Source organism: Clavibacter capsici, assembly GCF_001280205.1.
In the GTDB taxonomy this organism is placed as follows: domain Bacteria; phylum Actinomycetota; class Actinomycetes; order Actinomycetales; family Microbacteriaceae; genus Clavibacter; species Clavibacter capsici.
Genome location: NZ_CP012573.1, coordinates 2381153 through 2437313 on the forward strand (window position 1 = coordinate 2381153; position 56161 = coordinate 2437313).

Here is a 56161-nt window from a genome sequence, read left to right on the forward strand (position 1 = left end):
CCGCGCCCTCGCGACGCCCGTCTACGTCGCCGCGCACCTGCCCGACGGCCCGACGCCCGGTGCGCTGGCCACGGCGCCGCTCGTCATGTTCGACCGCAAGGACGCGATGCAGGACCGCTGGCTCCGCCTCCGCCGCGCGCCCGCGGGCCAGCCGCGCCACTACGTGCCGTCGTCGGCGGAGTTCGTCACGGCCGTCACGCTCGGCATGGGCTGGGGCATGCTGCCCGACCTGCAGAGCGAGGAGCTCGTCGCGTCGGGCGCGCTCGTGCCGCTCGACGCCGGATCCCACGTGGACGTGGCGCTGCACTGGCAGCGCTGGAGCGTGGACTCCCCCGTGCTCGCCGACCTCACCCGGCACGTGCGCGCCGCGGCCGCCTCGCTGAGGTAGCGAGGCGGCCGCGGCGGTCGAGCGGGAGGATCAGCGCCGGAGCGCCGCCCGCGCCAGCCGGTTGCCGATGAGCTGCACCACCTGCACGAGCACGATGATGATGAGCACCGCCGCCCAGGTGACGACCGGCTCGAACTGCCGGTAGCCGTAGACGATCGCGAAGTCGCCGAGGCCGCCGCCGCCGACCGCGCCCGCGACCGCCGTCATGTCGACGATGCCGACGAACACGAACGTGTAGCCGAGGATCAGCGGCCCGAGCGCCTCGGGGATCAGCAGCGTGAAGATGATCCGCACGGGGCTCGCGCCCACGGACCGGGCCGCCTCGATGACGCCCGGCTGCACCGTGAGCAGGTTCTGCTCGACGATGCGGCTGATGGCGAACGATGCCGCGAGGGACAGCGTGAAGATGATCGCCTGCTGGCCGATGCCGGTGCCGGTGACGGCGCGGGCGAGGGGCTGGGCGGCGACCAGGAAGATCACGAACGGGATCGGACGGAACGTGTTCACGACGACGTTGAGCACCGCGAACACGGGCCGGTTCGCGAGGAGGCTCCCGGCGCGCGTGAGGTAGAGGCCGAGGCCCATCACGAGGCCGCCGAGCCCGCCGAGCAGGAGGGTGAGCAGCACCATCGTGAGCGTCTCGACCGTGGACCGGCCGAGGAGCGGCAGGAGCGGGGTGAGCGCGTCCATGTCAGACCACCTCCGTCACGGTGACGCCGGCCCGGTCGACCGCGAGCACCTCGTCGACGCGCGCGGGGTCGCCCCCGAGCGCGAGGGTCAGGTTGCCGAAGGTGCGGCCCTGGATGTCGGTGATGCCGCCGTGCACGACCTCGAACGCGATGCCCGCGGCGGCGAGCGCCTGGAACACCTCGGTCTGCGTGGCGCCGCCGTCCGCGAAGGACAGCGTGACCAGCCGGCCCGGGTGGCGCGCCCGCAGGCGCTCCACCTCGTCCCGCTCGGGCACGCCCGCGACGACCGTGGAGACGAAGCGGCGCGCGGCGTCGCTCGTGGGCCTCGAGAACACGTCGAAGACCTCGCCCTGCTCGATGACCCGGCCGGAGTCCATGACGGCCACGCGGTCGGCGATGGACTTGATGACCTCCATCTCGTGCGTGATGACGACGATCGTCACGCCGAGCTCCTCGTTGACCCGGCGGAGGAGCGCGAGCACCTCGCTCGTGGTCTCGGGATCCAGCGCGCTCGTGGCCTCGTCGGCGAGCAGGATCGCGGGGCTCGTCGCGAGCGCGCGGGCGATGCCGACGCGCTGCTTCTGGCCGCCGGACAGCTCGTCGGGCCGGGCGTGCGCCTTGTCGGCGAGGCCGACGAAGTGCAGGAGGTCGCTGATCCGCCGCTGCTGCTGGTCCCGGGGCATGCCCGCGACGGTGAGCGGGTACGCGACGTTGCCCCACACGGTCTTCGACGTGAAGAGGTTGAACTGCTGGAACACCATGCCGATGCCGAGGCGGAGCTTCCGCAGCTCCCGCTCGGGCAGGCCCTGGATCTCGCGCCCGTCGACCGAGACGGTGCCCGCGGTCGGCCGCTCGAGCGCGTTCACGAGCCGCACGAGCGTGCTCTTGCCCGCGCCGGAGTAGCCGATGATCCCGAACACCTCGCCGCGGCGGATGTCGAGGTCGACGTCGGCGAGGGCGTCGAGGGCCGGCTCGCCCTTCGCCCGCGGCGGGTACCGCTTGCCGACGCCCCGCAGGGAGACGTGCGGGGCGTCCGTCATCGAGCCGCCTTCTTCTCGGCGACGGCCTTCTCGGTCGTGCTGAGGATGCTCTGCAGCTCGCCGGCCGGGGTCTTCAGCGGGATGGCCGTGTCGCCCGAGTTCTCGACGAGGGCGTCGATGACGGCCGGGGTGTCCTCGAAGATCCGCGCCAGCTTCAGGTAGGTCTCGTCCTCCGCGTCGTCGGCACGGGCCGCGAACACGTTGACGTAGGCGAGGGAGTTCGGGTCGCTCGGGTCGTCCTGCGCGATGGCGTCGTCGGAGGTGAGGCCCGCGTCCGTGACGAAGTCGTTGTTGATGATGACCGCATCGGCGTCCGGCAGGGACGTGGCGGTGAGCGCGGCGTCGACGGGCGTGACGGTGACCTTGGAGGCGGCCTGGTCGATGTCGTCGAGCGTGGAGATGCTGGACCCGCCGCCCTTCAGCGTGACGAGGCCGGCGCTCTGGAGCACGAGCAGGCTGCGGGCGAGGTTCGACTCGTCGTTGGGGACGACGACGGTGCCGCCCTGGGGGATCTCGTCGACCGAGCCGTGCTTCTGCGAGTACAGCGCGAGCGGGTAGATCGCGGTGGCGCCGATGGGCGTGAGGTCGTCGCCCGCGCCCTCGTTGTACTGCGCGAGGTAGACGAGGTGCTGGAACTGGTTGAGGTCGATCTCGCCCTCGGACAGGGCGGGGTTCAGCTGCGTGTACTCGGAGAAGTTCACGACCTCCACGTCGATGCCCTCCTCCTTCGCCGCATCCACGAAGGGCTGCCACTGCGGGTCGCTCGCGCCGACCACGCCGATGCGGACGGCCTTGCCGCCGCCGGAGAAGGCGCCGGTGGAGAAGAGGACGGCCGCGACGATCGCGAGGACGAGGACGACCGCGCCGATGATGAGGCCGAGGCGGTTCCTCCGCTTCGGGGCGTCGATCAGGGGTGCCTGGGTGGTCATGGGGTTCCTCTCGGTGGTGCGGGGCCGGTGCTGTCCGGTGGTGCGGCGTTTCTGCGGAACGGGGATGCGGGGATGTCGACCGGCGCGGGCGCACGCGGACGAGCCGGTGCGCCGACGGGTGCGCGGACCTGCCGCGGGGGTGCGCGCGGGACGGACGCACGGGCGGCTCGCGATGCGGGACGCCGACGACAGCGGTCGCCGCGTCCCTGCAGCACCTCGACGGTATGCGGCCGGGCGGGGGACTGTCGAACCGGGCCGTAACACGGGGACACCGCCGTCGCCCCGAGGATGTGGCAGGGTCGGCCACGGAGGTGCCCATGCCCGAGGACGACGACGTCTCCGCGCTCCCCCTCGAGGAGCTGCGACGCCTGGTGTACGCGCAGGGCGCCGACGCGGGCGACGAGCGGTGGATCCGCGCGGCGGCCGAGCTCGATCGTCGCGAGCGCGCGGCCCGTCCCGCGGGTCCCGACGACGCCGACCTGCCCGCGGCGACGGACCCGGCGGCGGACGCTGCGGGTCCCGCTCCCGACGCGCCGTCGCCGTCCCCGTCCCCGTCCCCGGGCGGATCCCGCCGCGTGCTCGCCGGGGCGGCGGCCGCCGCGCTCGTCGTCGGCCTGCTCGCGGGCGGCGCCGTCGGCGCGTCCCTCGGCACGGGATCCCCCGCGACCGGCGCCTCCGACGGCACCCCGAGCCCGGGCAGCGACGCGCCACCGGCCGCCGCCGCGGGATCCACGCCCGCCGCCGCGACCCCCGACGGCCCCGCGCTCCTCGGCCCCGACTCGACCTCCGACCAGCGCAGCCGCCCGGTCGGCGCGATCTTCGACGGCCCGCAGGAGGACGGCGACCGGCCGCCCAAGGCCGTGCGCGCCGACGTGGACGCGACCACGATCCGCGCGGTCCAGACGAGCGTCGGCCTCTACGCCGGCCTCTCCGTCTCGGGCGACCTGTGCCTGCTGGTGTTCCCGAGCGGCGGCGCCGGCGTCGTCACGTGCGCGTCGCCGGACCGCGTCGCGTCCGACGGCCTCCGCATCGCGTGGACCACGGAGTTCCCGTCCCGCAACCGCGACGGCTCCACGGGCATGATCACGGGCGACGTGCGCGCGACCTGGTCGGGCGACGACCTCATCACGCTCACGACGCCGGACCGCATCCTCGCGTACTGAGGTCCCGGCGGATCAGCCCTCGAGCAGCTCGCTGAGCTCCATCCACCGCGACTCGAGCGCCTCCACCTCGGCCTCGATGGCGCGCACGCCGTCGTTGGCCCTCGCGAGCCCCTCGTAGTCGTTCGGGTCGTGCTCGGCCATCGCGTCGAGGGCCTGGCGGCGGCGCGTGTCGGCCTTCTCGAGCTTCCGCGTGATGCTCGCGAGCTCCTTCTGCGCGTTCCGCAGCTCGGCGCCCTGGAGCTGCGTGCCGCCGGATCCGCCGAGCGTCGCGGTGGCCTGGCCGCCGACCTCGTCGGGCCGCGCGACCGTCGACCTCTCGGCGTTGCCGGGCTGCTGGCGGAGCTTCAGGTACTGGTCGACGCCGCCGGGGAGGTGGCGGAGGTTCCCGTTCATCACCGCGTACTGCTGGTCGGTGACGCGCTCGAGCAGGTACCGGTCGTGGCTCACGACGAGGAGCGTGCCGGGGAACGAGTCGAGGAGGTCCTCCATCGCCGCGAGCATGTCGGTGTCGAGGTCGTTGGTGGGCTCGTCGAGGATGAGCACGTTCGGCTCGTCGAGCACGATGAGGAGGAGCTGGAGGCGCCGCTTCTGGCCGCCCGACAGGTCCTTGACCGGCGTGGACAGCTGCGCGCTCGTGAAGCCGAGGCGCTCGAGCAGCTGGCCGGGCGTCATCTCCTTGCCGCCCGCGACGTACGTGGTGCGCTGGCGGCCGATGACGGTGGAGACGCGGTCGTCGAGCACGTCCTTCAGCTCGTCGAGCTGCTGCGTGAGCACGGCGACCTTGATGGTCTTGCCGCGCTTGACCCTGCCGGTCGTGGGCTGGAGGGTCCCGGCGACGAGCGACAGGAGCGTGGACTTGCCCGCGCCGTTGACGCCGAGGATGCCGGTGCGCTCGCCGGGCGCGATGCGCCACTCGACGTCCTTGAGGATCTGCTTGTCGCCGTAGCTGACGGACACGTCGAGGAGGTCGACGACGTCCTTGCCGAGCCGCTGCATGGCCATGGACGCGAGCGAGACGGTGTCGCGCGCGGGCGGCTCGTCGGCGATGAGGGCGTTGGCCGCCTCGATCCGGAACTTCGGCTTCGCCGTGCGCGCGGGCGCCCCGCGGCGCAGCCACGCGAGCTCCTTCTTCATGAGGTTCTGGCGCTTGGCCTCGGAGACGGCGGCGCTGCGGTCGCGCTCGACGCGCTGCAGGATGTACGCCGCGTAGCCGCCCTCGAACGGCTCGATGAGGCGGTCGTGGACCTCCCACGTGGCGTTCGCGACCTCGTCGAGGAACCACCGGTCGTGGGTCACGACGATGAGGCCGCCCGAGCTCGGCGCCCAGCGGCGGCGGAGATGGCCGGCGAGCCAGGCGATGCCCTCCACGTCGAGGTGGTTGGTGGGCTCGTCGAGGAAGAGGATGTCGTGGTCGCCGATGAGGAGCTTCGCGAGCGCGACCCGGCGGCGCTGGCCGCCCGAGAGCTCGGCGACGTCGGCGTCCCACGGCACGTCGGAGGCGAGGCCGTCGATCACGTCGCGGACGAGCGGGTTGCCCGCCCACTCGTGCTCGTCGATCCCGCCGACGATCGCCTCGCCGACGGTCTGGCCGTCCGGCAGGGTGTCGCTCTGGTCGAGCACGCCGATGGTGACGCCGCGGCGGCGCGTGACGCGGCCGGAATCCGGCTCCAGGCGTCCCGCGAGGAGGGAGAGGAGGGTCGACTTGCCGTCGCCGTTGCGTCCGACGATGCCGATGCGGTCGCCCTCGTTCACCCCGATGGTCACGTCGTCGAAGATCACGCGCGTCGGGAACTCGAGGTGGAGCGCTTCGGCTCCCAGCAGATGGGCCACCGCACGAGCCTAGGCGACCCCCACCCGGGGAATTCCCGCGACGGGTCCGCCGTTGGCTCCCAGCGTGACCCGCGAGGGCCGCCCGCTCGACGGGGAGCAGCCCGCCCCGCCGCCCGTGCGCCGGGATCCGCCCACCGCGAGGAGCGCACATGACGACCGGCCGCACCGACACCGCATCCATCCCCGCGGCGCACGCGCCCGCGGCGCCCGCCACGGCGCCCGCACGCCGCGAGTCCGCCGCCGGCCTCCTCGTCTACGCGCTCACGCTGCTCGTGCTCGTCGCCTCGGGCGCCGCGCCCTCGCCGCTCTACCCCGTGTACCAGGAGGAGTGGGCGCTGCCGCCCGTCGTGCTCACGGTCGTGTTCGCCGTCTACGTCGCCGGCCTCCTCGCGACCCTGCTCACGGCCGGCCGCCTCTCCGACCACATCGGCCGCCGCCCCGTGATCCTCGGGGCGCTCGCCGTCTCCACCGCCGCGATGCTCGTGTTCGCCTTCGCGCACGACGGCCTCGCGCTCGTGGTCGCCCGGATCCTGCAGGGCCTCGCGATCGGCCTGGCCACCGGCGCGCTCGGCGCCGGCATGATCGACCACCAGCCCACCCGCCGCTCCGGCCTCGCCGCCTTCCTCAACGGCGTGGTGCCGCCGGCCGCGCTCACGGTCGGTGCGCTCGGCAGCGGCTTCCTCGTGGCCTACGGACCGGCACCCGAGGAGACGGTGTTCGTCGTGCTCGCGGCGCTCATGGTGGCGGCGGGCGTCGCCGTCGCGTTCGTGCCCGAGCGGCAGCCGCGGCGGGCGGGCGCGCTCCGGTCGCTGATCCCGTCGGTCGCCGTGCCGCGCGCCGCCCGCTCGGTCTTCACCGCGGTCGTCGGCGGCATGATCGCGAGCTGGGCGCTCGGCGGCATGTTCCTCGCCTTCATCGGATCCGTGCTCGGCGACACCTTCGGCCTGCACAGCGCGGCGCTCACGGGCTCGGCCATCGCCCTGTTCACGGGCACGGGCGCGATCACCGGCATCGTGATCCGCACGCGCGACGCCCGCCGCAGCCTCATCGTCGGCGTGGTCGCGCTCGTGCTCGGGCCGGTCGGCCTCGTCGCCGCGATCTGGACCGCGTCGCTCCCCCTCTTCGGCGTCGCCGCGGTGATCGGCGGCGTGGGCTTCGGAGCCGGGTTCCAGGCGGGTCTCCGGCTCGTGCTGGCGGAGGCGCCCGTCGACCAGCGCGCGAGCCTCCTCTCCTCCGTCTACGTCGCGAGCTACCTCGCCTTCGGCGTGCCGAGCATCGTCGCGGGGGTGTTCGTGGAGGCCGACGGGCTCCCGATCGTGCTCACGGTCTACGGCGCGTTCGTCGCGGCGAGCGCGCTGGTCGCGCTCGTGCTGCAGCTCGTGGGCCGCCGCACGCGCCGGGCCGAGCGGATCGCCGACGCGCGGGACGCCGCGACGACCTGAACGCTGTCGGACCGGACCGCCGCGCCCCCGTGCGGGGGTAGCATCGGGGCGCCGCGCGGGGACCACGTGCCCCGTCGCGCGCTCCCCCTCTCCGGCGCACCGCCGGCGGGTCCCGAACGGAAGGTCACCCCCATGGCGTTCATCGTCGTCCTGCTCGTCCTCTGGCTGATCCTCACGGTCGTGGGGTTCGCCATCAAGGGCCTCGTCTGGCTCGGGATCATCGGCATCATCCTGATCCTCGGCACGATCGTGCTCGGCAGCCTCCGCCGCCGCTACAACTCCGCCAAGACGCCCAAGGCGTAGTCCTCCCGGGTCAGCCGAGGGAGGCGACCCACTCGCTCGTGCCGTCGTCGAACGCCTGCTGCTTCCAGATGGGGACGCGCTGCTTGACCTCGTCCACCAGCAGGCCGCACGCGGCGAACGCGTCGGCGCGGTGCGCGGAGGACACGGCGCACGTGAGCGCGACGTCGCCGATCCCGAGTCGGCCGATGCGGTGCTCGACGGCGATGCGCACGTCCGGGTACCGCGCCGACACGTCGAGCGCGACCTGGCGGATCGCCTGGCGCGCGGCCGGATGCGCGGAGTAGTCGAGCCAGAGGACGCCCTTGCCGTCGTCGTGGTCGCGCACGACGCCCTCGAAGGTCACGACGGCGCCCGCGTCGTCGGCGCGCACGGCGTCGGCGCAGTCCTCGACGCGGATCGCGCCGCCGGCGATGCGCGCGAAGAGCACGCGGTCGGCGGTCACGCCGTCGCTCCGTCGGCGTCCGCAGCCGGGTCCGTCGCGGGATGCACGGCGCCGCGGGCCTGCTCGAGCACGTGGTCGAGGATCCGGTCGAGCAGGCCGAGGCCGTCGCGCACGCCGCCCGGCGAGCCCGGCAGGTTCATGACGAACGCGCCGCCCGCGATCCCCGCGTGCCCGCGCGTGAGCACGGCCGTCGGCGTGTGGGCCGTGCCGATGCGGCGGGCCTCCTCCATGATCCCGGGGATCTCGAGGTCGAGCAGCGGCGCCGTCGCCTCGGGCGTGCGATCGGTGGGGGTGATGCCCGTGCCGCCCGTGGTGAGGATCACGCGCGCGTCGCCCGCGACGGCGTCGGCGAGCGCGGCGGCGACCCCGGGTCCGTCGGCCCGCACGTGCGGGCCGTCCACCGCGAAGCCGCGCTCCCGGAGCCAGGCCGCGATGACGGGTCCCGTGCGGTCCTCGTATTCCCCCAGGGCGGCGCGCGTGGAGGCGACGATCACGACCGCGCGGCCCCGCGGATCCACGGCGGTCATGCCCGCTCCCAGTCGCCGGACTTGCCGCCCTGCTTCTCGCGCACGAGCACGTCGGTGATCACGGCCCGCGCGTCCACCGCCTTGAGCATGTCGTAGAGCGTGAGCGCGGCGACCGAGGCCGCCGTGAGCGCCTCCATCTCCACGCCCGTGACGCCCGTGGTGCTGACGGACGCGACCACGGTGAGCCGGTCGTCGTCGCCCGTGATGTCGATCTCGATGCGGCCGATCGGCAGCGGATGGCAGAGCGGGATGAGGTCCGACGTCCGCTTCGCCGCCATGATCCCCGCGATGCGCGCCGTGCCGACCGCCTCGCCCTTCGGGAGGTCGCCCGCGATGACGGACGCGACCACCTCGGGCCGCGTCACGAGCACGGCCTGCGCGACGGCGCGGCGCTTCGTGACGGCCTTGTCGGTGACGTCGACCATGTGGGCGGATCCGTCCTGCCGCAGGTGGGTGAGGGACGGCGCGGCGGCGCTGGCGGCGGGATCAGTCATCGATGCTCCAGACGGTGACGGGGTCGCCGGCCTCGAGCCGGTCGCGACCTGCGGGGATGTGGACGAGGTGGGTGGCGGTCGCGTACGCGTGCAGGAGGTGGGATCCGGGCCCGCCGACCGCGACGACCCGGCCGTCCGCGTCGAGCCGGCCGCGCCGCACCTGGTGCTTGGCGGCGGGCGAGTCGAGCGGCTCGGCCAGCGGCAGCTCGCGGGACGGGCGGTCGGGACGCGGGTGCCCGGCGATCCGCCGCAGCACCGGACGGAGGAACAGCTCGAACGAGACGAGCGCGCTCACGGGGTTGCCGGGGAACGCGACGACGGGGATCCGCGCGCCGCCGAGGTCCGCCGTGCCGAGCCCCTGCGGCCCGCCCGGCTGCACGGCGACGGAGACGAACTCCACGCCGCCGCCCTCGAGCACGTCGCGGACGACCTCGTACGCGCCCGCGCTGACCCCGCCCGTCGTGACGAGGAGGTCGACGTCGTGGGCCGCGTCGCGGAGGGCGGCGCGCACCAGGTCGGCGTCGTCGGAGGCGATCCGGAGCGCCCGCACCTCCGCGCCCGCGGCCTGGAGCGACGCGGCGAGCGCGGCGGAGTTGGCGTCGTGGATCTGGCCGGGCGCGAGCTCCTCGCCCGGCCCCCGCAGCTCGAGGCCGGTGGAGAGGAGGAGGACGACGGGTCGCCGGCGCACGGAGATGCGCGCGACGCCGGCCGACGCCAGGACGCCCAGGTGCGCGGGGAGGAGGCGCGTGCCGGCGGCGACGAGCACGGCGCCCGCGGCGAGGTCGCTGCCCTGCGCGCGGACGAAGGCGCCCGGATCCACGGGCGCGCGGAAGGAGACGGTGGCGTCGGTCGCGTCCTCGTCGACGAAGCGGTCGGGGATCGCGGCCTCGATGGGCACGATCGCGTCGGCACCGGGCGGCACGGGGGCGCCCGTCATGCAGGGCGCGGCGGTGCCGGGTTCGAGGGGCGCGGGGGCGACGCCCGCGGGGATCCGGGGCGCGATGCGGAGGACGGCGGGGCGCTCACCCGTCGCGTCGGCGAGGTCGGCGGCGTGCACGGCGTAGCCGTCCATCTGCGAGTTGCGGAACGGCGGCAGGTCGAGCGGGCTCACGACGTCGCGGGCGAGCACGCGGCCGGCATGGCGGTGGGGATCCGCGACGAGCGCCTCCGCGGACACGTCCAGCTCCTCCGCGGGCAGGCCCGCGAGCGGGGCGAGAAGCGCGGACACGGCCGCACGGTGCTCGTCGACCGTGCGTCGTAGGCGGTCCGCGGGGCGGTCGGGGGTCATGCCCCCATCATCCCCCGGGGCGGAGGGGTGCTCGTCGGGGGACGGGACGGGATCCGCGTCGCGAGCAGGGGCCGGGCGGCGGCGCTGAGCGCCCGCCGGGCGCGCGGGTCGGCGGGTCGCCCGCCCCTCCCCAGGCGCGCGCCGCGACGAGGTGTCCGGGTCCCGAAGCCGCCCCTGCCGCGCGCCGGGCGGCCGTCCTAGGGTCGGACCATGACCATCGCAGCCCGCGGGCAGAACCTCGTCGACCTCCACACCGCACCCGAGCTCCTCCAGGTGGTGAACGTGTGGGACGCCATCACGGCCGCCGCCATCGGCGCGCTCCCCGAGACCAAGGCGCTCGCCACCGCGAGCCACTCCATCGCCGCCACCTTCGGCTACGAGGACGGCGAGAGGATCCCGCTCGACCTCCACCTCGACATGATCGGCCGCATCGTCGCCGCCGTCGAGCAGCCCGTCTCCGCCGACATCGAGTCCGGCTACGGCGACGCGGGCGAGACCGTCCGCCGCGCCATCGGCGTGGGAGTCGTCGGCGCGAACCTGGAGGACGGCATGCGTCCCCTCGACCAGTCGATCCGCGCGGTCGAGGCCGCCGTCGCCGCCGCGCAGGCCGAGGGCGTGCCGTTCGCGCTCAACGCCCGCACCGACGCCTACGTGCTGGGCGGCGACCGCGACCGGTCCGACATCCTGGCCGACGCCGTCGAGCGGAGCCGCGCCTACATGGCCGCCGGCGCCACGAGCGTCTTCGTGCCCGGCCCGCTCACGGAGGACGAGGTGCGCACCCTCGTCGAGGCCGTCGGCCCGCAGCGCCTCACCGTCATCGGCGTCCCCGGATCCCTCTCCCCCGCCCGCTTCCAGGAGCTCGGCGTCGCCCGCGTCTCCTACGGCCCGTGGACCCAGCGCGTCGCGCTGACCGCGCTCCAGGACACGGCGAAGGACCTCTACGCGGGTGGCGCGCTGCCCGAGGGGACGCGTCCGCTCAACTGACGCGGTCCCGTCCGCGTCGACCGGGGCGCGGCGGACGCGGACGAGCCCGCGCCCACCGCGCCCTGGTTGACTGGGCACCCACCCGAAGGAGCACGACGTGACCGACACCCCCGCCGCGGCGCCCGCCGCATCCGCCCCCCGCGCCGAGATCGGCGCCATCGGCGGATCCGGCCTCTACGCCCTGCTCGACCCCGCGACCAGCACGTCGCACCGCATCGAGACGCCGTTCGGCCCCACTTCGAGCGAGGTCGCCGTCGGCGAGCTGGCGGGTCGCCGCGTCGCGTTCCTCACCCGGCACGGCGCCGACCACTCGGTCGCGCCGCACCTCATCGACTACCGCGCGAACATTTGGGCGCTCGCGTCGCTGGGCGTCTCGGCCATCGTGTCGTCGTCCGCGGTCGGCGGCGTCTCGCCGGACTACCCGCCGGGATCGCTCGTGCTCACCGACCAGCTGCTCGACCGCACCTGGGGCCGGCCGGACACGTTCTTCGACCAGGGCGTCGTGCAGCACCTCTCCGCGGCGGATCCCTTCGACCCCGAGCTGCACGCGCTCGCAGCCGCCGCGCTGGTCGAGCTCGAGGGCGGCGACCGCGCCGATCCTGCCGGTCCCCTGCGCACCTCCGGCACCGTCGTCGTGATCCAGGGCCCGCGCTTCTCCACGCGCGCCGAGTCGCTGTGGTTCCGCCAGGCGGGCGCGCACATCGTGAACATGACGCAGTACCCCGAGGTCGTGCTCGCGTCCGAGCTGAACATCGGCACGGTGAACCTGTCGTTCGTCACCGACGCGGACGCGGGCCTCGCGCCGCTCCCGGGCGAGCAGGGCGACGCCGTCACGGCCGACCTGGTCTTCGCGCGGCTCAAGGAGGCGCAGCCGCGCATCGTGCGGGCGATCGAGGCGGTCATCCGCGCGATCCCCGCCGACTACCGCGGGCGGCCGCTCATCGACCCGGACGCGGTCGCGTCCGTGCTCGCCCGACCCACGACGGGTGCGCGCTCGTGAGCGACGGCATCCTGCTCGTCACGGGCGGCGCGGGCTTCATCGGCGGCGCGATCGTGGAGGCGGCGCTCGCGGAGGGGCGCCGCGTGCGCGTGCTCGACTCGCTGCGCGCCGACGTGCACGGCGGCGACCCGGATCTCGACCCGCGCGTCGAGCTCGTGCGCGGCGACGTGACGGATCCGGACGCCGTCGCCGGCGCGCTCGACGGAGTGGACGTCGTCTGCCACCAGGCCGCGAAGGTCGGCCTCGGCGTCGACTTCCTCGACGCCCCCGACTACGTCGCCACGAACGACGGCGGCACCGCCGTCCTGCTCGCCGCGATGACCCGTGCCGGGATCGACCGCCTCGTGCTCGCGAGCTCGATGGTCGTCTACGGCGAGGGCGCGTACGACGGCGCCGACGGTCCGGTGCGCCCGCCCGCGCGCCGCGTCGCGGACCTCGACTCAGGGATGTTCGACCCCGTCGACCCCGCGACGGGCGAGCCGCTCGTCCCCACCCTCATCGGCGAGGACGTGCCGCTGGAGCCGCGCAACGTGTACGCCACCACCAAGCTCGCGCAGGAGAACCTCGCGAGCTCCTGGACCCGGGCCACCGGCGGTCGCGCGGCGGCGCTCCGCTACCACAACGTCTACGGGCCGGGCATGCCGCAGAACACGCCCTACGCGGGCGTCGCGTCGCTGTTCCGCTCGGCGCTCGCGCGCGGCGAGGCCCCGCGGGTCTTCGAGGACGGCCGGCAGCGCCGCGACTTCGTGCACGTGCGCGACGTCGCGGGCGCGAACCTCGCCGCCCTCGCCTGGACCGCGACCCACGAGCCCGGGTCCTTCCGCGCGTTCAACGTCGGCAGCGGCACCGTGCACACCATCGGCGAGATGGCGGAGGCGCTCGCGCGCGAGGCCGGCGGATCCGCGCCCGTCACCACGGGCGAGTACCGGCTGGGCGACGTGCGGCACATCACCGCGTCGTCGGAGCGGCTCCGGACGGAGCTCGGCTGGGAGCCGCGCATGACGTTCGAGGAGGGCATGCGCGAGTTCGCGACGGCGCCGCTGCGCAGCGCGGTCGTCTGACGCCGGCCCGGCCCGATCGGTACCCGGGTGCTGGTCCCCCCGGCGATCCCGGCACCTCCGGCGGATGAGCCGGCGGGCCCCCGCCGCGAGACTGGGAGCATGACCCCCGCTGCATCCCCCCGCCGTTCCGCGCGCGTCGGGACCGCCCTCGCGCTCGGCGCCGTGACCCTCGCCCTCGCGGGCTGCTCGAGCGTGATGGACGACGTCGCCGACATCTACGCCATCACCTACGAGGTGACGACCACCGGGCCCGCCGCCGACGGCCTGACCGACGTGTCGTACGCGGAGGCCTCCCATCGCGGCCGCCCGTCGATCGTGAAGGAGGTCGGCCAGGCGTCGTTCGCGCCCGGCGACGACTCCGCGAGCTCCATCTGGTCGATCGAGTCGGTGGTGACCGCGGAGGACTGGGCGTTCGTGCAGGCCACGCCGATGGACGGCGAGGCGCTGACCTGCCGGATCCTGGTGGACGGCGTGAAGGAGATCGCGTCCTCGACCGCGGCGCCCGGCCAGCCCGTGACCTGCCAGGTCCCGACGGCGCCGTTCGGCTGACCCGGCGGATCCCCTACCGCGGCTCGCCCGTGCCGAGGCGCTTGCCGGCCGCCGCCCGTCCGCGGCCCCTCGCCTGCAGCGCGACGCGGACCGCGACGAACACGAGCCCCGCCAGCACGATGTGGACGAGCACCAGCGCGATCGCGTCGGGCTCGACGAACGCGACGTCCCAGCCCGACGGCGCCCAGCCCGTGCCGCCGAACACCAGCCGCGTCACGGTCAGCTGCGTCCAGTGGAAGGCCACGGCCACGAGCAGCGCGCCCTCGACGGGGATCCGTCGCGCGGCCACGAGCGCCAGGCCGAACAGCGCGAGCTGCACCACGTAGACGATCGGGTCCATGCCCGCCGGGAACACGGCGAACGGGAGCGGGTCACCGCCCGTGACGACCGCGACGAGCGCGCGGACCGGGGAGACCACCACGCCGATCAGCGGGAAGAGCGCGGTCGTGAGGATCGTCGCGGCCACCAGCCCGAGGCCGTCGCGCAGGTTCGTCCAGACGTGGCCGCGGAGCGCGAGCTCCTCCGGGATCGCCTCGTAGAGGGCGAGGACGACGCCGTTCAGGAGCAGGAAGCCGAGGAACCCGAGGAGGTCGACGTCGTCGACGCGGATCCAGCCGAGCGCGCCGGCGGGCATCCAGACCAGGGCACCGGTGACCGCGCCGACGCCCGCCCCCAGAGCGAGCGGGCGACCCATGCGGCGCGCGAGCCCCATGCTGCGGAGGCTGCGGCGGTCCATCCGGCGCCGCAGCACCGCCACGGCCGGCACCGCGAGCGCCGACATGAGGACGGCCTGCAGGACGGCGGGGAGGACGCGGTCGGCGCCGAACGCCCGGGTGACGGCATCCACGATGCCTACGGACAGGCCGAGCGCGACGCCCAGCGCCACCCAGCCGAGGAGGGCGGCGAGCACGGCGCCCGGCCACGGGCGCGGGTGGCGCACCTGCGCCAGGAGGCGCGGGTCGGCGGACCGGTGGGTGTGCGATGGTGCGGCGGCAGCGGTCACGGGGCGTCTCGTCTCGTCGGGGTCCGGCGCCACCATGCTCGCGGCGGACGCGCCTCGGGCCGAGCCGCAGCGACGGCGCGGCCCGCATCGGGGGCGCGGGATCAGCGCGACGACGCCCCCGCCGGCACGTCGGCCGCGGACGCCGCCTCCGTGAAGTCGAACACCAGCACCCCGTGCGGATCCGGCGCGAGCAGCGGGCCCACGAACTCCTTGAACGCGGCGTGCTGGGCGTCGATGCGGGACGGATCCGCGACGAGCGGCTCCCCGAGGTAGAGGTTGCGGTCGCCCTCGGAGGAGAAGGTGAGCACGAACCCGAGCTCGAAGCCGCGGCCGACGCCCTCGGGGCTCGACTGCCGTCCGGCGTGCAGCGAGCGGATGTACGGGCCGGAGCCGTCGGGGTGCGGCGAGTCGGCGAGCGCCCGGAAGCGGCGCTCGACCTCGTCGCGGTCCGCGGGCGCCGCGTCGTCGCGGAGGCGGAACAGCACGACGTGGTGCACGAGCCCGGGCACGTGGTCGCGGGCGGTCAGCTGGGCGTCGGTGAGGGCGGGGGGCGCGTCGGTGGTCATGTCCGGATCCTGGCCCGATCCGGCGCCGACGGCACAGGGGGGGGCGCGACCGTGACCCGGACGGGGCCCTCGCCCCGCCGGATCCGCGGCCGTAGCCTGGTCGGTACCGCGCTGCCCCTCAGGGTCGCGCCCGCCGCGACGAGGAGGCCGCATGGACGACGCGCACGCCTCCCGCGCCGAGGCGCTCGCCCGGCGCCTCCGCGACGATCCCGCCGCCGCGGCCCTGCTCGAGGAGCTCCGGCGGACCGCGTACGGGCGCGCCGGATCCACCGCGCCGCTCGTGGAGGTGCCCGCCGCCCTCCGCGCACGCACCGGGTACGACGAGCGCGAGCTGCCGGCCCCGCTGGTCGCGCTGGTGGAGGAGGAGGCGCGCCTCGCGGACGAGGGCGCGGCGCTGCTCGAGGCCGACGCCCGGGCGCCCCCGACGGCCGGCGAGCACGCGCACGAGCACGAGCACGAGCACGAGCACCCGGATCCCGCCCTCCGCGACGGGGACGACCCCGCGCCCAGGCGCCGACGCGCCCTCCGCCCCGGCCCGATCGCCGCGGTCGTCGCCGCGTGCCTCGTGGTCGCCGGGCTCGGCGCCGCGTCGGCCGCGGGCATCCTCGAGGGCGGGGGCTCCGCGTCCTCGGGCCCCGGCGTCGCCTCCCCGACGTCCACCGCGACCACGACGTCGGTCCCGCGCGGCCAGGCCATGGGCACCCCGGACGGTCGCCGCGGCGCCCCCGTGCCGGACTTCACGGCGGATCCACCGGTGCGGGTCCCGCCGACGGACGCCGAGCTGGCCGAGGAGCTGCAGGCGGGCGCCGACCGGGCCTGGGATCTCGTGCTCCAGCAGGACCCGGACGCCGTGCGGCCGGACGTGCGCCCGGAGCGCCTGGTCGAGCCGGAGGACCACGTCGAGCAGCAGCTGGCGTGCCTCCGGGACGGGGGCGTGTCCGCCTCGCGCATCGCGGACGACGCCTACAGCCTCGTCGACGCGGATCCGCTGGTCGTCTACGCGTGCGCCGTCCGCTTCCCCGTGCAGAGCGCCGGCCCGCGCAGCGACGCCGAGCTCGCGTACCTCCGCGACTACTACGCGTCCTTCCTCCTCCCCTGCTACGCGGCGGAGGGCGCGCCCGTGTCCGGCGAGCTGCCCGGGGTCGACGAGTTCATCGCGCTCGCGCGCGCCGAGCGCCCGTGGACCCCGATGCCGGAGCGCATGGACGCCCGCGTCGCCGCCGCCTGCCCGGAGCTGCCGGAGGCGTTCCGCTGACCGGAGCCGCGACCCGGCCGTCGCATCCCGCCGTCCGCGGGCGCGCGACGCCGTCTCCTGACCCTCCGCCGCACCTGCTGAGCACGCTTCTCAGCGCGGTTAGGGTGGATCCCGTGCGCGCCCTCCTCGGACCCCGGCCCCGCGCCACCGGTCCGCGATGACGGACCGGCACAGCCCGTTCGGCCCGGACGACGACGGCGCTTCGCCCTTCGACCGGCCCGCGCGCCCCCGCCGCGAGCGCGCCCGCGACCGCCGGATCCGCGCGGGCGCTCCGCCCGCCGAGCCGAGCCCCGCGTCCTCGCCCGTCGCGACGGCGACCCTCCCCCGCGAGGCCCCCGGTCACGCGCACGACCACGCCCCGCGCACCACCCCCACCGGGATCCGCACCGGCCTCGTCACGGGCCTCGCCCTCGTCCTCCTGCTCCTCGCCCTCCGCGCGGCCTCGCCCGCGCTCGGCGACAGCGTCCTGCCCGACCGCCTCCAGGACCTCGTCACGCTCTCGGTCAGCGTCATCGTGGAGTCGCTGCCGTTCGTGATCCTCGGCATCGTCCTGTCGATCGTCGTGCAGGTGTGGGTGCCGCCCGGCGTCATCGAGCGCCGCCTGCCGCGGAACCCGTTCGCGCGCCGCGCCTGCATCTCGTTCCTCGGCATGGCGCTGCCCGTCTGCGAGTGCGGCAACGTCCCGCTCGCGCGCGGCCTCGTCGTGCGCGGCTTCACGGTGCCGGAGTCGATCACGTTCCTGCTGGCCGCGCCGATCATCAACCCGATCACCATCATCACGACGCACGCGGCCTTCGGCTGGGACGGCTGGATCCTCGTGGCGCGCCTCGTCGGCGGCTTCCTCATCGCGAACGTGGTCGGCTGGCTGTTCAGCCTCCACCCCGAGCCCGACCGCCTGCTCACCGACGAGTTCCGCGCCGAGTGCGCCCTGCCGGATCCGCACGCCCACGGCGGCGCGCGCGTCCGGAAGTCCATCTCGCTGTTCGGCCGCGAGGCGACGACGATCATGCCGGCGCTCGTCATCGGATCCCTGCTCGCGGGCCTGATCCAGGTCGCGGTGCCGCGCGAGGTGCTCGTGACGCTCGGCGGCAGCCCGATCCTCTCCGTCCTCGCGCTGATGCTGCTGGCGTTCGTCGTCTCGGTCTGCTCCAACGTGGACGCGTTCTTCGTGCTCTCGTTCGGATCCGTGTTCCTTCCCGGCGGCATCGTCGCCTTCCTGGTGTTCGGGCCGGTCATCGACGTGAAGATGCTCGCGCTCATGCGCACCACCTACTCGACCCGCACGCTCGTGATGATCACCTCGGTCGTCGCGCTGATCAGCCTCGCGCTGGGATGGGGTGTCAATGCGATCGCCTGAGGACCGGACCCGCCACGACCGGCAGTCCGCCGACCCGACCGCCGACCGGCCCACCGCCCTCCGCCGGAGCCGCGCGCGCCGCCGTCGCGCCGCGGGCGGCCATGCCTCCTCCACGGTGGGCCTCGTCCTGCTCGCAGCCTGCGTCGTCTCGACGCTCTGGCTGACGATCACCGGGCAGCTGGGCCTCTACATCCACCCGCGCTACTTCGTCTTCACCGGGATCATGGCGGTCGTCGGCCTCGTCGCGACCGTCGCCGGCTTCGCGCTGCGCCCCGCCGACGCCGCGGAGGAGCACGACCACGACCACGGATCCGCCGCCCTCGGCGACCTCGCGGCCGCGCCCGCCGCGGCCGGCCGCGCCTCCCTCCGCGCCCGCGCCTCCCGCGTGGCCGTCGCCGCGGTCGTCACCGTCACCGTGGTGGCCGTCCTCGTGCTCCCGCCGCGCACGCTCACCACCAGCACGGTCACGCAGCGCGCCCTCAACTCGAGCACGGTCGCCTCCGACGCCGCGCCCGACCAGGAGCTCCTCGGCACGAGCGACTTCTCGACCCTGGGCGTCAAGGACTGGTCGCAGCTGCTCGCGCAGACCACGGATCCCACCTTCTTCACCTCCAAGTCGGTGGACATCACGGGCTTCGTGAGCGCCGACCCCGACGACCCGGAGGACGTCTTCTACGTGACCCGCTTCGTCGTCACCTGCTGCGCGGTCGACGCGCAGCCCGTGGGCGTTCCCGTCTACCAGCCCGGCTGGGCCAGCACGCTGCAGAAGGACGAGTGGGTGCGGGTGACGGGGCCGTTCGCCTCGAACCCGAGCGCGAAGAGCCGGCAGCCGCTCGCCGTCATGCCGCAGGACGTGACGAAGGTCGACCAGCCCGCCGACCCCTACGTCTACTGAGCCGCCCGTGACCGACGCCGCCGCCTTCCGCCGGGCGTTCACCGCCGTGATCATGGTGCTCGCGCTCGTCTGCGGCGTCCTGCTCGTGATCGCCGGCAGCCAGGGTCCTCGGCTGGTGCGCACCGACGTGGATCCGCTCGCCGTCGTGCAGCAGTCCCGCCAGCGGCTGGTGCTCGCGGCGAACCGGCCGCTCCAGCCCGTCGACGCGTCGCGCATCCGGATGGAGCCCGGCGCCGACTTCACCGTCGACACGCAGGCCGACCGCATCATCCTCGACTTCGCGCGCCCGCTCGCCTACGACGCCGACTACACGGTGTCGATCGACGGCGTGCAGGGCGTCGGCGGCGGCCCCGCGTCCGACCTCCGCACGGGGTTCCGCACGGGCGACCCCGGAATGTTCGTGCTCGTCCGCGGCGGCGAGCAGCAGGCCGACCGGATCGTGCGGCAGAGCGTCGCGGGCACCGGCGACGGCGCGAGCGACGTGGTCTTCCAGGCCACGAAGATCCAGGAGTACGCGGTCGTCGGCGACTCGCTCGTCGTGGCGACCCTCCAGGACGACGGCACGAACGCCCTGGTCATCGCGGCGCTCGACGGATCCGGCCAGGTCGACCTGCCGCTCCCCGGCCGCGGCACGCTGCAGGACCTGCACGCGGCGGACACGGGCACCACGGTCGGCTTCCGCTTCACGAGCGCGGACGGCGGCCCCTACGACGACACGCTCATGGTCGACGACGTGGGCGCCGGCGCCGCCCCGACGCCCGTGCTGGGGCTCGACGGACGGGAGCTCAGCGTCCAGGCGTGGGGCTTCGTGCCCGGCCGACCGCAGCTGGTGGCGCATGGGCAGGACGGCGACCTCTACCTGATCACGGTCGACGGATCCACGCCCATCGTCCCGCTCGGCCGCCACGGCACGCTCGGCCCGTTCTCCGCGGACGGCACGCGGCTCGCGGTCACGGACCCGGGCTCGACGACCGAGATCGACCTCACGACCGCGCAGCAGACGACCCTGCCGACCGAGACCGGCGGCGCCGACCTGCAGTACGACGGCGCGATCTCGTTCGTGCCCGGCGACGACGGCGCGGTGCTCCGCGTGCGCACGGCGCTGGACGCCGCCACCGGCAGGGCCAGCCAGCGCCTCGTCGTGGTGCGCGACGGCCGGGCGAGCGACGTGTACGTGCCCGCGGATCCGTCGACGCGCATCACGGGCCTCTCCGTCACCCCGAACGGCCGCTTCGCGCTGCTGGAGACGGTGCCGGATCCCGCGCGCGGCGCGAGCGACGACTACCCGCGGAACCCCCGCGACACGACCGTGACCACCCTGCTCGTCGAGCTCGCCACGGGCACGGTGACCCGCAGCGTCGCCGGCTTCGAGGTCACGATCGGCTGATCCGCCGGGGCCTGCCGCCCGCCCCCGGACGCGCCGACGGCCCCGGCTCCCGAAGAGCGAGACGAGGCCGTCGATGCGTTCCGCTGTGATCGCAGGTGGTGCGTCCCGGCTGTGCCGGGTGGGTGCTACTTGGTGTTGACGGTGATCTTGGCGATGCCGACGACGAGCTGGTCGGTGACGGCGTCGGTGCCGAAGGTGCTGTTCAGCAGGGCGGCGGCGTCGGGGCTGACCTTGACGGTGGTGCCCTCGAGGACGGCGTTGTCGCCCTCCATCTGGAGGGGCTTCAGGGTCGTGCCGTCGAGGTTGAAGATGTAGACGTCCTTCATGACCTCGCCGTCGCCGACCTGGACCGAGCCGGTGAGGCGGCTGGTGCCGGGGTCGATGACGAAGTCGGTGAGCTTCACGACGGTGGAGCCGGCGGTGAGGCTGATGCCGGAGCCGGCGTGGTCGATCTCGCCCTGGACGTAGGGGCGGTAGGACTGCTCGGGGTCGAAGTACTTCACGTTGCCGCCGGTGATGGGGAACGCGAGGGTGCCGGTGGCGCCGTCGAGGGTCGCGCCGCCGATCACGCCGGGGGTGAGGCCGAGGGTGGTGAGGGCGCCGGTGAAGCCGCTGTCGAGGGTGACCTTGGTGTCGACGCCGGTCAGGGTCGGGATCGTCGCGAGGGGCGTGGGGTTGGCCTCGGTCGTCGCGGACGCGGACGGCGCGGCGGAGGAGGAGGACGAGGGGGTCTCGGCGGGCGTGGAGCACGCGGCGAGGCCGACGACGAGGAAGCCGGCGGTGGCGAGGCCGAAGACGGACTTGGTGAGGTTGCGCATGGTTGTTCCTTCGCTGTGTGGGCTGGGATCCGCCCGGTTCCCCGGGCGACACAGGGACTTCGGCGCCGTCGCGGAACGGGTTGGGGGCGGTTCTCCTTTCCCAGGTGAACGCCAGGTTCGGCGCGCACAGCCCCGTGGACATGCGGATCGACGCCGACGGGCACGACGCCCGCTGTTGACTTCCGATAGTCGCCGATATATCGTCGCTACATCGCGACAGCACGCCGCGATTCCCGACATCCCCCGACCGGAAGGAGCGCACCATGCGCACCTACGACCACGACGACCACCTGCCGTCCTCCCACGACGGATCCCCCGCCGACCGCCACGAGCCCCGCATGCAGCACCACGGCGGCTTCCACCCGCGCATGATGCCGGGCCGCCCGCTCGCCCGCGGCTTCCGCCCCGGCGAGGGCGGCCCCGGCTTCCCCGGGTTCCCGGGCTTCCCCGGCATGGGCGGCTTCGGGCCCGGATTCGGCCCGGGCCGCGGACGCGGCGGACGGGGTCGCGCCCGCCGCGGCGACGTCCGCCTCGCGATCCTGTCCCTCCTCGCCGACGCGCCCTCCAACGGCTACGGCCTCATCACCGGCATCGCCGCGAAGACCGAGGGCGCCTGGCGGCCGAGCCCCGGATCCGTCTACCCCACGCTCCAGCAGCTCGTCGACGAGGACCTGATCGTCGCCGACGACTCCGGCTCGAAGAGCGTCTACTCCCTCACCGATGCGGGCCGCGCCCACGTCGAGGAGAACCAGGCGGAGATCGACGCCGCCTGGGCCGCCACCACCGACAAGTCCGAGGGCGAGGACGCGTTCCAGACGAGCCTCATGAAGCTGATGGGCGTGGTGAAGCCCCTCATGCACGACGCGACGGACGCGCAGCGCCAGGCCGCGGCGGCGAAGCTCGACGAGACGCGACGCGCGCTGTACGCGATCCTCGCCGACTGATCCGCGCCGGCCGCAGGGCCCCGGCACGACGACGGCCCCCGCATCTGCGGGGGCCGTCGTCGTGCGCGCGGGAGGATCAGCGGATCGCCGCTCCCGTGTCGAGGTCGTCGCCGGCCTCGAGGTCCGGGCCGTCGGACTCGGTGATGTCGATGCCGAGGCCGCCGTCGGCGTCGTCCGCCTCGACGGCGTCGTCCTCGAGCGGGACGACGCGCTCGGCGTCGATGGCCTCTCGCGCGTCGCGGTCGGCTGCCCCGACGAGCTCCTCCTCGTCGACGCCGGTGTCGTCCAGGTCGCGGTCGGCGGGATCGCGCGGGTTCTCGATGTCGCTCACGGTGCTCTCCTCTGCTGGTCGATGCGGCGCGTGCGCGCCGTCCTCCGACCGTACGCGCCCCGCCTCCGCGCGTGCTGGCCCGATCCCTCGGCGAGCGCGGGGACGCGGACCCGGACCCGGACCCGGGTCAGGCGACGCTGACGGTGATCCCGTGCCAGCCGGTCGCGCCGTCGGGAGCGGGCGGCGCCTCGTCCGAGGTCTGCGTCGCGCCCGTCGTGTCGGTCGCGCGCACCTCCACGCGATGGGATCCGCTCGTCGCGTCCCACGCGTACGACCACTGCCGCCACGTGTCCGTGCCCACGCCGTCGCCCAGCGTCGCCTCGACCCAGTCGCCCTCATCGACGCGCACCTCCACCCGCTCGATGCCGGTGTGCTGCGCCCACGCCATGCCCGCGACGGCCACGCGGCCGGCGTCCACGCGCATGCCCGAGCGCGGGGTGTCGATGCGCGAGCCGGTCTTGATGGGGCCGCGCTCGGTCCAGCCGCGGGTCGACCAGTAGGCGACGTCCTCGGCGAAGGTCGTGACCTTGAGCTCGGTGACCCACTTGGTGGCCGAGACGTAGCCGTAGAGGCCGGGCACGACCATCCGCACGGGGAAGCCGTGCTGCTGCGGGAGGGGCTCGCCGTTCATGCCGACCGCGAGGATCGCGGCGCGGTCCGGGTCGGTGAGCGCCTCGATCGGCGTGCTCGCCGTCCAGCCGTCCTGGCTCGTGGAGAGCACCATGTCGGCGCCCGCGGTGGGGCGGGCGCGCTCGAGCAGCAGCCGGATGGGGTAGCCGAGCCAGAGCGCGTTGCCGATGAGGTTCCCGCCGACCTCGTTGGAGACGCAGGTGAGGGTCGTCACGTGCTCCTCGAGCGGGAGGGCGAGCAGCTCGGCGAACGAGATCTCGACCTCCTCCTCGACCATGCCGGTGATCCGCAGGCGCCAGGCCGCGGCGTCGACCGACGGCACCTGGAGCGCGGTGTCGATGCGGTAGAAGGAGTCGGACGGCGTGACGAAGGGCGCGAGGCCGGGGATCCCCAGCTCGGCGGAGGCGGGGATCGCGGCGGCGGGCGAGGCCGCGCGCGGGAGCACGAGGGTGCGGCGGAAGTCGTCCACGCGGGCGGCGGCGGCGTTGACGCCGCGGGCGACGGATCCGGCGACGACCGACGCGACTCCCGCGACCACCGTCATGACGAGGAAGGTGCGGCGCTCCACGCGGGCACCGGCGCCGGGCGTGAGCGGGGCGCGCGCGGCCGGACGGGCGATGCCGCGCACGGGCTCGGCGGTCTGCGCGGCGAGCGACCGGGCGCGGTCGGCCGCGTCGCGCCAGTCGCGGAGGCGGTCGGCGCCGCGGTGGAGGATGAACGCGCCCGCGAGCATCCCGACCACCGTGGGGATCGCGGCGGCGCCCGTGGCCCCGGCGCGGGTGGTGGCCGCGAGCACGGCGATCCCGGCGAAGAGGGCCAGCACGACCACGCCGAGCGGGGGCCGGCGCACCTGCAGGATCCCGGCGACCGCGGCCGCGGCGAGCACCACGAGGCCGAGCACCACGAGGAGCGCCACCTTGTCGCCCGTGCCGAACAGGGCGATCACCGCGTCCTTGACGCCCGCGGGCACGAGGTCGATGACGAGCGCGCCGACCGCGAGCACCGGGCTCGCCGCGGGCGCGACGAAGGCCGCGGCGATCTCGGCGACGGCCAGCACGGCGAGCGCCGCCACCACCCCGAGGAACGCGGACCACCAGCGGAGGGCCGCGCGCGTCACGGACCGACCGGCTTGCTGTACGGGAGGATCACGTCGAAGCGGCAGCCGCCGTCGATGTTCTGGACGGTGACGTCGCCGTCGTGGGCGCGCACGATGCCGCGGACGATCGCGAGGCCGAGGCCCGCGCCGCCGCCGCCGGATGCGTAGCCGCCGTCGTGCGTGCCCTCGGCCTGCACCGCGTGATCCGGAAGGGTCGCCTCGACGGGCGCGGCCGGGAAGTCGGGGCCGAGCGCGGCCTTCTCGGTGGCGCTCTTGCCGTAGGCGCGCGGGGTGCGGGACCCGGTGGACCGCCAGCCCGCGTCGAACACGCGCGGCAGGTCGGCCTCCGGGATGCCGCCCGCGGTGTCCTCGACGGAGAGGACGGCGAGGTTGCCGGAGTCGCGGTGGGCGGAGATCACGATGCGGCCGCCCGGGAGCGACTGCTGGATGGCGTTCATGACGAGGTTGCCGACGACGCGGGAGAGCTCGCGCGGGTCGCCCTGCACCACGAGGTCGTCGTGCGCGGTCTCGCCGCGGAGGTCCACCTGGCGGGCCTGCGCCACGGGGCCGAGCTCCGCGACGGTGTCGCTCACGACGTCGTAGAGGGAGACGCGCTCGACGGCGAGCTCGAGGCTGCCGGAGTTGATCCGCGACAGCTCGAACAGGTCGTCGACCATGCCGTTGAGGCGGTTCGCCTGCACGCGGATCTGCCGGAAGTAGCGGTGCTCGTCGTCGACCATGCCGTCCTCGAGGGACTCCGCCATGGCGCGGATCCCCGCGAGCGGCGTGCGCAGGTCGTGCGACATCCACGCGATGAGCTCGCGGCGGCTGCGCTCCTGCGCCTCCATGCGGTCGCGGGCGTCGGCGAGGCGGCGGTTGGCGGCGCTGAGCTCGCGGGCGAGCTGCGCGAACTCGGTGCTGGTGGGGCGGCCGGGCTCGACGGCGGCCTCCTCGCCCATCGACGCGGCGTAGCGGCCGAGCTCGCGGCTGCCGCGCACGAGCGTCATGCCGAGCATCGCCGCCATCACGAGGGAGACCAGCGCGGAGACGGCCGCGACCGAGAGGAACGCGGTGAGGCCGGCGTCGTCGACGAGCATGCTCGCGGTGACGGCGACCATGCCGCCCACGACCGAGAGCACCGCGGCGAGCGCGACCACGCAGATCTGGAGCACGAGCGACCGGCGGCGGAGCAGGCGCAGCAGGACGCTGGCGCCGAGGCCGACGACCGCGGCGCAGACGAGCGCCGTCAGCACGACGACGAGGAACTCGTCGGCGCTCACGCGTCGTCGCCGGCGGGAGGGGCGGGCGCGGCGGGCGTCGCGGGCACGTCGGGCGTCGCGGCGTCGGGGTCGAAGCGGTAGCCGACGCCCCACACGGTGCCGAGGAGCACGGGGTGCGCGGGATCCGCCTCGATCTTCTCCCGCAGGCGCCGCACGTGCACGGTCACGGTGGAGAGGTCGCCGATCTCCCAGCCCCACACGGAGCGGAGCAGATCGTCGCGGCCGAAGACGCGGCGCGGGTTCCGCAGCAGGAAGGCGAGGAGGTCGAACTCGCGCGAGGTGAGGGACAGCATCACGCCGGCCTGGTGGATCTCGCGCGCGCCGAGGTCGAGCACGAACGGGCCGGCGACGAACGCGGGCTCCGGCTGGGGCTCCGGGACGGTGCGGCGGAGGACGGCGCGGACGCGGAGCACGAGCTCGCGCGGGGAGAACGGCTTGGCGAGGTAGTCGTCGGCGCCGGCGTCGAGGCCGTTGACGCGGTCCTCGCCCTGGCCGAGCGCGGTGAGCATCACGACGGGGACGGGCGAGTCGGGGTGGTGGGCGCGGATCCGCCGGCACACCTCGAGGCCGTCGAGGCCGGGCAGCATGCGGTCGAGCACCACGAGGTCGGGCATGCGCTCGGTGGCGACGCGCACGGCCTCGAGGCCGTCGGCGACCGTCTCCACCTGGAAGCCGGAGGCCTTGAGGTAGCGGCACACGACCTCGTTGACCGTGGGGTCGTCCTCGACCACGAGGATGCGGCGGCCGCGCAGCGGATCCGGCCGCGACGGGTCGGGCCGCGCGGGCTCGGGGCGCCCGGCGTCGGCGCGCGCGGGATCGGTTGCGGGGCTCACCCGGCCAGACTATGCGCCGGTCCCTGGGGCGGGACCCGGGGTGGCCGCCTTGCGAGGGAGCCGTCACCCCTCGGGCCGCGCGGAGCCCGCCGTCGGCCCGGCCTCCTAGGCTCGACGGATGATGAGCGCGCTCGTGGACGTGGTCCTGCCCTGCCTGGACGAGGAGGAGGCCCTGCCCTGGGTGCTCGGCCGCCTGCCCGAGGGGTACCGCGCGATCGTCGTCGACAACGGATCCACCGACCGCTCCGCCGAGGTCGCCCGGGAGCACGGCGCGCTGGTCGTCACGGAGTCCCGCCGCGGGTTCGGCGCCGCCGCGCACGCCGGGCTCGAGGCCGCGACCGCGCCGCTCGTGGCGTTCTGCGACGCCGACGCGTCGATGGATCCGGCGATGCTGCCGCGCGTCGTCGACCCCGTGCGCCACGGCGAGCGCGACCTCGTGCTGGGTCGCCGCGTCCCGTCGGCGCGCGGCGCGTGGCCGCTGCACGCGCGGATCGCGAACCTCGAGCTGGCCCGGCGGCTGCGCCGGATCACCGGCGTCCCGCTGCACGACCTCGGCCCGATGCGGTGCGGGCGGCGCACCGAGCTGCTGGATCTGGGCATCCTCGACCGGCGCAGCGGCTATCCGTTGGAGATGCTGCTGCGCGCATCGGCCGCCGGGTGGAGCATCCTGGAGGTGGAGATGCCGTACGCACCGCGCGTGGGGCGGTCCAAGGTGACCGGCACCGTGCGCGGGACCGTCACGGCCGTGCGCGACATGTCGCGCGTGCTGGCCGAGGCGCGACAGGCGGCGGCCGGTGCCGACCGCACCCCGGGAGGATCCGCGTGACCGCCGTCGTCGTCATCGCCAAGGAGTGCATCCCGGGCCGCGTCAAGACGCGCCTGCACCCGCCGTTCACTCTCGAGGAGGCGGCCGAGCTCGCCTCCGCCGCCCTCGCTGACACGCTCGCGGCCGTCGACGACGCCGCCCCCGCGCGCCGCGTGCTCCTCTTCGACGGCGCGAACCCGCCCGCGGAGGCCGACGGCTACGACGTGCTCCCGCAGGTCGCGGGCGACCTCGACGAGCGCCTCGCCGCCATGTTCGACGCGCTCGACGGCCCCGTCCTCCTCGTCGGCATGGACACGCCGCAGCTCACCGCCGACCTGATCCGTCCCGTGCTCGACTCGTGGGCCGACGGCGCGCGCGGGCCCGACGCCTGGTTCGGCCCCGCCAACGACGGCGGCTTCTGGGCGCTCGGCCTCCGGGATCCCGACGGCGGCCTCGTGCGCGGCGTGCCCATGTCGCGCGACGACACCGGCGCCGTGCAGCTCTCGCGGCTGATCGACGCCGGGCTCGACGTGGCGATGCTGCCGGAGCTGACCGACGTGGACACCGTCGACGACGCGCGCGAGGCCGCCGCGGCCGCGCCCGCCCATCGCTTCGCCGCCGCGCTCCGAACCCTGATGACCGCCGCGGAGACCCGCAGCGCGACCGCACCATCCGCAGCACCGCAGAGGGACCCCGCATGAGCCTGGCCGTCGAGCACCCCGAGGACCGCGCCACCGCGCGCGACCGCACCTTCGGATCCGGGGGCGGCGAGCCCTACGCCCGCGCGCTCCGCGACTCCGGCGAGGTCCTCTTCATGTCGCTCGCGGCGGACGACGGCAGCGACGAGGTCATCGACATCAGCCGCTGGAGGGCCGACGCCGACGCGGTCGACGCGAGCCTCCTCGCGGAGGCCGACGGACCCGTCCTCGACGTCGGCTGCGGCCCGGGCCGCATGGTCCGCGCCGCGATGGACGCGGGCCTCGGCGCCCTCGGCATCGACGTCTCCCCGACCGTGGTCGAGATGGCCGCCGGCCAGGGCCTTCCCGTCCTGCACCGCTCCGTCTTCGAGCGCCTCCCCCGCGAGGGCGGCTGGGGCACGCTCCTCCTCCTCGACGGCAACATCGGCATCGGCGGCGACGCGGCCGCGCTCCTCGCCCGCTGCGGCGAGCTGCTCGACGACCAGGGCGCGCTCATCGTGGAGACCCACCCGGATCCCGCCCGCGACCGCACGTTCGAGTGCACGGTCGAGGACGGCCAGGGCCGCGCGAGCGACCCGTTCCCGTGGGCGCAGGTGGGCCGCGACGCCGTCGCGCGCATGGCCGACGCCGCGGGCCTCGCGCTCGCTCAGTGCTGGGAGACCGAGGGCCGGTCCTTCTGCCGGCTCGTCCGCACGTAGAGCCACGCCGCCACGGCCGTCGCCACCGCGGTGGCGACCCACATGAGCGCGAGCCGCGGCGCGTAGTCGGCGATGAGGATCGTCGGGTTCTCGTTCCCGAGCGCGCGCGCCCGGATCTCCGGCACGACCACGAGGGCGGTCACGGCCATCACGACGACGCCCGCCTGCACGATCGCCAGCGCGCCCGGCGGCAGGCGTCGACCGGCCTTGCGCAGCAGGAGGCCCGCGACGAAGACGACGGGCGACAGGATCGCGTCGTGCACGAGGATCGCGAGGAGCAGGAAGACGGCGACGCCGACCACCTGGTCCGGGCGCTGGGAGTCGAGCAGCACGAGGGCGCCCACGACGAGGCCGACGACGCCGACCGCGACGAGCGCGATGCGCGCCGCGAGCACGCCGCGGGATCCGGGCGCCTCCGCGGGTCGTGTTCCGGGCATCACATCGCCTCCAGGGTCGAGAGCCACTTGGTCTGCAGCACGCCGGGTCGGCCGGGCGCGATCATGCGCGCCGGGTAGCCGTGCTGGATGTCGAGGGGCGCGCCGTCGAGCTCGAGCGCCACGAGCGTGAGCGGGTCGCGCACGTACTCCGGCCCCATCTCGGTGCGCCGGAAGCCGCCGCGCTGCTCGAGGCTCGTGACGCGCAGGCGCGCGCCCGGGTCGGCGCCGACGGCGTCCATCAGGTCCATGAGCCGCACGCCGCGCCATGTCGCCGACTGGCTCCAGCCCTCCACGCACGAGATGGGGAGCGTCGCGGTGACGAGCTCCATGCCGCGCAGGTCGTCCATCGTGAAGGCGCGCGAGGCGGATCCGGTCGAGACGGTGAGCGTCCACGCGGGATCCACCGCCGTCTCGGTGACGCCCGCGGCCTCGGCCGTGCGGTTGACGGGCAGCCGCTGCGGGCCGGTGCCCATGACGCGCGGGCCGAACGCGTTGAACGGCGCGAGGATCCGGAACGACTGCCCGGCGGTGAGCCCCACGACCGCGGCGACGGACGCCCCGACCGCGACGAGGAAGCCGCGGCGGGCGACGGGCGCCGGCGCGACGGGGGCGTCGTCGATCCACGCGAGCACGCGGCCCGTGACCCCGCGGGGCGCGGCGGCGGGCGCGGGCCGGCCGGCGGCGGGCGCGTCCTCGACGATGGGCGACTCGTCGGCCTGCCCGCGTCGCCAGTGCCCCGCGATGGCGGGCAGCTTGACGCCGATGTGGATCGCGAGCGATCCGACCACCACGAACGCCAGCGCGAAGTGCGTCTGCCGGAAGTAGAAGGGGAACGGCACCCACTGGAACGTGTTGAGGAGGCCCATGGCGACCTCGAGCAGCGACGCCCCGACGAACACCGCGATCGACGCGCGCTCGAGGAACGAGACCACGCCGGTGATGGGCGGGTACGTGAGCAGCTCGGGGAAGACGATCCAGAGCTTGGCGAGCAGCAGCGGGACGCACGCGATGCCGGCGGTGATGTGGATCCCCTGCGTCAGCCGGTACAGCGACACGGGCGCGGTCGGGAAGCGCATCCACGGCAGCGGGTCCTGGAGGAAGTGGCTGTAGAGCCCGGTGGCGAAGCAGACCAGGAAGGCGAGGCCGAGCAGGCGCCCGACCACCACCGCCAGGCGCGTCGTGCGCGCGGGCGACGCGAGCCGCCTGCGGGCCTCGTGCATCAGCGTCCGCATGGGGGTCGTCCTCCGTCCGGGGTGCGACGGGTCGCGGCCGGTCGGCGGGCGTCCGGCTGCGCGACGACACAATGGGGTGTGCGCACCGCCTTCACCGCCTTCGTCCTGCTCGTCCTGGCCGCGCTCACCGGGTGGTCGGTGGTCGCGTTCGATCTGTTCGGCGATGCCGACGACGAGGCGTTCTTCCGTCGCGAGGGTGCCGCGCCGTTCTTCTGGCTCGTGGTCGTCATCTGGGTGGTCTTCGGAGCGGCGGTCCTCCTGGTGCGGAAGCTGCCCGCCCGATCGGCCGCTGCGCTCATCATCCTCGGATCCGTGGGCGTCGGCGCCGCCGCCATGGCCGGGCCGCCGAACACCAGCACCGACTCCGCGCGCTACGCGTGGGACGGCATCGTCCAGAACACGGGCGAGTCCCCGTACCGGTACACGCCGGCGGACCCCGAGCTGCGCGACCTCCGCCCCGACTGGCTCTACCCGAGGACGGTCGTCGGGTCCGACGGCGCCGCCACCTGCGAGGGGAAGCGGATCATGGGCGTGCGCGAGGAGGAGACGCACGAGCCGATGTGCACGGCGCTCAACCGGCCCAAGGTCCCCACCATCTACCCGCCCATGGCCGAGCTGTACTTCGCCGGCGTGCGCGCGGGCGTGCCCGTGACCGCCGAGTACTGGACGTTCCAGGCGGCCGGGCTCCTCATCATGACGGCGGTGACGCTGCTGCTCCTGCGCGCGCTGCGGAAGCGCGGCAAGCCCGTGTGGTGGGCGGCGCTCTGGGCGTGGTGCCCGCTCGTCGCCAGCGAGGTGGTGACCAACTCGCACGTGGACGCGCTCGGCGCGCTGCTCGCCCTCGCCGCGTCGCTGCTCGTCGCGGGCGGGATGCGGTGGCGCGGCGGCATCGCGCTCGGCGCGGCCATCGCGACCAAGCTCATCCCCGTGATCGCCGCGCCGGCGCTGCTCCGGAAGCAGCCGTGGAAGGTCATCACGGCGGCGGTCGTGACCTTCGCGCTCCTGTACGTGCCGTACGTGCTCAGCACCGGGATCGCGGTGCTCGGCTACCTGCCCGGCTACCTGCAGGAGGAGGGCTACGAGGACGGCGGGCGCTTCCCGCTCGTGGAGCTGCTCGTGCCCGGGAGGTACGGGCTGGTCGCGGTCGCGCTGATCCTCGCGGTGACCGCGGGCCTGGTGTGGTGGAGGACGGACCCGGCGGACCCGTGGGTCGGCCAGGTCGTGATGATCGGCGTGACCCTCCTCGCCGTGAGCCCGCGCTACTCCTGGTACGCGCTGCTGCTCATCCCGTTCATCGCGATGACGGGCCGCGGCGAGTGGTTCGCCGTGGTCGCGGCGCTCGCCATGCGGCTGTTCGCGCCGGACGTGTGGGCGTGGCAGATCGCGCTCGCGGCGGCCCTGGTGATCGTCGTGGCCGGCTCGCTCGTGCGCCTGGGTCCCGACGGGCGGCAGCGCCTCGTGCCGGCGGCCGTGCGGCGGCGGCTGGGTCGGGAGCGCGTGCCGGCGGAGGGGCCCGACGCGGGCTGATCAGCTCCCGCGCGGGATCCGCACGCGCAGCCGCTCCCCGGCCCCCGGCCGCAGCGCGGCGTACGCGGCGGCGTCGAGCTCCGCGGTGACCTCGGCGCCCTCGTCGGGGATCAGCTCAGCCGGCGCCGACGCGTCCTCCGCGCCGGGCGCGACCAGGCGGAGCGTCACCCGGACGCGGCCGGCGGACGCCTCCACGCGGCGGACGGCGCCGGTCAGGCGCACGTGACGGGGGCCGTCCCGCGCCTCGTCCTCCGCGTCGGCGGCGTCGGACCCCCGCGCCAGCGTCACGTCGTCGGGCGCGGCCACGAGCACGGCCGGGTGTCCCGCGGCGTCCCGCCCGGCGACGCGGTTCATGCCCACGAGCCGGGCGACGTACGCGGTCGCGGGCCGCGCGGCGACCTCCGCGGGCGCGCCCTCCTGGACGGGGCGTCCGTCCTCGAGGACGTGGATCCGGTCGGCCAGCGCGAGCGCGTCGACGGGGTCGTGCGTCACGAGTACGGCCGCGCCGCCGAAGCGCCGGAGCTCGTCGGCGAGGAGGTCGCGCACGTCGAGGCGGGTGCCCGCGTCGAGCGCGGCCATCGGCTCGTCGAGGAGGAGCAGCGGCGGCTCCAGCACGAGCGCGCGGGCGAGCGCGACGCGCTGGGACTGGCCGCCCGAGAGCGCGGCGGGCCGCCGGTCGGCGAGGTGCGCGATCCCGAGCCGCTCGAGGAGGGCACGCGCTCGGCCCTCCGCATCGGCGCGGGCGACGCCGTGCGCGCGCGGCCCGAAGGCCACGTTCGCCAGCGCGGACAGGTGCGGGAACAGCAGGTGGTCCTGGAAGACGACGCCGATGCCGCGGCCCTCGGCGGGGATCCGCGCGGCGCTGCCGTCCGCGTCCTCGAGCACCCGCCCGTCGAGCGTCACGCGACCGGCGGTGAGCGGCACGAGCCCGGCGAGCGCGCGCAGCAGCGTGGACTTGCCGGCGCCGTTCGGGCCGACGACCGCGGTCACGGATCCGGCTGCCACCCGCAGGCGCACGTCGAGCCGGAACGCCGGGCGCTCGACGACAACGCGCGCGTCGAGCCCGCGGTCGAGCCCGCCGCCGCTCACGCGTGCACCCCCGAGGTCCACCGGTCCCGCAGGCTGACCAGCACGACGACCGACACCGCGAGCAGCACGAGGCTCAGCACCACGGCGGCGTCCGGATCCGTCTGCAGCGCCAGGTAGGCCGACAGCGGGATCGTCTGGGTCACCCCCGGGAAGCTGCCCGCGAAGGTGAGGGTCGCGCCGAACTCGCCGAGCGCGCGGGCGAAGCAGAGCACCGCGCCCGCGCCGATCCCGGGCGCGACGAGCGGCAGGGTCACGCGCCGGAACACGGTCCAGCGGCTCGCGCCGAGGGTCGCCGCCGCGTCCTCGTAGCGCCGGTCGGCGCCGCGCAGCGCCCCCTCCACCGCGAGCACGAGGAACGGCATGGCCACGAAGGTCTCGGCGATCACCACGGCGGGCGTCGTGAACGGGATGGTGATCCCGGTGAGCGCCTCGAGCGGCCCGCCCACGAGCCCGCGGCGGCCGAGCAGGAGCAGCAGCGCCACGCCGCCGATCACGGGCGGCAGCACGAGCGGCACGGTCACGAGCGCGCGGAGGACCCGCTGCACCACGGGCGGCCTCCCCGCCGAGCGCGAGAGCACGAACGCGAGCGGCACCCCGAGCACGAGGCTCAGCGCGGTGGCCGCGAGCGCGCTGCCGAGCGAGAGGCCGAGGGCGCGGGCGACGGCGGGATCCGCGAGCCGCTCCCCGAGCGTCGCCCACGGCGCGCGCACCACGAGCGCCGCGAGCGGCAGCACGAGGAACGCGAGGGCGACGCCGGCGGGGATCCAGAGGAGGACGGGGACGCGGTCGGCGCGCCGGTCAGGGCGCACGGAACCCCGCGCCGTGGAACACGGCGCGGGCCTCGTCACCGGCCACGAAGTCGGCGAACGCGGCGGCGGCCGCGGGCGACGCGGATCCGGCGAGCGGCGCGATCACGCAGTCCGTCGTGACGTCCACGTCGTCCGGCAGCGGCACGCCTTCGACGCGGTCGCCCGCGGCGCGCACGTCGGTCGCGTAGACGACGGCCGCGTCCACCTCGCCGAGCTCCACGCGGGTGAGGGCGGCGCGCACGTCCTGCTCGAGCGAGTCCGGACGCGGGGTGACGCCCGCCTTGCCGAACGCCTGCGCCGCCGCGGCGCCGCACGGCACCTCGGGCGCGCAGAGGGCCAGCGTGCGGCCGGCGTCGGCGAAGTCGGCGAGGCCCGTGACGCGGCCGGGGTTGCCGGGCGGCACCGCGATCTCGAGCGCGTTGCGGGCGAAGACGCGCGGCTCCGCGGCCGTCTCCCCCGCGTCGACGACCGTCTGCATCGTCGCGGTCGACGCGGAGGCGAACACGTCGGCGGGCGCGCCCTGCACGATCTGCTGCGCGAGCGTCGAGCTGCCGCCGTAGGAGACCGTGACCGCGATGCCCGGGTGCGCGGCCTGGAAGTCGGCGGCGACCTCGTCCATGCTGCCGGTGAGCGATGCGGCCGCCTGCACCACGAGCGTGCCGGTGAGGGAGTCGGGGGCGGGATCGGGGACGCCCGCGGGCGCGGATCCGCCCGCGGAGCACCCGGCCAGGAGGCCGACGGCCAGGGCGCCGACGACGATGCGGGTCCCGCGGATCACGCCCGCCCGCCCGTCAGCGACTCCGGCGCGAGCAGCTCCACGCCCACGTTCGTGGCCTTCACGGTCGCCGCGGCCGGCGCCCCGACCTCGAGCCCGAGCTCGTCGGCGGCCTCGCGGCTGATGAGCGACACCATCCGGAACGGCCCCGCCTGGATCTCGACCTGCGCCATCACGCCGTCCCGCACCACCCGCGTGACGATGCCGGCCATGCGGTTGCGCGCCGAGGTCGGCGGGCGCCGGGCACCGGATGCGGCGAGCGCCCCGTCCGCGGCGAGCTCGGTCGCGAGGTGCGCGAGCTGCACGCCGTCCACGAGGATCAGGCGCCCCTCACCGCGCACGAGGTCGAGCCGGCCGGCGTCGGCCCAGCGCCGGAGCGTGTCGTCGCTCACGCCGATGAGCGCGGCGGCCTCGCTCACGCGGTATCGGAACGGCGGCGCGGAGGGCGGTGCTGCGGCGGGCTCGACCTGGGCATCCGCGGCGCGCGACCGCGTCCGGTCCCTGTTCTGCGTCATGCAGCGATCCTAGGCACCGCACCCGCGGCGCGCGACGGGACGCCGGATCCGCCCGGCGTCCGGCCCCCTCCGGCGCGCGCGTAGCCTGGACGCATGAGCACCTCGCTGGGGATGCCGGCCATGCCGCGTCCCGCCGCCGCGCCGGGACCCGCCCGGCCCGACGACCCGGCGCTCCTCGACCCCTTCGGCCGCCGCGCGACCGACCTCCGCATCTCGCTCACCGACCGCTGCAACCTGCGCTGCACCTACTGCATGCCGGCCGAGGGGCTGCCCTTCACGCCCGACCGGCAGGCGCTGCAGCTCGCCGAGATCGAGCGGCTCGTGCGCATCGGCACGCGCGACCTCGGGGTCCGGCAGGTGCGGTTCACGGGCGGCGAGCCGCTGCTGCGGCGCGACCTGCTGGAGATCGTCGCCGCGTGCGCCGCGATCCCCGACCGTCCCGAGATCTCCCTCACCACCAACGCGATCGGCCTCGCCTCGCGCGCGCAGGCCCTCAAGGACGCGGGGCTCGACCGGATCAACGTCTCCCTCGACTCCGTGCACGCCGAGACCTTCCGCCTCATCACGCGCCGCCCGTTCCTCGACCGCGTGCTCGACGGCATCGACGCCGCGGCGGCCGCGGGGCTCGCGCCCATCAAGATCAACGCGGTGCTCGTGCGCGGCGTCAACGACGACCAGGCGGCGGACCTCCTCGAGTGGGCGGTCGCGGGGGGCCACCAGCTGCGCTTCATCGAGCAGATGCCGCTCGACGCCGACCACGCCTGGGACCGGGCCGAGATGATCACGGCGGCCGAGATCCGGGCGCGCCTCTCGGAGCGCTTCACGCTGGTGCCCGACGAGGCGCCGCGCGACGGCGCCCCCGCGGAGCTGTGGCGCGTGCACTCCCGCGAGGGCGGCGCGGGCACGGCGATGCTCGGCCGCGTCGGCGTCATCGCGAGCGTCACCGAGCCGTTCTGCGCCGACTGCCGCCGCACGCGCCTCACCGCGACCGGCGGCGTGCGCAGCTGCCTCTTCTCCCACACCGAGACCGACCTGCTCGCTCCGCTGCGCTCCGGCGCCTCCGACCGGGAGATCGCCGATCTCTGGCGCCAGGCGATGTGGGCGAAGCCGAAGGGGCACGGCATGGACCAGGTCGACTTCATCCAGCCGGCCCGCTCGATGAGCGCGATCGGGGGCTGACGTGATCGTGCCCGTGGAGCTCTTCGCCGCCGCGTCCGCCGCGCTCGGCCGCACGACCGACGCGCTCGACCTGCCCGACGGCGCGACCCTCGGCGACCTCGTCGACGCGCTCGGCATCCGGGCCTCCGCCTCGGAGGATCCCGCCAACGCCGCCGCCGTCCTCGCCCGCTGCACCTACCTCGTCGAGGGCGTCGCCACCACCGACCGCGAGGCGCCCCTCATCGCGGGCAGCGCGGTGGACGTGCTGCCGCCGTTCTCAGGCGGCTGATCAGGCGTCGACCCCGCGCCCGTCACCGGGCTCGTACGGGACCCGGTCCGCGCCGTGGTCGGTCGCCCCGACGACCCGCGGGCCGTCCGATCCGCGCCCGGGGCGCCCTCATCCGACGCCGTCGGGCTAGCGTGGGGCCATGCGGGACCGCGGGGGGCGGTCGTCCAGCGCACCGCGCGAGGGACGACGTGCGCATGCGCGGAGGGGCGCAGGCGAGGAGTCGCGCGCGCCCGCGTCCGCCCCGGCGCCCCTCGAGTCGCCCCTCCGCGCGGGCGTCGAGCGCGGCATGGTGCGGACGCTCTCGCTCACGGCTCCCCTGCTCGCGCTGCTGTCGCTGCCCTCCTTCGCGGTGAGCGCCCAGGCGGGTCCGTCGCATCCCGCCGCGGTGTCGCTGTGCGTCGCGGCGCTCATGGTCGTGGCCGTGCCGGCGGCCATCGTCCCGCGCGGGCTGCCCGCCTACGCGTGCCTGCGGATCTCGATCGCCCTCTACCTCGCGCTGATCGCCCTCGAGCCGATGCGGCTCGGTGACACGTCGGTCGACGGCTCGCCGCCGTGGCTGGTCACGCTGTCCTGCATCGCGTTCGCGTGCGTCGCCATCGTGGTCGAGCGGCCGCTCCTGGCGTACGCGGCCTGCCTGGCGTGCGTCGCCGCGATCGGCGTGATCTACGCGGGGCACCTCGCCGCGGGCCCCCTCCTCGTGCAGGTCGTGGGGCTCGCCGGGATCGCGGCCGCCCTGGTCCTGGGCGCCCGCGCCCTGCGCTCGCGGGCCACGGCCGCGGACGAGGCGGAGCGCCGCGCCCGCGACGCCTTCGCGAGCTCCCGTCGCGCGGCCGCGGTCGCCGCGGAGCGCATCCGGACGGACGCGCTGCTCCACGACACGGTGCTCGCGGTGCTGCTGTCCGCGGCCGGGCACGACCCGGCCGACCGGATCCTGCTCATGGCGAGGTCGGCGCTCGACATCCTCACCGGCACCACCGGCGGGCCGGACGCCCGCGGACGCACCGTGCGCTTCGCGGACGCCCTCGCCTCCGCCGAGGGCGAGCTGGCCCCGCTCGCCGGGCGCGCGCGGCTCGACCTCGACCGCGCCGCCGACGTCCGGATGCCGACCGAGGTCGGCGACGCGCTCGTCTCCGCGATGACGCAGGCCCTGACGAACAGCGTCCGGCACGCGGGATCGGCGACCACCCGCACCGTGACCGCCGACGCGCTCCGGGACGGCGGCGTGCGGATCCGGGTGCGCGACGACGGCACGGGCTTCGACCCGGACGACATCGGGCCGGAGCAGCTCGGGGTGCGCGTCTCGATCGTCGAGCGGCTGCGGCAGGTCGGCGGCGACGCCCGGATCCGGTCCTCGCCGGGCGACGGCACCACGGTGGTCCTCGTCTGGCGGCCCGCCACCGGATCCCCGTCCCGGGACGCGCAGGAGGCCGACCCCGCGGAGAGCATCGTCTCGCGGCGGGCGCTGTACGCGACGATGACCGTCCTCGTCGTCGGCGCCATCGTCGCCGCGACCCTCCAGGTGGCCCTGGTCCACCGGGCGCCCGGCCCCGTCGTGGGCGCCCTGATCGGCGTCCTGATCCTCCCCGCCATCGTCCGGGGAGCGCGCGCCGGCCGCATGCGCACCTCGACCGCGTGGGTCACCGGGGTCGCGGGGCTCGTGATCTGCGCGGTCGGGCCGATCGGCCTCTCCGCCCGGGACTTCGACTCGGTGTCCGTCTCGTGGCTCACCTGCGGCGTCCTCTCCGGATGCGTCCTGGTGTGGATGTCGGGTCGCCGCCTGCAGCCGCTGCTGACGACCTCCTTCCTCGTCGCGACCGTCGCCGTGTGGGGCGGTGTCGACGACGTGGTGCGGCTCGGCCTGGCCGCCGAGATCGTGCTCGTCGCCGCGGGCCTCGTGATGCACGGCGCCCTCCACCGCATCACCGACGTCGCGCAGCGGGCCGCCACGGACGAGCGCGCGACGCTGCTCTGGCAGGCCGAGCTCGACGCCTACCAGCGGGAGCGGCAGGACCGGCTGCGCATGGCCGAGACCGAGGTCGCGCCCGTGCTCCGCCGGATCATCGCCCGGGACGGGGAGCTGGACGCCGACGGCCAGGCCGAGTGCCGCGTGCTCGAGCAGACGCTGCGGGACGAGATCCGCGGGCGACGGCTGCTCGACGACGGCATGCGGGAGGTCATCCGCGCGCATCGCCGCCGAGGCGCGCTCGTGCAGGTCCTCGACGACGGCGGCGTGGACGACCTCGACCAGGCCGCGCTCGACGACGTGCTGCACGAGGTGGCGGAGCGGCTGCGTCCGGTGCGGTCGAGCCGCATCGTGATCCGCACCGGCGACCCGGCCACGGGCACCGCGGTCACCATCGTCGCCTCCTCCCCCGACGAGACGGCGGTCGCGCTGGGGCTCGACGCGGACGACGAGGTCGACCTCTGGATGACGATCCCCCGGCCGACCGCGGGTGCCCGCGTGCCGACGGCCGTGCCGGGCGCCCGGACGCGCTGACGTCGACCCGTCCGAGCGCGGCGCGACCGGGTCAGGCCGCGCCGCGCGCCGCGAGCAGGGTGGTGAGCACGGCCGCACCGCGCTCCGCGTCGGCGGAGGTCACGAGCCGCGCCCGTCCGCCCCGGAGCCGCACGACGAGGCCGCGCCCCGACCCGGTGACGTACGCGACGCCGCGCCCCGAGAGCCGGAGACCCCAGCCGCCCCACTGCCCGGGCGACACGTCCTCCCAGCCGCACGACTCGATCCGGTCGAGGGGCACGCGCATCACCGGGATCCGGGTCCACGAGGACGTGACGCGGAGTCCACGGCCGTCCACCGTGACGTCGACGCGCGCCAGGGTGAGCACCGCCAGCCCGGCCAGCACCAGCGGCACGGAGGAGAGGGCGGCGGTCCCCGCATCGAGCGTCGCCGTCTGCGCGCCCGCGACGATCCCGAGCGCGACGACGGCGGCGCCGACGGCCGCGAACCACACGCTCCCGGCGTGCGCGCGCCAGGCGACGCGGGCGGTGGGGGTCACGGGGAGCGACGGCACGTCGTGCGCGGCCACCGGGGATGCGCCGCGCACGAGCGCGACGAACGGGACGCCGGCCGTCAATACCCCGACTCCGAGGATCACGACGGCCCACGCGACGGGCAGGGTCCCGTCGCCGGCCGCGTGCCGGAGGGCGATCACGATCCATCCCGCGGCGAGGCTGCCCGCGACGAGGTCGATGACGGCGACCCACGTGGCCGCGGTGCGCCGGTCGGCCGCGCGCAGGACGACCACGGCCACCGCCACGGCCACGGCGGCGAGGCCGAGGGCGGCCGCGAGCATCGCCCAGGGCGACCCCCACCCGTCGGGCGTCCCGTCGGCGGCGAAGTGCACGGCGATCCGCGCGGGCAGCGACGGCCCGAGCGCGACCGCCGCCACGACGAGGGCGAGCAGGAGGACGACCCCGGGGGCGACGACCACGACGCGGGTCCCGGTCGGCATGGATCGCGTGTCGGTCATCGTGCTCCCTTGATCATGGCGAAGAGGTCGTCGAGCGGGACCCCGAGGGTCTCCGCCTGCTCGCGCAGCTCCTCGACGAGCGTGCGCAGCCGGTCGAACGAGGCGTTGCCCGAGCGGATCACCGTGGCACCGCGACCGCGGCGCAGCTCGATGAGCCCGTCCTCCTGGAGGCTCGCGTACGCGCGCAGGACCGTGTGCATGTTCACCTCGACGGAGGCCGCGAGGTCGCGCGCCGACGGCAGCCGCTCGCCGCTCGCGAGCTCGCCGCGCGCTATCGCGTAGCGGATCTGCGTCGCCACCTGCTCCGCGAGCGACGCCTTCGCCGCAGGATCCACCGTGATGAGCATGTTCGCATTCTATGCGAACAATGCCGTCCAGCGGACGCGGTCGGCGGCACGGCGGGAAGGCCAGCGCCTCGGCCGCCCCGCCGCGGAGGTCGACGTGCCGGGTGGTGGGCACGCCCATGGGTCCTCCCGGATGCGTGCTCGGGATCGCCGGGCGCCGAGGCGGCGGGCTTCCCGACGGCGCGGTCCCGCGGATCCACCACGACGGACGGCGGCTGGCGGCGTGTGGGCACGGCGCTGCGCGGCCTGCCGGCCGCGGCCGTCGCGCCGGAGGCCGGCGACAGCACGGTCGAGGACCTCGGACCCGGCCGGTGCCGCTCCGAGGCCGGATCCCGATCCGGGCACGCCGGTCGCGATCGTCTCGGCGGACGCGACCGGCGTCGGGCGGGAGGCCTCCCGCCCGGGTGCGCTACCGGATCAGACCGTGGCGCAGGACGACGTCGACGCGCAGCACGACGCGCACGTCGAGGAGCAGGACGACGAGGACGACGACGAGCAGGTGGAGCCGAAGGCCATCTCGGAGTAGTCCACGTAGTCCTTCACCTCCAGGGTGTCGATCTCGAAGGCGTCGAGCTCAGCGGCGAGCGATGCGAGGTTGTTCACGGTGGTTTCCTTCTTCCTCATTCACTGTCCCGACGACGCGGACGCGCCGTCGGCGGCGCCGACCGGGAGGTCGGCACGTGGGGTGCCGGCTGCTGCGACGCGTCGTCGGGGCAGGCGGAGCACGATCAGGTACCCGATGCACATCCCGGCCGCGGCTCCGCCGCCCAGCGTCCATGCCTCGCGCATCGACGTCGGCGACAGCGACCACGCGACGATCGCGGCGGCCAGCACCACGACGAGGGCGGCGACGTCGGCCGACCGTCGCAGGGCGATGAGCAGGGCGGCGACGTGGACGCACACGGCGGTCAGGAGGACGGGGAGGACCGCCCACCAGGATCCGGCGGTCAGGGCGACGACGAGGGCGACGACGAGGGCGACGCCCTGCGCGGCGGCGGTGAGCTGGATGGACGCCGCCCCGGCGCGCGAGGGGACGCGCGCCCGCGGGGCTCGGAGCCGGTCGACCGCGACGATGGCCCCGGCGCCCGCGGCCGCCGCCGCGATGCCCCCGAGGGCCCATCGCGGGTCGGGCGCCAGGAGCAGGCAGGCCGCGTACGCGGCGGCGAAGACGGCGAGCGGGGCGGACGCCCCGCGCGGACCGGCGCGCGGGACGCGACGAGCCGGCGACCGCACCGGTCCGGGGCCGCTCATGAGAACGGGTGCGGCAGGTCGCGGCGCCGAGTCGCAGCGGACGGGGCGAGGAGCCGGGCCTGGCGCTCGGGACGCGAGGAGGTGCGCACGCGCTGGGCGTCCCAGCCGAAGTCGAGCTGGGAGAGGGCGGGCGCCAGCGTCATGACCGTCGTCAGCCCGAGCCGCTCCTGGAACGGGGCGGTCTGCACGACGCGGAAGGTCTCCACGCCGGTCCGCGCGAGCGCCCCGACGAGGGCCTCGACGACCTCGCCGGCCGGGACGCCGGCGCGGTCGTCGGCGGACCCGCGCGGATCCGGCACCATGGGCCTCCGTCCTCGCGCGACCTCTCCCGCCACCTCGTCGAGGGGCCGCGCATCCCGCCGGTCGCCGCACACGGCCGCGTACGCCGGATGCGCCCCGGGGACCGCCAGCAACGGGTGGTCCTCGAGGTCGCGCACGAGGAGCGGGTCGTCCCGGAGCTCCCGCACGCGCGCGCTCCTCGCGGCCACCTCGCGCACCCGATCCGGGGCGTAGGCGACGGCCTCGGTGAGCGCACGACGGGCCGCGGTCGCGGCGTCGGGGTGGGCCGCGGCGCCGAAGGCGCGCACGCCGGACGCGACGACCGCGGCCACGAACACCGGGATGCCCCACTCGTCGGGCAGCGCGGCCAGCTCGGTCGACCAGCCGAGGAGCTCGACGCGTGCGAGCATGTCGGCCGTCCCCGGGACCGTCGAGGGCACGACGGGCACGGGCGGGATCCCTCCGTACCAGGCGTTGACGAACGTGTCCCGCTCGACGAGCTCGAGCAGCCCGAACACGGTGGCCTCCTCGACGGTCGATCCCGTGGCGCACCCCGAGGACGTGCCGAGGCTCCAGCGCGGCCCCTCCGGCCTCTGCGCGTAGTAGACCGACTCACGCGGGACCATCACGGTCCCCCCGTCCACGAGCGAGGTGCCCGCGACCCACTCGTGCGGGGAGCGCGCGTCGAAGCGCTCCACGAGGACCCCGTAGGCGGCCTCCGGGTAGAGGTCGAAGTCGAGCGGGGTGATGGCGCGGCCGCCCAAGGACGCCGCCGGTGCGGTGGACGACCCTCCCCGCGCCTGGTGTCCGCCGACGAGCCGTTCGATCCCCTCCACGACGGCGGATCGTCGCGAGGCCGCGAACGACGCATCCTGCCCCGACCAGGTCAGGCGCCGGGCTCCGCGATGCCCCTGCACGGAGGTCGCGCCGGAGGCGGGCGCCAGGGTCGTCCACTCGACGGCGTCGGTGACCGCGGGACCGAGGCGCCCCGCGGCGGGGTCGATGAGCCCCTCCCCCTCCCACTCCCACCCGTCGAGCGAGCGCTCGCGAAGCGACGTGGGGTCGAGGACCCCGGTCCGTGACGACGATCCTCGGCCTCCGGATGCCCCGTCGTCGCGTGCGCGGTCGAACACGGCCCTGCGGGTCAAGCCGGACCGCTGGTCCACCTCCCAGAGCGCCCGGCCCTCCGCGCCCGATCCGACGGCGAAGTCCGCGACCGCCCGGACGACGGATCCCAGGACCGCGCCCACCTCGGCTCCCCCCACGCGCTGCGCGTCGGGGTGCCGGACCATGTCCGCCTGCTCCGCGGGCCGCGCCCGGGACCACAGCTCCGCCATGTCCGCGGTGCCGTCGGCGCCCGGCGACCCCACCACGAGGGTCGACGGCGCGGTCCAGGAGCCCACGTCGCCCGCGGGCGCGGGCGACGTGGCGTGCGCGATGCCGATCACGAGGTCACGAGAGGCGCATGGTGATGCGCGCCACGAGGAACAGCAGCGCACCCACGCCGAGCAGGTACAGGGCCGAGAGCCCGGTCTGCGACCAGTCGCCGATCCCGACGAGCAGGTGCGTGAGGACCTCCCGGATGTGGAACACCGGGGTGAAGGGCGCGACGTCCTGGATCCACTGGGGCAGGAAGGGCAGCGGCATCATGGCGCCCCCGATGACGCCGGCCGCCATCACGACGATGATGGAGAGCATCGTCACGGCGTTGACCGACGGGACGAGGTTGGCGAGGATCACGCCGAGCCCGAAGAACAGGAAGTAGCCGACGGCCACGCCGAGCACCGCGAGCGGCGCGGTCGCGACGAGCGACATCCCGACCCACGGGGTGACGGCGATGACGACCAGGAAGACCGCCTGGACGACGGCCAGCGCACCGCCGACCACGGCCTGGGCGGCGAGGATGTCGCCCGAGCCCACCGGCGCGCTGCGCAGCACGTCGAGCATGCCGTTGTCGCGCCACGACGCGATGTGCTGGGAACCCGAGAACACCGCCACGAACGCGACCCCGAACGCGACGACGTTCGACGCGATCTCGTCGACCGAGTCGCCGCCGGAGGGCGATGGCAGGTCCCCGAGCCCGAGCACGAGGCTCACGAGCAGCCCCGCCGGGAAGACGAAGGTGAAGAAGAGCGTGGCGAAGTCGCGCAGGTCCGCCGTCGCCATCACGCGGGCCAGTGTGGGGATGGTGCGCGGCGGGCGGTTCCGCGTGTCGATGGTGGTGGTCATGCCTCGTAGTTCCGTCCTGTGTAGGCCATGAACGCGTCCTCGAGGGACCCGTCCGTGACGCGTGCGCTGGTGGTGTCCACCCCGGCGGCGGAGAGCTCGGCGAACGCGCGTCCCGTGTCGGCGGTGCGCAGACGCACGCCTCCCGAGTCGACGTCCACGGCCGCGACCGATGCGAGGGCGCCGATCATGTCGGCCTGGTGCACCGCCGCGGGCAGGAGGATCGAGGACTGCGCTCCCGTCTCCGCGACGAGCAGGTGGGGCTCCCGGGTCACCAGGACGCGACCCCGGTCGACGATCGACACGACGTCGCACAGCCGCGACGCCTCCTCGAGGTAGTGGGTGGTGTAGACCGTCGTCATGCCGTCCAGCTCGGACGACCGGAGGAGCTCCACCAGGTTGTGCCTCGCCGTGGGATCGAGGCCGGCGGTCGGCTCGTCGAGGAGCAGCACGCGGGGCTCGTGCACGAGCGCCGAGGCGATGGCGAGCCTCTGCCGCTCCCCTCCGCTGAGCCGCTCCGTGCGCGTCGACGCGTGCCGGCCGAGGTCGAGCACGTCGAGCATGAGGTCGACGCGGTCGCGACGCATGCCGTACATGTCGCTGAGGGCCGTCAGGTGCTCGCGCACGCTCAGCTTGGGGAAGAACGCGGTGCGCTGCGGCTGCACGCCCACCTGGCGGTACAGCTCGGGATCCCTCGGGCGAGGGGCCCTGCCCAGCAGGCGGACGCTGCCGGACGACGGCGCCCGGAAGCCCAGGATGATGTCGAACAGCGTCGACTTGCCCGCGCCGTTCGGCCCGATGATCCCGTGGAAGGATCCGGGCCGCACCTGCAGCTCCACGGACTGGAGGATGGTCTTCCCCTTGATGCTCAGGGAGACGTCGGAGACGGCCACCGCCGAATCGTCGATCGAGGTCACGAGAGTCCTTTCATCAGGGGTGCTGGGGACGACGACCATCGTCCCCAGCACCTGGTGCGGCTGACGACCGGCGTCAGCCGGCGGTCACGCCGTCGCGCAGGAGGAGGTCGACGTGCAGCACGACGTGCAGGTCGAGGAGCAGGACGACGAGGACGACGACGAACAGGTGGAGCCGAAGGCCATCTCGGAGTAGTCCACGTAGTCCTTCACCTCCAGGGTGTCGATCTCGAATGCGTCGAGCTCAGCGGCGAGCGATGCGAGGTTGTTCACGGTGGTTTCCTTCTTCCTCTTCATTTTCCCGACGACGCGGACGCGCGTCAGGTCAGCGCCGGCGCCAGCGCCGACGCTCCGGCCAGCAGCAGCGACACGACCGCCGCCACCAGCAAGAACGGGTACGCGACCACGACGACGCGGGTCACGAGCGGGAGGCCGCGCGGGAGGCCGCGCGGGAGGCCGCGCGGGCGCGCGTACCTGCCGGTGAGCGTGCGGAACGCGACCGCCTGCAGCTGGTCGACCGAGGCCACCACCTCCAGCAGGCGGGTGCCGTCCGTGTTGGGGAGGAACGAGACGGCGAGGCTGACCACCAGCAGGTCCACGAGCAGCGCCGTCGCCGCGGCCACCTCCAGGAACGAGCCGGGCGGGGCCAGGGCGAGCACGACGCAGGGCACGGAGACGAGGGCCATGGAGACGACGGGTCCGCTCGCCACGACCCGGAACCGTCGGCCGCGGGACAGGAGCGCCAGTCCGTCGAGCTGCGTGTTCATCAGCGGGACGACCCCGAGGCGGGTCACGGAGAGCCGTGCCCGACGTCCCGAGAGGGCGCGGAACGTGCCCACGTGCGCCCCCTCGTGGAGCAGCGTGACGCCGCAGCTCCATGCGATCGCGATGGCGAGCGCCGGGAGGATCCCCGTCACGGGCGGCGCGGCCAGCACCGCCGCCCACGCGGTGTCCGCCGACGTCCATCCGACGACGACCGCGACGATGCCCACCGCGGCGAGGAGCACGAGCACCGGCGTCGCCGCCAGGAACCCGAACGGGTTGCGGGCGGATCCGCCGCGCACGGCCCAGACCTCCGACAGGTTGTCGGCGCCCACCGCCGCCCGACGGTCGATCGCGTCGAGCGTCGGCGCCGACATCGCGAAGGGCCGCTCGACGAGGCCGAACGCGAGGAGCCTGTTCACCGTCGCGCCGACGACCTGCTCCGGCAGGGGCAGCCCCTGCCGGGCGATCTCCGCGCCCATCTCCGGCACCGTCCTCGTGCCGTCGACGAGGTCGAGGACCATCCGCTCGCGCAGGCCCACGCGGAGGATGCGCTCCTGGCCGGCCACGGAGACGTCGGTGAGGACCTGCTGGCCGTCCCAGCGAGCCGGCCCCACCTGAGCCCCGGCGGCCAGGCGGGGGCGCCACGCGGCCGCGGCCTGCGGTGCGCCGGCCTCCTGCGTGCCGCTCACGCGTCGGCCCCCATGGCCCGAGCCACCTGGTAGGCGATGAACGCCTCGTCGGAGACCGACACCATCATCCGGTTGTTGGTCATGTGGATGAGGGAATGGCAGAGGGACCACGCCGCCGCGTCCGGGGACTCCGGTGCTCGCCTCCCGTCCTGGTAGTCGAACTCGAGCGCGCCCTCGGCGAACAGGACGTCGAGCTCGTCGCGCGTCGCGAGGTTGACCTCGGCCCAGTCGCGCAGGAGCTCCGGCATGCCCGCGAGGTCCCGGTCGACGATGGGGCCGAGGAGCGGGATGGTCCTGTTGCGCAGCGTGGCCGCCGTGGCGCGGTGCTCGTGCTGGCCCCGCTCCGTCGTGTACGGCGTGTCGTCCGAGTAGCCGGCCGCCCACCTGCGGTGGTACGCGACGAAGAAGTCGGCGACGAGCGCACGATCCCGCAGCAGCGCGCAGGCCGTGACGAAGCTGAGCTGCGTCGCGATGCCGAGCAGGAGACCGCGGACGTCCTGGTTGCCGCGCTCGAGGACCCGTGCGGCCAGCTGCGTGGACGCGACGAAGTGGCGCTCCGAGAGCAGCATCCCCCGCGGACCGCCGTAGCGGTGCGTCTCCCGCTCGTAGGGTCGGCGCTCGATCGTGTTGTTCTCGCGGAACAGCGGGGCACCGGTCTCGTCGAAGTGCTGCGGCCGGTCCTCCTCGCGGAACTCCCCGAGGAAGAGCTGCTCGTAGAACCCGTTGTCGGTGAGCCGCACGGTCGGGTGCATCGACGGCCTGCGCGCGAGGTACGCCTCCACCTCGGGCAGCACGAGCCCGTCCACCTCCGCGTCGCCCGTCCCGGCGCCGACCCGCAGCCGCAGCCGCACGTGGCTGCCCTCGAGCCAGTAGTTGATGTAGAACCAGTCGCGCACCACGCCGGACGAGACCAGGCGCTCCGCGAGGGGGACGAGGCACTCCGTGAGGAGCACGTCCGGGGAGCCGCCGTAGAACACGTGGTAGGCCACCCAGCGGCCGCCCTCGTCGAGGGAGGCGGGCGGCATCCGCCCGGCGACTGCATCGGTGATCGTGCTCATGCTGCGTCCTCTCCTGGGATGTCGACGACGCTGATGCCCAGCATCGCCTCGGTCACGCGCCTCGTCCCGTCGCCGAGGTCGTGGGCGCCCTCGGGCGCGGGGAGCGGCTCCGTCAGCTCCAGCGTCGCGCCCGCTCCGGCGGAGCGCAGCCGGCTCGCGAGGTTCGAGAGGCAGACGATGAGGGCGGCGTCGAGGAGGAACGGCTTGGAGCGACGCGCCGCGCCCTCCGCGAGGACCCGCGCGTAGGAGCGGACGGGGAGGGCGCGGTGCGCCCAGAACCGCTGCCACGCGAGGTTCCCCGCCTGCGTCGTCGGATCCTCAGCGGGAAGATCGGCGGCCCGCAGGAGGACCGCCGCCCGGACGACCACGATCCCGCCGAGCGCCATCCGGGGGCGCACGACGACCGTGCCCTCCTCCGGGAGCGCCTGCAGCAGGTCGGCGGGCTTGGCGCTGATCGTCGCGGACGGGGTGAGCAGCGACAGCGACTGGTGCAGCCGCGGCGTCGCGGCCGGCACGAGGTACCCCGCGTACTCCGGATGGACCACGGTCCCGGTCGCGCGCTCGACCAGCGTCACGCGCCGGGCGCGCTCATCCCACCGCAGCGCGAGCGACTCCAACCGCACCGCCCCCGAGCCGGGCCGGACGGGGTCGCCCGGCACGAGGAGGCGCGTGGACAGCACGGGCTCATGCAGGTTCAGGTTGGAGAACACCGTCCCGCCGCTGATCTCCATGAGGCGCACGCCCGCGGCACCCGCCACGGCCTCGACGTCCGCCATGAGGCCGACCTCGCGGTGCGCGGCGCCGTGCGTGAAGCGCGACAGCGGGAAGCCGATGCCCCCGAAGCAGTCGTTCACGACGGTCACCCCGGTCGCTGCGTCCTGCTGCACGAGCAGGTTCACGTGCCGGTACGCGGCCCGGACGAGGGGCGGACCCGAGAGCAGGTCGTGGAGCTCCTCCCGCAGGTCCACCTCGCGGGCGTCCATCTCCCGCGCGATGTCCGTGCCGACGAGAGGGAGCGTCCGCTGCTGCGCGCGGAGCCGCGCGAGCATCGTGCGCCGCGCCGCCTCGCCGCGCCAGGCTCCGCCCCACCGCAGCCACGGGTCGTCGGCGAGGTCCTCGTCGGCCACCGTGTCGATGCGGTGCTCCTGGAACGACTGCAGCAGCTCGGAGTCCAGCCCGCGGAGGAAGGCGGCCACGTCGTCGACGGGCTCTCCCGCCTCGACGAGGTGGAGGTAGTAGCCGTCGAGCAGCGCCCGCCGGAGGTGGCTCGTGTCCAGCAGGTCGATGAAGCGCACCAGGGCGTCCGCGACGTCGGGCCCGACGTCCAGACCGCGGGCGATGCCGGGGTCGTCCGCGCGGACGACCACGTCCTCGTACACGACCGACCGGGGCAGCCCGGACTCGATGCCCGCCTCCGCGTACAGGTCGGCGACGTGGCCGCGGAGCGCGCGCACGTGCGCGGCGCGCTCCTCGCCCTCCGCGATGCCGGCCAGCTCCCGGGCTGCGTCGCGGTAGGCGGCGAGGAGCCCGGCGAGGCGCGTGCCCCGTGCGCCGCCGGACGCCAGCTGCTCGAGGACGCTCGCGAAGCCGCCCTCGTCGGTGGCGTCGATGGCCAGCGCGGGCGCGACCACGACCCCGAGGCGCATCAGCGTCGTGACGAGCTCGACGGCGCGATCCTCCGGGATGCCGCCCGCGGACACGAGCGCGTCCGCGAGGCCGCGCCACGTGGTCTCCCCGCCGAGCTCGTCGAGCACGTGCTCGACGAGCTTGATGACCCCCTCGGACCGGAGCGTCACGTGGGCCTCGACGCAGGCGGCGTAGTCGTCCCGCGACTCGACGTCGGTGAAGGTCCAGGTCGCGCGGTCCACGGAGGTCGTCTCCGGCAGGCGCCGGAGGTAGGGGCTCATGCGCACGCGGAAGCCGCCGACGAGATCCGGCTGCGCGGACGTGACCGCGAGGACGTGCGCGAGCGGGTAGACCGACCACGTGGTCCGCGATCCGGGCGGCGCGGCGGGGCTGCCCACCGCCCCCGCGTCGGGGAAGGCCACCGGGCCCAGCGTCGAGAAGGGGGTCGTCTTGGCGGCCGCGCGCAGCACGTACGACATGACGGACCGCTCCACGCGCTTGCCGCGCTTGTCGACGCTGCGGCCCGTGTCGAGGGCCTGGGCGTAGCGCGTGCGCTCGGCGACCAGCTCGGGCGCGGAGAGCGCCACCCCGCGGACGAAGCCGGGATCGGACGCGTGTCCGCGCAGGAGGTCCCGCTGGGCACGCAGGGTGTCCGCGAAGCGATCGCGGTGCGCGCGGTCGTGCGAGAGCCACGACCGGACGTCGGCCGCATCGGCGCCGAGGAGCGCCTCGAGCCCGGCGGTCCCCGCCGCGCCGACGACCGCGAGGCTCCGCTCGACCGCCTCCGCGTCGCGCTGGAAGAGCGCGCGTCGCAGGGCGACCAGGGGACGGGCGTCCTCCCCCGCAGAGCGGCGGTGCGCGATCTCGGCGTGCAGGCGGGCGCTGAGCGCGTCCTGACGGTCGGCGATGCGTCGGAGGGAGGCCCAGAACGCGCCGAAGCTCGCGCGGTGGGCGGCATCGTCGAGCTCGTCCACCACGGAGACCGGGAGCCCGCCGAGACGGAGCTGCCAGCGGGCGTCGAAGACCACGCCTGCGGCGGTCACGGTCGCGCCCCCTCGAGGACGCGGGCATGGACGCGGCCGGAGGCCGGCGCGTCCACGCCCAGCATGATCATGAGCATGGGCGACATGCCGTCGTCGAGGCCCGCGTGCTCCGAGTGCGCGGCCACGTCGAAGCCGAGCGCCGTGCCCGTCGCCACGCCGAGCCGGCCCGCGCGGGTGAGCAGGGCTTGGCACGCGGCGCCGATGACGGCGTTCGTGCGGCGGTAGCCGCGCACGCCGGAGGCGGCGGAGGCCGGCACCACGTCACCGCACAGCAGGACCGTGCACGCCGCGAGGCGGCCCATGTAGTTGCGCAGGAAGTAGGTGCTCTCGAGGAAGGCGGAGTGGTCGCCGTCGCGGAGGCGCCGCAGGCCGTCCCCCTCGTCCAGGTAGAGACCCGCGTCGAGCCCCTCGACCCGGTCGGCGTACACGAGGTGGGCGGTGCGGGTCGGGCGCGGACTGCCTCCGGCGACGGCCTCCGCGGCTCGGCGGCCCTCGTCGAGGAGCTCCCGCAGCGCGGCGAGGGGGATGGTCCCCTGGCCGAACCGGCCGAAGCTCGTCTCGCGCTCCGCGAGCTCGCGCCATGCGCGTGCCCGCTCCGCCCGGGCCGGCGACGGCACGACGCAGCGGACGAGCTCCCGTGCCGAGCGGTCGGGCGCCTCGGCGGCCATGTCCCGCTGGAGGGCCGCCGTCGTGGGGAACCGCACGGGGCGGACGTCGCGGCTGTGCGCGGGGAGGGCGGCGGGCGCGGGGGTGGCCGCCTCGCGGCCGGCGGGCACGCTGCCCGCGACGACGCGTCCCCACGGCTGCACCGCGTAGACCCCGCGATCGTCGGCGCGTATGCCGAGCAGGTCCGCGATGGCCGTCTCGTCCACCTCCATGTCGAGCGAGCCTGCGACGTCGTCACCGAGGAGCTCCCGCTCCGCGCCGAAGAAGGTGCCCACGTCCATGGAGGTGGCCTGGTAGGCGAAGTCGCTGTACTTGAAGGACGACCGCCAGTAGTCGATGGTCAGCACGAGGTACGCGACCGCCCGATCCGGGTAGCCCTGGATGCGCCGCAGCTCCTCCGTGCGATCGTGCCGCTGGAGCGTCTCCCACCCGTTCGCCACCGCGCTGTAGTGGTGGACGCCGGGCGGCAGGTCCTCGTCGCCGCCGTGGACGAGGTAGGCGTCGACGCAGTACCTGCCTCCTCCGGATGCGGCGCCGCGGCCCCACTTGACGGAGCCCGCGCGCGCATGGACCTCGGGCCGGTCGTTGAGGTTGACCGAGATGCGCGCCGCCACCGTCCCGTACGCGGCGTGGCAGACGTCGGCGACGGCCCTGCTGACCGGCACGGGCCGGTCCCCGAGCAGACCCGCCCCGAGGGTCAGGGGAGCGACGAGGCGGAGGGGCGCGGTGCGGTGGTCGGTGACGGTGAGGGGCGCGTTCGCCCAGTCCGCGTGCCACGTGTCGTCGGGCATGCCCACCCGGGCCCGGTCGATGATCAGACGGGCGTACCTGGTGGCGGCGTCCCCGACGGGGACGTCCGACCAGTCCGTGTTCGGCGACACGTCTCTCCTGTCTGTCACGGGAAGGGGTGGGGGTGGGGGTGGATGCGGAGGTCCGTGGGAGCGAGGCCCTGCTCGACCAGCCACGCACGGCACCGGTCCGCGAGGCGCGGCATGCGCAGGGCGCGCTGGTCCGCCCACCCGAAGTCGAGCGGCAGGAGGCCGGGGACGACGACCTTGGAGCACGCCAGCAGGTGCCTGCGGGAGAGAGCGCTGCCGACGTCCACCGCGATCGGGGCGACTCCGGCCCGGGCGGCCGCGTCGACGACGATGCGCAGGTCCGAGGCGACGCCCTCCCCCGCGCCCGCGTCGCGGCGGAGGTCGGCGAGCGCGACCGGCGGCCGGTCGTCGGCGGTGGCGCCGGCGGACGAGCGGGAGTCGCCGCGGGCCCAGCGCGTCAGCCGGGGCCGGGCCTCCGGGAGGCCGTACAGGTCGGCGTGGTCCTCCACGGCGCGGACGAGTCCGGGATCCTCCAGCATGGCCAGGAGCTCGGGCCGCCTCTGCGCGGCACGGTCCTCGACGACCGTGAAGTCGGACGCGACCTCGACGATCGCGGACCGGAGGGCCCGCTCCGGATCCGGATGCGCGCCCGCTCCCAGGCAGACGCCGCCGGAAGCCGTGTCGCAGACGGCGATGACGGTGGGGACCTCGACGCCCACCGTGGCGTCCACGAACCGCACGCGGCGTCCGACGAGGCGCAGCCGACGCAGGTAGGCGAGCGACTCCTGGTCGCGGATGGTGTCCGCGTCGATCTCGCGCAGCGGGAGGTCGCCGTGCCAGGCGAGCAGGAACGCGTCCCGCTCGACGACCTCGAGGAGCCCGAACAGCCGCGCCTCGTCGTCGTAGCCGCCCACGGCGCATCCGCTGGACGAGTCCTGCACGTACACCGGGTCGGCGACGCGCGCCTCGTAGTGCACGGTGCGGGTCGGGAGCGCCGCGGCGGCTCCGCTGACGAGGTCGACACCGCGCGTCCACGCGGTGATGACCGGGTGCGGGATGCGCCACGACGCCGGGTCGAGACCGAAGTCGCCCGGCTGCACGAGGCGCACGTCCGCCGGGACGTCGGTCAGGACGTCCTCCGGATCCGGCTCGGCGCAGCAGACGCGCTCGATGCCCTCCGCTAGGCCGACGTGGGCGGAGCGCGCGTACGAGTCGCAGTGCCCACCCCATGCGCGGACGAACGCCCCGTGGTCCCCGTGCTGCACGACGAAGCCGCTGACCTTGGACGTGACCAGCGAGCCGAGGTCGGGCGAGAGGCTCGCGGAGAGCACGCCGGTCACCGGGTTGCACAGGTCGCTCTCCCGCCTCCCCTCGCCGAAGCTCGCCGCCAGGTCCCGCGCGCGGTAGCCGGCGGGATCCGGCTCGGGCACGTCGACGGACGCGGGCGACGCCGACGGGGCGTGGGGGCAGTGGGCGCGGCACACCACGTCGCCGTGGCGGACCCCGACGTCGTGGCGCCCGACCGCGACGTAGCCGCCGTCGCGAGCGGGCGACGCGAACGCGTCGAGGAAGGCGCGGAAGAACGGGTGCTCGGCGTCCGCGTCGACCGCCCGCCGGCTCGTCGAGGAGCTGCGGAGGTGGAAGCCGTCCATCTCGGCGAGCCGGACGCGGGCGCACTCGAGGCAGTCGCCCTCCCGGGCGACGAGGGCGTAGCGGTCGGCGATCAGGACGTCCACGTCGGCACCCCTCCGACGACCACCGCGGTGGCCGCGACGAGACCGGCGGCCACGAGGAGCGGCGCCTCGAGGAGGCCGACGGCCACCTCCGCCCGCCGCGCGGCGCCGGTGCCGTCCCCGCCGACCAGCGCGCGCGGATCCACCCCGCTCCAGAGGCGCATGGACGCGGTCTCAGGCGCGAGGTGCCCGTGCTGTCGTTGGGCGACCACCTCCGATGCGGCGGACACCGCTGCCGACACCGGGCTCGCCCCCACCGCCGCGTGCCAGACGACCAGGCCGTCCCGCTCCTCGTGGGCGACCGCGACGTGCAGCTCGCCGTGCCCGTCGACCTCGACCGAGCCCAGGTGCACGCAGGAGATCCCGGGCGCGATGTCGCGGATGAACGTGCTGGCGGCGTCGTCGGCGCGGAGCGGGAAGACCGTGCCCGACGGCCGGCGCACGGCGTCCAGGAGGAGCGCCTCCGCGACCGCCCCGTCGACCGCGCGGTCGACCGCGGCCTCCGCGGTGAGGGCGACGGCCACCGCCGCGGCCGATCGGTCGTGGCGGCCGTCGGAGTTCGCACGGGAGCGCCGGAAGACCGCTCCGGCCGGGACCTCCGCGATGCTGCCGTCCCCCGTGGTCGCGAGCGCGACGCGTCCCGTCGCCGGCTCGAGCTCGGCGACGAGGTCCTCGTAGCACCGGGCCACGGCCTCCATCCGGGCGTCCGCGGCGGTCCACATGCTGGATGACGCGCGTCGCGCGCCGCTCGTCGTGACGGCGACCCCGACCTTCATGGGGAGCTGCGTCAGATCGGCGTCGTCGAACCCCGTCACGGGCATCGTGATCGGACCCACGGCCTCGCGCCACGCGTCGTACTCGTCGGCGCGGGAGTCCCGGAGCGACGGGACACGCGGCCGGCGGGCCGGATCCGAGGCGGATGGACGCAGCGGCACGACGATCGCGCGCCCGCGTTGGGTGGACGGCACGACGCGGTGCGACGCCGTCTCCCCGGTCACGGAGTCCAGCGAGACGGCACCGGTCGCCGTCTCCGCCGGCAGCGCGCCCGTGAGCCCCTTGAACACCTCGTACGACAGCAGGGCGCCCATCATCCGCTGCACGGGGACGGACGCGGCGCGACCGACGAGAGGAGCGTGGCCGTGATCGGCCGACACGAGCATGCGGTGCAGCCCCGCGAGCGCCCCCGCCTCCTCCAACGCGGCGACGGCATCGGTCCAGTCGGGCCCCTCGGCCGCGCCGGGAGCCCACCGGTGAGGCAGCGCCCACAGCCGTCCCGCGCCCGGCACCACGAGGAGCAGCCGGGATGCCTCCAGCGACGCGCCTCGGCGACGGAACCAGGAGTACGACCGCGCGGTGGGCATCACGATCACGTGCTCGGCCTGCGCGAGCGCCTCGTCGGAGTCGGGCGACGACGGATCGGCGATGGCGTGCACGTCGCGATGGCCGTTGGCCCGGAGGTTCTCCGCGACGGCGTCCACGAGCGGTCCGTCCCCGACGAGGTGCACGGGAGCGTCCCGGAGTCGGCGGAACGCGGCGTGCGGCGCGTCGACGTACTGCGCGAGGAACGATATCTGCTCAGCGTGCTCGGCACGGTCGCGCTCGTCGACCACCTCGACGTCGCCGGCGGAGATCCACCGGAGGAATCCGCGCTCGGAGAGGTGCCCGAGCAGGCCGTCCACCACGGGCCAATGACGCGGCCCCGCGGCGGTGCGCAATTCCTCCCGGGAAAGGGATCCGTCGAGCAGGGGCACGATGCGCTCGAAGAGCCGGAATACACCGGCACCGGAGAGCTGGAACGCCGGACCGGTGGACGAGAACTGGATTCCGGAATCCACCGGCGCATAGAAGGTGTCCTTGCGCAGGAATGGCCGGCTGCTGTCCTCGACCCCGGTCGAGCCCGACACCGGAGCAGACGAAGTGCTGATCATGTCCGTCATGTCGCCCCCCTCAGAACGTCGGGGGCCCACGCGGTCGACGTCGGCGTCGACATGGGCGGAGGCGTGCGACGCCCTCCCGCTGCCTCAGATGCTACGCAGTGGAGCGCGAGGCAGTCCACCCCCCGAAATAGCCGCACCTCGATTCCCCATTTCCTCCCCTCCGGCCTTGATGGAATCGCCGCATTGCGCTAATCTCGCGCGTCGGGAATCAGACGGGAAGAGCTCGCGCCCCCGCGCGAGGGCATTCCTGCGACCATTCGCGTCGCGTGGGCCGTCCGCCTCGCGCGCATGGACGCGCGTGTCCCGCGCGCCCTACGCCGACTCGCGCACCACCAGCTGGTGCCGCACCGTGCGGACCACCTCGGGGCCCGAGCCCGGCAGGTCACCGGCGATCATCGCGACCGCCAGGTCGAGCGCGTGGCGGGCGAGCTCGTCGAGGTCCACCGCGAGGGTCGTGAGGGTGGGCGCGAGCAGGCGGCCGATCGACAGGCCGTCGATGCCGGCCACGCGCACGTCGCCCGGCACGTCGACGCCCGCGCGGCGGCAGGCGGAGAGCACGCCGAGGGCGCACACGTCGTTGAAGGCGACGATCGCGTCGACGGTGCGCGGACGGGCCACGATGCGCTCGGTCGCCTCCGCCGCCGCCTCCGCGGTGGGCGCGGACGCCCGCACCACGGACGCCGCCATGCCGCGCGCCGCGAAGGCGTCCACGAGGAGCGCGGCGCGCGCGCTGGGGCCCGCGGCGACCGCGGCGTCGAGGACGACCGG

56 protein-coding genes (2 of these 56 cut by a window edge) are annotated in these 56161 nt (G+C 75.2%); 20 read left to right on the plus strand and 36 right to left on the minus strand.

Annotated elements, in window-relative coordinates:
- On the plus strand, window positions 1-388 hold the 3' end of the coding sequence (locus tag AES38_RS11120; protein WP_081001885.1) for a LysR family transcriptional regulator ArgP. It extends 509 nt beyond the left edge of the window; 388 of the gene's 897 nt are visible here — the last part of the coding sequence; its start codon lies beyond the left edge, outside the window; its stop codon occupies window positions 386-388.
- 30 nt (window positions 389-418) lie between these two features.
- On the opposite strand, the gene AES38_RS11125 is transcribed toward AES38_RS11120, so the two are convergent.
- The 3 genes from AES38_RS11125 to AES38_RS11135 are packed head-to-tail and all read right to left on the minus strand — an operon-like array spanning window position 419 to window position 3046.
- Window positions 419-1078, minus strand: coding sequence for a methionine ABC transporter permease (locus AES38_RS11125; RefSeq protein ID WP_053775035.1), 660 nt, complete (start codon window positions 1076-1078; stop codon window positions 419-421).
- 1 nt (window position 1079) lies between these two features.
- On the minus strand, window positions 1080-2117 hold the full coding sequence (locus AES38_RS11130) for a methionine ABC transporter ATP-binding protein (protein WP_053775036.1): 1038 nt from the start codon (window positions 2115-2117) through the stop codon (window positions 1080-1082).
- Window positions 2114-3046, minus strand: a complete 933-nt coding sequence (locus AES38_RS11135; protein ID WP_053775037.1) for a MetQ/NlpA family ABC transporter substrate-binding protein — start codon at window positions 3044-3046, stop codon at window positions 2114-2116. The genes AES38_RS11130 and AES38_RS11135 overlap by 4 nt, the downstream gene beginning before the upstream one ends.
- A 317-nt stretch (window positions 3047-3363) precedes the next feature.
- Between AES38_RS11135 and AES38_RS11140 the strand changes: the two genes are divergently transcribed.
- Window positions 3364-4209: a hypothetical protein gene (locus AES38_RS11140; RefSeq protein ID WP_053775038.1), complete on the plus strand. Its 846-nt coding sequence runs from the start codon at window positions 3364-3366 to the stop codon at window positions 4207-4209.
- Window positions 4210-4221: 12 nt separating this feature from the next.
- Here AES38_RS11140 and AES38_RS11145 read toward each other — a convergent pair whose 3' ends face one another.
- A complete protein-coding gene (locus AES38_RS11145; protein ID WP_053775039.1) occupies window positions 4222-6039 on the minus strand; it encodes an ABC-F family ATP-binding cassette domain-containing protein in 1818 nt (605 codons plus the stop codon).
- Between the two features lie 149 nt (window positions 6040-6188).
- On the opposite strand from AES38_RS11145, the gene AES38_RS11150 reads away from it, so the two are divergent.
- Both AES38_RS11150 and AES38_RS16040 read left to right on the plus strand, forming a co-directional pair.
- Entirely contained in the window at window positions 6189-7481 is a 1293-nt protein-coding gene (locus AES38_RS11150; protein ID WP_053775040.1) for an MFS transporter, read from the plus strand.
- Window positions 7482-7613: 132 nt separating this feature from the next.
- Window positions 7614-7784 carry a hypothetical protein gene (locus AES38_RS16040; protein WP_167441237.1) on the plus strand — a complete coding sequence of 57 codons (171 nt, stop codon included), beginning with the start codon at window positions 7614-7616 and terminating at the stop codon, window positions 7782-7784.
- Window positions 7785-7794: 10 nt separating this feature from the next.
- Here AES38_RS16040 and AES38_RS11155 read toward each other — a convergent pair whose 3' ends face one another.
- Genes AES38_RS11155 through AES38_RS11170 form a run of 4 tightly spaced genes read right to left on the minus strand, consistent with a single transcriptional unit; the run spans window position 7795 to window position 10535 of the window.
- Complete coding sequence (locus AES38_RS11155) at window positions 7795-8226, minus strand: molybdenum cofactor biosynthesis protein MoaE (RefSeq protein WP_053775041.1); 432 nt, start codon at window positions 8224-8226, stop codon at window positions 7795-7797.
- Window positions 8223-8753 (minus strand): MogA/MoaB family molybdenum cofactor biosynthesis protein, encoded by a 531-nt coding sequence (locus AES38_RS11160; RefSeq protein ID WP_053775042.1) that lies wholly within the window; start codon window positions 8751-8753, stop codon window positions 8223-8225. Before AES38_RS11160 ends, AES38_RS11155 begins: the two co-directional genes overlap by 4 nt.
- Entirely contained in the window at window positions 8750-9247 is a 498-nt protein-coding gene (gene moaC / locus AES38_RS11165) for a cyclic pyranopterin monophosphate synthase MoaC (RefSeq protein ID WP_053775043.1), read from the minus strand. Before moaC ends, AES38_RS11160 begins: the two co-directional genes overlap by 4 nt.
- Complete coding sequence (locus AES38_RS11170) at window positions 9240-10535, minus strand: molybdopterin molybdotransferase MoeA (RefSeq protein ID WP_053775044.1); 1296 nt, start codon at window positions 10533-10535, stop codon at window positions 9240-9242. The genes moaC and AES38_RS11170 overlap by 8 nt, the downstream gene beginning before the upstream one ends.
- A 210-nt stretch (window positions 10536-10745) precedes the next feature.
- Between AES38_RS11170 and AES38_RS11175 the strand changes: the two genes are divergently transcribed.
- From AES38_RS11175 to AES38_RS11190, 4 genes are all read left to right on the plus strand, one after another.
- The gene (locus tag AES38_RS11175) at window positions 10746-11519 is read left to right on the plus strand and encodes an isocitrate lyase/PEP mutase family protein (protein ID WP_053775045.1); all 774 of its coding nucleotides are present in this window, start codon (window positions 10746-10748) and stop codon (window positions 11517-11519) included.
- Window positions 11520-11616: 97 nt separating this feature from the next.
- On the plus strand, window positions 11617-12519 hold the full coding sequence (locus AES38_RS11180; RefSeq protein WP_053775046.1) for an MTAP family purine nucleoside phosphorylase: 903 nt from the start codon (window positions 11617-11619) through the stop codon (window positions 12517-12519).
- The gene (locus AES38_RS11185) at window positions 12516-13580 is read left to right on the plus strand and encodes an NAD-dependent epimerase/dehydratase family protein (protein ID WP_053775047.1); all 1065 of its coding nucleotides are present in this window, start codon (window positions 12516-12518) and stop codon (window positions 13578-13580) included. Before AES38_RS11180 ends, AES38_RS11185 begins: the two co-directional genes overlap by 4 nt.
- 99 nt (window positions 13581-13679) lie before the next feature.
- Window positions 13680-14129, plus strand: a complete 450-nt coding sequence (locus AES38_RS11190; protein ID WP_053775048.1) for a hypothetical protein — start codon at window positions 13680-13682, stop codon at window positions 14127-14129.
- A 13-nt stretch (window positions 14130-14142) separates the two neighbouring features.
- On the opposite strand, the gene AES38_RS11195 is transcribed toward AES38_RS11190, so the two are convergent.
- Window positions 14143-15132 (minus strand): hypothetical protein, encoded by a 990-nt coding sequence (locus tag AES38_RS11195; protein WP_053775049.1) that lies wholly within the window; start codon window positions 15130-15132, stop codon window positions 14143-14145.
- Window positions 15133-15233: 101 nt separating this feature from the next.
- Entirely contained in the window at window positions 15234-15698 is a 465-nt protein-coding gene (locus AES38_RS11200; RefSeq protein ID WP_053775050.1) for a Dabb family protein, read from the minus strand.
- Between the two features lie 151 nt (window positions 15699-15849).
- Here AES38_RS11200 and AES38_RS11205 point away from each other — a divergent pair, with 151 nt between their 5' ends.
- The 4 genes from AES38_RS11205 (at window position 15850) to AES38_RS11220 (ending at window position 20592) form a co-directional block, all read left to right on the plus strand.
- Window positions 15850-16953: a hypothetical protein gene (locus AES38_RS11205; protein ID WP_053775051.1), complete on the plus strand. Its 1104-nt coding sequence runs from the start codon at window positions 15850-15852 to the stop codon at window positions 16951-16953.
- A 379-nt stretch (window positions 16954-17332) separates the two neighbouring features.
- On the plus strand, window positions 17333-18310 hold the full coding sequence (locus AES38_RS11210) for a permease (RefSeq protein ID WP_371259397.1): 978 nt from the start codon (window positions 17333-17335) through the stop codon (window positions 18308-18310).
- Window positions 18297-19205 carry a TIGR03943 family putative permease subunit gene (locus AES38_RS11215; protein ID WP_244629163.1) on the plus strand — a complete coding sequence of 303 codons (909 nt, stop codon included), beginning with the start codon at window positions 18297-18299 and terminating at the stop codon, window positions 19203-19205. The genes AES38_RS11210 and AES38_RS11215 overlap by 14 nt, the downstream gene beginning before the upstream one ends.
- A gap of 7 nt (window positions 19206-19212) precedes the next feature.
- Window positions 19213-20592, plus strand: coding sequence for a hypothetical protein (locus tag AES38_RS11220; RefSeq protein WP_244629164.1), 1380 nt, complete (start codon window positions 19213-19215; stop codon window positions 20590-20592).
- Between the two features lie 125 nt (window positions 20593-20717).
- On the opposite strand, the gene AES38_RS11225 is transcribed toward AES38_RS11220, so the two are convergent.
- The gene (locus tag AES38_RS11225; protein ID WP_053773289.1) at window positions 20718-21410 is read right to left on the minus strand and encodes a hypothetical protein; all 693 of its coding nucleotides are present in this window, start codon (window positions 21408-21410) and stop codon (window positions 20718-20720) included.
- 263 nt (window positions 21411-21673) lie between these two features.
- Between AES38_RS11225 and AES38_RS11230 the strand changes: the two genes are divergently transcribed.
- A complete protein-coding gene (locus AES38_RS11230) occupies window positions 21674-22354 on the plus strand; it encodes a PadR family transcriptional regulator (RefSeq protein WP_053775052.1) in 681 nt (226 codons plus the stop codon).
- A gap of 76 nt (window positions 22355-22430) precedes the next feature.
- Here the strand turns inward: AES38_RS11230 and AES38_RS11235 are convergent, their stop codons facing one another.
- The 4 genes from AES38_RS11235 to AES38_RS11250 all read right to left on the minus strand — a co-directional run bounded on the left by AES38_RS11235 (window position 22431) and on the right by AES38_RS11250 (window position 26524).
- Complete coding sequence (locus tag AES38_RS11235) at window positions 22431-22685, minus strand: hypothetical protein (protein ID WP_053775053.1); 255 nt, start codon at window positions 22683-22685, stop codon at window positions 22431-22433.
- A gap of 127 nt (window positions 22686-22812) precedes the next feature.
- Complete coding sequence (locus AES38_RS11240; protein WP_053775054.1) at window positions 22813-24432, minus strand: molybdopterin-dependent oxidoreductase; 1620 nt, start codon at window positions 24430-24432, stop codon at window positions 22813-22815.
- Window positions 24429-25691, minus strand: coding sequence for a sensor histidine kinase (locus AES38_RS11245; RefSeq protein ID WP_053775055.1), 1263 nt, complete (start codon window positions 25689-25691; stop codon window positions 24429-24431). The genes AES38_RS11240 and AES38_RS11245 overlap by 4 nt, the downstream gene beginning before the upstream one ends.
- Window positions 25688-26524, minus strand: coding sequence for a response regulator transcription factor (locus AES38_RS11250; protein ID WP_053775056.1), 837 nt, complete (start codon window positions 26522-26524; stop codon window positions 25688-25690). Before AES38_RS11250 ends, AES38_RS11245 begins: the two co-directional genes overlap by 4 nt.
- A 118-nt stretch (window positions 26525-26642) precedes the next feature.
- Here AES38_RS11250 and AES38_RS11255 point away from each other — a divergent pair, with 118 nt between their 5' ends.
- The 3 genes from AES38_RS11255 to AES38_RS11265 are packed head-to-tail and all read left to right on the plus strand — an operon-like array spanning window position 26643 to window position 28725.
- Window positions 26643-27350, plus strand: coding sequence for a glycosyltransferase family 2 protein (locus AES38_RS11255; RefSeq protein ID WP_053775057.1), 708 nt, complete (start codon window positions 26643-26645; stop codon window positions 27348-27350).
- On the plus strand, window positions 27347-28030 hold the full coding sequence (locus AES38_RS11260; protein ID WP_053775058.1) for a TIGR04282 family arsenosugar biosynthesis glycosyltransferase: 684 nt from the start codon (window positions 27347-27349) through the stop codon (window positions 28028-28030). Before AES38_RS11255 ends, AES38_RS11260 begins: the two co-directional genes overlap by 4 nt.
- A complete protein-coding gene (locus tag AES38_RS11265) occupies window positions 28027-28725 on the plus strand; it encodes a class I SAM-dependent methyltransferase (RefSeq protein ID WP_053775059.1) in 699 nt (232 codons plus the stop codon). Before AES38_RS11260 ends, AES38_RS11265 begins: the two co-directional genes overlap by 4 nt.
- Here AES38_RS11265 and AES38_RS11270 read toward each other — a convergent pair.
- A complete protein-coding gene (locus tag AES38_RS11270) occupies window positions 28674-29162 on the minus strand; it encodes a hypothetical protein (protein ID WP_053775785.1) in 489 nt (162 codons plus the stop codon). The genes AES38_RS11265 and AES38_RS11270 overlap by 52 nt on opposite strands.
- On the minus strand, window positions 29162-30394 hold the full coding sequence (locus AES38_RS11275) for a molybdopterin-dependent oxidoreductase (RefSeq protein WP_053775060.1): 1233 nt from the start codon (window positions 30392-30394) through the stop codon (window positions 29162-29164). The genes AES38_RS11270 and AES38_RS11275 overlap by 1 nt, the downstream gene beginning before the upstream one ends.
- Window positions 30395-30472: 78 nt before the next feature.
- On the opposite strand from AES38_RS11275, the gene AES38_RS11280 reads away from it, so the two are divergent.
- Window positions 30473-31921 carry a glycosyltransferase 87 family protein gene (locus AES38_RS11280; protein WP_053775061.1) on the plus strand — a complete coding sequence of 483 codons (1449 nt, stop codon included), beginning with the start codon at window positions 30473-30475 and terminating at the stop codon, window positions 31919-31921.
- On the opposite strand, the gene AES38_RS11285 is transcribed toward AES38_RS11280, so the two are convergent.
- The 4 genes from AES38_RS11285 to AES38_RS11300 are packed head-to-tail and all read right to left on the minus strand — an operon-like array spanning window position 31922 to window position 35109.
- Window positions 31922-33010, minus strand: coding sequence for an ABC transporter ATP-binding protein (locus AES38_RS11285; RefSeq protein ID WP_053775062.1), 1089 nt, complete (start codon window positions 33008-33010; stop codon window positions 31922-31924).
- Complete coding sequence (locus AES38_RS11290; RefSeq protein ID WP_053775063.1) at window positions 33007-33819, minus strand: ABC transporter permease; 813 nt, start codon at window positions 33817-33819, stop codon at window positions 33007-33009. The genes AES38_RS11285 and AES38_RS11290 overlap by 4 nt, the downstream gene beginning before the upstream one ends.
- Window positions 33809-34594, minus strand: coding sequence for a molybdate ABC transporter substrate-binding protein (modA, locus tag AES38_RS11295; RefSeq protein ID WP_053775786.1), 786 nt, complete (start codon window positions 34592-34594; stop codon window positions 33809-33811). The genes AES38_RS11290 and modA overlap by 11 nt, the downstream gene beginning before the upstream one ends.
- Entirely contained in the window at window positions 34594-35109 is a 516-nt protein-coding gene (locus tag AES38_RS11300; protein ID WP_053775064.1) for a TOBE domain-containing protein, read from the minus strand. Before AES38_RS11300 ends, modA begins: the two co-directional genes overlap by 1 nt.
- A 93-nt stretch (window positions 35110-35202) precedes the next feature.
- Between AES38_RS11300 and moaA the strand changes: the two genes are divergently transcribed.
- The 3 genes from moaA to AES38_RS11315 all read left to right on the plus strand — a co-directional run bounded on the left by moaA (window position 35203) and on the right by AES38_RS11315 (window position 39053).
- A complete protein-coding gene (moaA, locus tag AES38_RS11305; RefSeq protein WP_371259381.1) occupies window positions 35203-36288 on the plus strand; it encodes a GTP 3',8-cyclase MoaA in 1086 nt (361 codons plus the stop codon).
- A 1-nt stretch (window position 36289) separates the two neighbouring features.
- Complete coding sequence (locus AES38_RS11310) at window positions 36290-36556, plus strand: MoaD/ThiS family protein (protein WP_053775065.1); 267 nt, start codon at window positions 36290-36292, stop codon at window positions 36554-36556.
- 286 nt (window positions 36557-36842) lie between these two features.
- The gene (locus AES38_RS11315) at window positions 36843-39053 is read left to right on the plus strand and encodes a sensor histidine kinase (protein ID WP_053775066.1); all 2211 of its coding nucleotides are present in this window, start codon (window positions 36843-36845) and stop codon (window positions 39051-39053) included.
- A gap of 31 nt (window positions 39054-39084) precedes the next feature.
- Here AES38_RS11315 and AES38_RS11320 read toward each other — a convergent pair whose 3' ends face one another.
- From AES38_RS11320 to AES38_RS11380, 15 genes are all read right to left on the minus strand, one after another.
- The gene (locus AES38_RS11320; protein WP_053775067.1) at window positions 39085-40044 is read right to left on the minus strand and encodes a DUF1648 domain-containing protein; all 960 of its coding nucleotides are present in this window, start codon (window positions 40042-40044) and stop codon (window positions 39085-39087) included.
- The gene (locus tag AES38_RS11325) at window positions 40041-40391 is read right to left on the minus strand and encodes a GntR family transcriptional regulator (RefSeq protein WP_053775068.1); all 351 of its coding nucleotides are present in this window, start codon (window positions 40389-40391) and stop codon (window positions 40041-40043) included. Before AES38_RS11325 ends, AES38_RS11320 begins: the two co-directional genes overlap by 4 nt.
- Window positions 40392-40805: 414 nt before the next feature.
- A complete protein-coding gene (locus tag AES38_RS16550; RefSeq protein WP_072174640.1) occupies window positions 40806-41012 on the minus strand; it encodes a thiazolylpeptide-type bacteriocin in 207 nt (68 codons plus the stop codon).
- Window positions 41013-41639, minus strand: a complete 627-nt coding sequence (locus tag AES38_RS11330) for a hypothetical protein (protein WP_157883530.1) — start codon at window positions 41637-41639, stop codon at window positions 41013-41015.
- The gene (locus AES38_RS11335) at window positions 41636-43366 is read right to left on the minus strand and encodes a YcaO-like family protein (protein WP_053775070.1); all 1731 of its coding nucleotides are present in this window, start codon (window positions 43364-43366) and stop codon (window positions 41636-41638) included. The genes AES38_RS11330 and AES38_RS11335 overlap by 4 nt, the downstream gene beginning before the upstream one ends.
- A 4-nt stretch (window positions 43367-43370) precedes the next feature.
- Window positions 43371-44147, minus strand: coding sequence for an ABC transporter permease (locus AES38_RS11340; RefSeq protein ID WP_053775071.1), 777 nt, complete (start codon window positions 44145-44147; stop codon window positions 43371-43373).
- Window positions 44144-45037 (minus strand): ABC transporter ATP-binding protein, encoded by an 894-nt coding sequence (locus AES38_RS11345; RefSeq protein ID WP_218917138.1) that lies wholly within the window; start codon window positions 45035-45037, stop codon window positions 44144-44146. The genes AES38_RS11340 and AES38_RS11345 overlap by 4 nt, the downstream gene beginning before the upstream one ends.
- Window positions 45038-45145: 108 nt before the next feature.
- Complete coding sequence (locus AES38_RS15865) at window positions 45146-45331, minus strand: thiazolylpeptide-type bacteriocin (RefSeq protein WP_157883531.1); 186 nt, start codon at window positions 45329-45331, stop codon at window positions 45146-45148.
- 47 nt (window positions 45332-45378) lie between these two features.
- Window positions 45379-46512, minus strand: coding sequence for a hypothetical protein (locus tag AES38_RS11350; RefSeq protein WP_053775072.1), 1134 nt, complete (start codon window positions 46510-46512; stop codon window positions 45379-45381).
- Window positions 46509-47570, minus strand: coding sequence for a lantibiotic dehydratase C-terminal domain-containing protein (locus AES38_RS11355; RefSeq protein ID WP_053775073.1), 1062 nt, complete (start codon window positions 47568-47570; stop codon window positions 46509-46511). The genes AES38_RS11350 and AES38_RS11355 overlap by 4 nt, the downstream gene beginning before the upstream one ends.
- Window positions 47567-50239: a lantibiotic dehydratase gene (locus AES38_RS11360; RefSeq protein WP_053775074.1), complete on the minus strand. Its 2673-nt coding sequence runs from the start codon at window positions 50237-50239 to the stop codon at window positions 47567-47569. Before AES38_RS11360 ends, AES38_RS11355 begins: the two co-directional genes overlap by 4 nt.
- A complete protein-coding gene (locus AES38_RS15870) occupies window positions 50236-51786 on the minus strand; it encodes a nitroreductase family protein (RefSeq protein WP_053775075.1) in 1551 nt (516 codons plus the stop codon). Before AES38_RS15870 ends, AES38_RS11360 begins: the two co-directional genes overlap by 4 nt.
- Window positions 51787-51800: 14 nt before the next feature.
- Window positions 51801-53459 (minus strand): YcaO-like family protein, encoded by a 1659-nt coding sequence (locus AES38_RS11370; RefSeq protein ID WP_053775076.1) that lies wholly within the window; start codon window positions 53457-53459, stop codon window positions 51801-51803.
- On the minus strand, window positions 53447-55291 hold the full coding sequence (locus AES38_RS11375; protein ID WP_157883532.1) for a hypothetical protein: 1845 nt from the start codon (window positions 55289-55291) through the stop codon (window positions 53447-53449). Before AES38_RS11375 ends, AES38_RS11370 begins: the two co-directional genes overlap by 13 nt.
- A 414-nt stretch (window positions 55292-55705) precedes the next feature.
- Window positions 55706-56161: the end of a LacI family DNA-binding transcriptional regulator gene (locus AES38_RS11380; protein WP_081001889.1), read on the minus strand. Its footprint extends 588 nt past the window's final position; only the last 456 of its 1044 coding nucleotides appear in the window; its start codon lies off the right edge, out of view; the stop codon is at window positions 55706-55708.

Coding starts and splice junctions, on each gene's coding strand:
- AES38_RS11140 (WP_053775038.1), top strand. CDS start 3,364: ATGCCCGAGGACGACGACGTCTCCGCGCTCCCCCTCGAGGAGCTGCGA.
- AES38_RS11160 (WP_053775042.1), bottom strand. CDS start 8,753: ATGACCGCCGTGGATCCGCGGGGCCGCGCGGTCGTGATCGTCGCCTCC.
- AES38_RS11205 (WP_053775051.1), top strand. CDS start 15,850: ATGGACGACGCGCACGCCTCCCGCGCCGAGGCGCTCGCCCGGCGCCTC.
- AES38_RS11215 (WP_244629163.1), top strand. CDS start 18,297: ATGCGATCGCCTGAGGACCGGACCCGCCACGACCGGCAGTCCGCCGAC.
- AES38_RS11355 (WP_053775073.1), bottom strand. CDS start 47,570: ATGAGCACGATCACCGATGCAGTCGCCGGGCGGATGCCGCCCGCCTCC.
- AES38_RS11125 (WP_053775035.1), bottom strand. CDS start 1,078: ATGGACGCGCTCACCCCGCTCCTGCCGCTCCTCGGCCGGTCCACGGTC.
- AES38_RS11230 (WP_053775052.1), top strand. CDS start 21,674: ATGCGCACCTACGACCACGACGACCACCTGCCGTCCTCCCACGACGGA.
- AES38_RS11175 (WP_053775045.1), top strand. CDS start 10,746: ATGACCATCGCAGCCCGCGGGCAGAACCTCGTCGACCTCCACACCGCA.
- AES38_RS11225 (WP_053773289.1), bottom strand. CDS start 21,410: ATGCGCAACCTCACCAAGTCCGTCTTCGGCCTCGCCACCGCCGGCTTC.
- AES38_RS11265 (WP_053775059.1), top strand. CDS start 28,027: ATGAGCCTGGCCGTCGAGCACCCCGAGGACCGCGCCACCGCGCGCGAC.
- AES38_RS11275 (WP_053775060.1), bottom strand. CDS start 30,394: ATGCGGACGCTGATGCACGAGGCCCGCAGGCGGCTCGCGTCGCCCGCG.
- AES38_RS11255 (WP_053775057.1), top strand. CDS start 26,643: ATGATGAGCGCGCTCGTGGACGTGGTCCTGCCCTGCCTGGACGAGGAG.
- AES38_RS11325 (WP_053775068.1), bottom strand. CDS start 40,391: ATGCTCATCACGGTGGATCCTGCGGCGAAGGCGTCGCTCGCGGAGCAG.
- AES38_RS11300 (WP_053775064.1), bottom strand. CDS start 35,109: ATGACGCAGAACAGGGACCGGACGCGGTCGCGCGCCGCGGATGCCCAG.
- AES38_RS11130 (WP_053775036.1), bottom strand. CDS start 2,117: ATGACGGACGCCCCGCACGTCTCCCTGCGGGGCGTCGGCAAGCGGTAC.
- AES38_RS11170 (WP_053775044.1), bottom strand. CDS start 10,535: ATGACCCCCGACCGCCCCGCGGACCGCCTACGACGCACGGTCGACGAG.
- AES38_RS11340 (WP_053775071.1), bottom strand. CDS start 44,147: ATGACCACCACCATCGACACGCGGAACCGCCCGCCGCGCACCATCCCC.
- AES38_RS11200 (WP_053775050.1), bottom strand. CDS start 15,698: ATGACCACCGACGCGCCCCCCGCCCTCACCGACGCCCAGCTGACCGCC.
- AES38_RS11330 (WP_157883530.1), bottom strand. CDS start 41,639: ATGAGCGGCCCCGGACCGGTGCGGTCGCCGGCTCGTCGCGTCCCGCGC.
- AES38_RS11320 (WP_053775067.1), bottom strand. CDS start 40,044: ATGACCGACACGCGATCCATGCCGACCGGGACCCGCGTCGTGGTCGTC.
- moaA (WP_371259381.1), top strand. CDS start 35,203: ATGAGCACCTCGCTGGGGATGCCGGCCATGCCGCGTCCCGCCGCCGCG.
- AES38_RS16040 (WP_167441237.1), top strand. CDS start 7,614: ATGGCGTTCATCGTCGTCCTGCTCGTCCTCTGGCTGATCCTCACGGTC.
- AES38_RS16550 (WP_072174640.1), bottom strand. CDS start 41,012: ATGAGGAAGAAGGAAACCACCGTGAACAACCTCGCATCGCTCGCCGCT.
- AES38_RS11315 (WP_053775066.1), top strand. CDS start 36,843: ATGGTGCGGACGCTCTCGCTCACGGCTCCCCTGCTCGCGCTGCTGTCG.
- AES38_RS11270 (WP_053775785.1), bottom strand. CDS start 29,162: ATGCCCGGAACACGACCCGCGGAGGCGCCCGGATCCCGCGGCGTGCTC.
- AES38_RS11190 (WP_053775048.1), top strand. CDS start 13,680: ATGACCCCCGCTGCATCCCCCCGCCGTTCCGCGCGCGTCGGGACCGCC.
- moaC (WP_053775043.1), bottom strand. CDS start 9,247: ATGACTGATCCCGCCGCCAGCGCCGCCGCGCCGTCCCTCACCCACCTG.
- AES38_RS11135 (WP_053775037.1), bottom strand. CDS start 3,046: ATGACCACCCAGGCACCCCTGATCGACGCCCCGAAGCGGAGGAACCGC.
- AES38_RS11150 (WP_053775040.1), top strand. CDS start 6,189: ATGACGACCGGCCGCACCGACACCGCATCCATCCCCGCGGCGCACGCG.